This is a genomic window from Streptomyces sp. NPDC042336 (assembly GCF_055581985.1).
Map to the genome: position 1 here is coordinate 65,082 of NZ_JBVJEA010000009.1, position 57,671 is coordinate 122,752.

General features: G+C 72.2%; 45 protein-coding genes and 2 tRNA genes (1 of these 47 only partly in view). 29 read left to right on the plus strand and 18 right to left on the minus strand.

Translation table 11 applies throughout. The features are described 5' to 3' along the window. The coding region (locus tag ACZ6IM_RS20530; protein ID WP_469558010.1) for a DEAD/DEAH box helicase at positions 1–2,157 on the minus strand (2,157 nt) is incomplete at its 3' end. Positions 2,158–2,648: 491 nt separating this feature from the next. On the opposite strand from ACZ6IM_RS20530, the gene ACZ6IM_RS20535 reads away from it, so the two are divergent. Further along, a complete protein-coding gene (locus tag ACZ6IM_RS20535) occupies positions 2,649–3,422 on the plus strand; it encodes a ferritin-like domain-containing protein (protein ID WP_052840820.1) in 774 nt (257 codons plus the stop codon). 30 nt (positions 3,423–3,452) lie between these two features. Here the strand turns inward: ACZ6IM_RS20535 and ACZ6IM_RS20540 are convergent, their stop codons facing one another. The 4 genes from ACZ6IM_RS20540 to ACZ6IM_RS20555 form a co-directional block, all read right to left on the minus strand. After that, positions 3,453–3,722: a hypothetical protein gene (locus ACZ6IM_RS20540; RefSeq protein ID WP_469558013.1), complete on the minus strand. Its 270-nt coding sequence runs from the start codon at positions 3,720–3,722 to the stop codon at positions 3,453–3,455. Between the two features lie 241 nt (positions 3,723–3,963). Beyond that, on the minus strand, positions 3,964–4,191 hold the full coding sequence (locus tag ACZ6IM_RS20545) for a DUF3107 domain-containing protein (protein ID WP_007444428.1): 228 nt from the start codon (positions 4,189–4,191) through the stop codon (positions 3,964–3,966). Positions 4,192–4,333: 142 nt separating this feature from the next. After that, positions 4,334–4,975, minus strand: a complete 642-nt coding sequence (locus ACZ6IM_RS20550; protein ID WP_030400709.1) for a TetR/AcrR family transcriptional regulator — start codon at positions 4,973–4,975, stop codon at positions 4,334–4,336. A gap of 218 nt (positions 4,976–5,193) precedes the next feature. Continuing rightward, positions 5,194–5,421, minus strand: coding sequence for a hypothetical protein (locus ACZ6IM_RS20555; protein ID WP_052840818.1), 228 nt, complete (start codon positions 5,419–5,421; stop codon positions 5,194–5,196). Positions 5,422–5,697: 276 nt separating this feature from the next. Here ACZ6IM_RS20555 and ACZ6IM_RS20560 point away from each other — a divergent pair, with 276 nt between their 5' ends. The 7 genes from ACZ6IM_RS20560 (at position 5,698) to moeZ (ending at position 14,951) form a co-directional block, all read left to right on the plus strand. After that, positions 5,698–6,756 (plus strand): alpha/beta fold hydrolase, encoded by a 1,059-nt coding sequence (locus ACZ6IM_RS20560; protein ID WP_052840817.1) that lies wholly within the window; start codon positions 5,698–5,700, stop codon positions 6,754–6,756. Between the two features lie 8 nt (positions 6,757–6,764). Then, entirely contained in the window at positions 6,765–8,465 is a 1,701-nt protein-coding gene (locus ACZ6IM_RS20565; protein ID WP_469558019.1) for a DUF3152 domain-containing protein, read from the plus strand. A 215-nt stretch (positions 8,466–8,680) separates the two neighbouring features. Next, a complete protein-coding gene (locus tag ACZ6IM_RS20570) occupies positions 8,681–10,432 on the plus strand; it encodes a DUF3492 domain-containing protein (RefSeq protein ID WP_052840815.1) in 1,752 nt (583 codons plus the stop codon). Then, positions 10,429–11,799, plus strand: coding sequence for a hypothetical protein (locus tag ACZ6IM_RS20575; RefSeq protein ID WP_469558021.1), 1,371 nt, complete (start codon positions 10,429–10,431; stop codon positions 11,797–11,799). Before ACZ6IM_RS20570 ends, ACZ6IM_RS20575 begins: the two co-directional genes overlap by 4 nt. A 114-nt stretch (positions 11,800–11,913) precedes the next feature. Next, positions 11,914–12,972 carry an NAD-dependent epimerase/dehydratase family protein gene (locus tag ACZ6IM_RS20580; RefSeq protein WP_052840814.1) on the plus strand — a complete coding sequence of 353 codons (1,059 nt, stop codon included), beginning with the start codon at positions 11,914–11,916 and terminating at the stop codon, positions 12,970–12,972. Continuing rightward, positions 12,960–13,709, plus strand: a complete 750-nt coding sequence (locus ACZ6IM_RS20585) for a spherulation-specific family 4 protein (protein WP_052840813.1) — start codon at positions 12,960–12,962, stop codon at positions 13,707–13,709. Before ACZ6IM_RS20580 ends, ACZ6IM_RS20585 begins: the two co-directional genes overlap by 13 nt. Before the next feature lie 63 nt (positions 13,710–13,772). Next, positions 13,773–14,951, plus strand: coding sequence for an adenylyltransferase/sulfurtransferase MoeZ (gene moeZ, locus ACZ6IM_RS20590; protein ID WP_052840812.1), 1,179 nt, complete (start codon positions 13,773–13,775; stop codon positions 14,949–14,951). Between the two features lie 71 nt (positions 14,952–15,022). Here moeZ and ACZ6IM_RS20595 read toward each other — a convergent pair whose 3' ends face one another. The 3 genes from ACZ6IM_RS20595 to ACZ6IM_RS20605 form a co-directional block, all read right to left on the minus strand. Then, the gene (locus tag ACZ6IM_RS20595) at positions 15,023–16,564 is read right to left on the minus strand and encodes an alpha/beta hydrolase (RefSeq protein ID WP_469558026.1); all 1,542 of its coding nucleotides are present in this window, start codon (positions 16,562–16,564) and stop codon (positions 15,023–15,025) included. Positions 16,565–16,705: 141 nt separating this feature from the next. Next, complete coding sequence (locus ACZ6IM_RS20600; protein WP_052840810.1) at positions 16,706–18,256, minus strand: alpha/beta fold hydrolase; 1,551 nt, start codon at positions 18,254–18,256, stop codon at positions 16,706–16,708. Between the two features lie 80 nt (positions 18,257–18,336). After that, complete coding sequence (locus ACZ6IM_RS20605) at positions 18,337–21,114, minus strand: lysylphosphatidylglycerol synthase domain-containing protein (RefSeq protein WP_052840809.1); 2,778 nt, start codon at positions 21,112–21,114, stop codon at positions 18,337–18,339. A gap of 185 nt (positions 21,115–21,299) precedes the next feature. Here ACZ6IM_RS20605 and ACZ6IM_RS20610 point away from each other — a divergent pair, with 185 nt between their 5' ends. From ACZ6IM_RS20610 to nudC, 5 genes are all read left to right on the plus strand, one after another. After that, on the plus strand, positions 21,300–21,707 hold the full coding sequence (locus tag ACZ6IM_RS20610) for an MGMT family protein (protein ID WP_052840808.1): 408 nt from the start codon (positions 21,300–21,302) through the stop codon (positions 21,705–21,707). A gap of 266 nt (positions 21,708–21,973) precedes the next feature. Further along, on the plus strand, positions 21,974–25,486 hold the full coding sequence (locus tag ACZ6IM_RS20615) for an ATP-dependent helicase (RefSeq protein ID WP_469558031.1): 3,513 nt from the start codon (positions 21,974–21,976) through the stop codon (positions 25,484–25,486). A gap of 158 nt (positions 25,487–25,644) precedes the next feature. Further along, positions 25,645–29,148: a UvrD-helicase domain-containing protein gene (locus tag ACZ6IM_RS20620; RefSeq protein ID WP_469558034.1), complete on the plus strand. Its 3,504-nt coding sequence runs from the start codon at positions 25,645–25,647 to the stop codon at positions 29,146–29,148. 10 nt (positions 29,149–29,158) lie between these two features. After that, the gene (locus ACZ6IM_RS20625) at positions 29,159–30,571 is read left to right on the plus strand and encodes a dipeptidase (protein ID WP_469558036.1); all 1,413 of its coding nucleotides are present in this window, start codon (positions 29,159–29,161) and stop codon (positions 30,569–30,571) included. A gap of 161 nt (positions 30,572–30,732) precedes the next feature. Beyond that, the gene (gene nudC / locus ACZ6IM_RS20630) at positions 30,733–31,677 is read left to right on the plus strand and encodes an NAD(+) diphosphatase (RefSeq protein WP_052840804.1); all 945 of its coding nucleotides are present in this window, start codon (positions 30,733–30,735) and stop codon (positions 31,675–31,677) included. Positions 31,678–31,769: 92 nt separating this feature from the next. On the opposite strand, the gene ACZ6IM_RS20635 is transcribed toward nudC, so the two are convergent. Next, positions 31,770–32,012: a mycoredoxin gene (locus tag ACZ6IM_RS20635; protein ID WP_030400692.1), complete on the minus strand. Its 243-nt coding sequence runs from the start codon at positions 32,010–32,012 to the stop codon at positions 31,770–31,772. Between the two features lie 194 nt (positions 32,013–32,206). Between ACZ6IM_RS20635 and ACZ6IM_RS20640 the strand changes: the two genes are divergently transcribed. The 4 genes from ACZ6IM_RS20640 to ACZ6IM_RS20655 all read left to right on the plus strand — a co-directional run bounded on the left by ACZ6IM_RS20640 (position 32,207) and on the right by ACZ6IM_RS20655 (position 35,775). Next, complete coding sequence (locus tag ACZ6IM_RS20640; RefSeq protein WP_469558040.1) at positions 32,207–34,414, plus strand: ATP-dependent DNA helicase UvrD2; 2,208 nt, start codon at positions 32,207–32,209, stop codon at positions 34,412–34,414. 164 nt (positions 34,415–34,578) lie between these two features. After that, a complete protein-coding gene (locus tag ACZ6IM_RS20645; protein WP_052840802.1) occupies positions 34,579–34,911 on the plus strand; it encodes a hypothetical protein in 333 nt (110 codons plus the stop codon). Between the two features lie 175 nt (positions 34,912–35,086). Further along, positions 35,087–35,455: a WhiB family transcriptional regulator gene (locus tag ACZ6IM_RS20650; RefSeq protein ID WP_109033321.1), complete on the plus strand. Its 369-nt coding sequence runs from the start codon at positions 35,087–35,089 to the stop codon at positions 35,453–35,455. After that, complete coding sequence (locus tag ACZ6IM_RS20655; protein WP_052840800.1) at positions 35,452–35,775, plus strand: hypothetical protein; 324 nt, start codon at positions 35,452–35,454, stop codon at positions 35,773–35,775. Before ACZ6IM_RS20650 ends, ACZ6IM_RS20655 begins: the two co-directional genes overlap by 4 nt. A 106-nt stretch (positions 35,776–35,881) precedes the next feature. Here the strand turns inward: ACZ6IM_RS20655 and ACZ6IM_RS20660 are convergent, their stop codons facing one another. Together ACZ6IM_RS20660 and ACZ6IM_RS20665 are read right to left on the minus strand one after the other, a co-directional pair. Then, positions 35,882–37,294, minus strand: a complete 1,413-nt coding sequence (locus ACZ6IM_RS20660; RefSeq protein WP_052840799.1) for an ABC1 kinase family protein — start codon at positions 37,292–37,294, stop codon at positions 35,882–35,884. After that, a complete protein-coding gene (locus ACZ6IM_RS20665; RefSeq protein ID WP_469558047.1) occupies positions 37,287–38,501 on the minus strand; it encodes a TOMM precursor leader peptide-binding protein in 1,215 nt (404 codons plus the stop codon). Before ACZ6IM_RS20665 ends, ACZ6IM_RS20660 begins: the two co-directional genes overlap by 8 nt. Positions 38,502–38,770: 269 nt before the next feature. Here ACZ6IM_RS20665 and ACZ6IM_RS20670 point away from each other — a divergent pair, with 269 nt between their 5' ends. From ACZ6IM_RS20670 to ACZ6IM_RS20685, 4 genes are all read left to right on the plus strand, one after another. Further along, entirely contained in the window at positions 38,771–39,367 is a 597-nt protein-coding gene (locus ACZ6IM_RS20670; RefSeq protein ID WP_052840797.1) for a M48 metallopeptidase family protein, read from the plus strand. Between the two features lie 138 nt (positions 39,368–39,505). Continuing rightward, a complete protein-coding gene (locus ACZ6IM_RS20675; RefSeq protein ID WP_469558050.1) occupies positions 39,506–41,251 on the plus strand; it encodes a TerD family protein in 1,746 nt (581 codons plus the stop codon). A gap of 13 nt (positions 41,252–41,264) precedes the next feature. Further along, entirely contained in the window at positions 41,265–41,945 is a 681-nt protein-coding gene (locus tag ACZ6IM_RS20680) for an AIM24 family protein (protein WP_052840795.1), read from the plus strand. 17 nt (positions 41,946–41,962) lie between these two features. Next, positions 41,963–42,718 (plus strand): AIM24 family protein, encoded by a 756-nt coding sequence (locus tag ACZ6IM_RS20685; protein WP_052840794.1) that lies wholly within the window; start codon positions 41,963–41,965, stop codon positions 42,716–42,718. A 59-nt stretch (positions 42,719–42,777) separates the two neighbouring features. On the opposite strand, the gene ACZ6IM_RS20690 is transcribed toward ACZ6IM_RS20685, so the two are convergent. Both ACZ6IM_RS20690 and ACZ6IM_RS20695 read right to left on the minus strand, forming a co-directional pair. Beyond that, positions 42,778–43,293 carry an NUDIX hydrolase gene (locus ACZ6IM_RS20690; protein WP_052840793.1) on the minus strand — a complete coding sequence of 172 codons (516 nt, stop codon included), beginning with the start codon at positions 43,291–43,293 and terminating at the stop codon, positions 42,778–42,780. Further along, positions 43,290–44,744 carry a zinc-dependent metalloprotease gene (locus ACZ6IM_RS20695; RefSeq protein ID WP_052840792.1) on the minus strand — a complete coding sequence of 485 codons (1,455 nt, stop codon included), beginning with the start codon at positions 44,742–44,744 and terminating at the stop codon, positions 43,290–43,292. The genes ACZ6IM_RS20690 and ACZ6IM_RS20695 overlap by 4 nt, the downstream gene beginning before the upstream one ends. Before the next feature lie 192 nt (positions 44,745–44,936). On the opposite strand from ACZ6IM_RS20695, the gene ACZ6IM_RS20700 reads away from it, so the two are divergent. From ACZ6IM_RS20700 to ACZ6IM_RS20715, 4 genes are all read left to right on the plus strand, one after another. Continuing rightward, the gene (locus tag ACZ6IM_RS20700; RefSeq protein WP_469558056.1) at positions 44,937–46,055 is read left to right on the plus strand and encodes an SDR family oxidoreductase; all 1,119 of its coding nucleotides are present in this window, start codon (positions 44,937–44,939) and stop codon (positions 46,053–46,055) included. A 109-nt stretch (positions 46,056–46,164) separates the two neighbouring features. Further along, complete coding sequence (locus ACZ6IM_RS20705; protein ID WP_052840790.1) at positions 46,165–46,623, plus strand: molybdenum cofactor biosynthesis protein MoaE; 459 nt, start codon at positions 46,165–46,167, stop codon at positions 46,621–46,623. A 141-nt stretch (positions 46,624–46,764) separates the two neighbouring features. Then, positions 46,765–46,929 (plus strand): hypothetical protein, encoded by a 165-nt coding sequence (locus ACZ6IM_RS20710; protein ID WP_007444545.1) that lies wholly within the window; start codon positions 46,765–46,767, stop codon positions 46,927–46,929. Positions 46,930–46,993: 64 nt separating this feature from the next. Beyond that, entirely contained in the window at positions 46,994–48,088 is a 1,095-nt protein-coding gene (locus ACZ6IM_RS20715) for a YlbL family protein (protein WP_469558059.1), read from the plus strand. 41 nt (positions 48,089–48,129) lie between these two features. Here the strand turns inward: ACZ6IM_RS20715 and ACZ6IM_RS20720 are convergent, their stop codons facing one another. Then, positions 48,130–48,672 (minus strand): PPA1309 family protein, encoded by a 543-nt coding sequence (locus ACZ6IM_RS20720; RefSeq protein ID WP_052840788.1) that lies wholly within the window; start codon positions 48,670–48,672, stop codon positions 48,130–48,132. A 164-nt stretch (positions 48,673–48,836) separates the two neighbouring features. Here ACZ6IM_RS20720 and ACZ6IM_RS20725 point away from each other — a divergent pair, with 164 nt between their 5' ends. From ACZ6IM_RS20725 to ACZ6IM_RS20735, 3 genes are all read left to right on the plus strand, one after another. Continuing rightward, positions 48,837–51,836 (plus strand): UPF0182 family protein, encoded by a 3,000-nt coding sequence (locus tag ACZ6IM_RS20725; RefSeq protein ID WP_052840787.1) that lies wholly within the window; start codon positions 48,837–48,839, stop codon positions 51,834–51,836. Positions 51,837–51,923: 87 nt separating this feature from the next. Beyond that, positions 51,924–51,997, plus strand: a tRNA-Met gene (locus ACZ6IM_RS20730). Between the two features lie 239 nt (positions 51,998–52,236). Next, complete coding sequence (locus ACZ6IM_RS20735; RefSeq protein WP_052840786.1) at positions 52,237–54,048, plus strand: tetratricopeptide repeat protein; 1,812 nt, start codon at positions 52,237–52,239, stop codon at positions 54,046–54,048. Between the two features lie 148 nt (positions 54,049–54,196). Here ACZ6IM_RS20735 and ACZ6IM_RS20740 read toward each other — a convergent pair. Both ACZ6IM_RS20740 and ACZ6IM_RS20745 read right to left on the minus strand, forming a co-directional pair. Then, positions 54,197–54,270: transfer RNA gene (locus tag ACZ6IM_RS20740), tRNA-Met, on the minus strand. Positions 54,271–54,319: 49 nt separating this feature from the next. Further along, complete coding sequence (locus tag ACZ6IM_RS20745; protein WP_052840785.1) at positions 54,320–54,736, minus strand: Fur family transcriptional regulator; 417 nt, start codon at positions 54,734–54,736, stop codon at positions 54,320–54,322. Between the two features lie 135 nt (positions 54,737–54,871). Here ACZ6IM_RS20745 and ACZ6IM_RS20750 point away from each other — a divergent pair, with 135 nt between their 5' ends. Next, positions 54,872–56,323, plus strand: coding sequence for a catalase (locus ACZ6IM_RS20750; RefSeq protein ID WP_469558064.1), 1,452 nt, complete (start codon positions 54,872–54,874; stop codon positions 56,321–56,323). A gap of 117 nt (positions 56,324–56,440) precedes the next feature. Here the strand turns inward: ACZ6IM_RS20750 and ACZ6IM_RS20755 are convergent, their stop codons facing one another. Both ACZ6IM_RS20755 and hisN read right to left on the minus strand, forming a co-directional pair. After that, complete coding sequence (locus ACZ6IM_RS20755; protein ID WP_469558067.1) at positions 56,441–56,848, minus strand: CBS domain-containing protein; 408 nt, start codon at positions 56,846–56,848, stop codon at positions 56,441–56,443. A 131-nt stretch (positions 56,849–56,979) separates the two neighbouring features. After that, positions 56,980–57,671 carry the 3' portion of a histidinol-phosphatase gene (hisN, locus tag ACZ6IM_RS20760; RefSeq protein ID WP_059300671.1) on the minus strand. 109 nt of this gene lie beyond the right edge of the window, so the window shows 692 of its 801 coding nt (coding positions 110–801); its start codon lies off the right edge, out of view — the gene reads right to left on this strand; the stop codon is at positions 56,980–56,982.

The window sequence follows — 57,671 nt, forward strand, 5'->3', positions numbered from 1 at the left end:
GTCGGCGGCGGCCTCTGCCTTGGCGGCGGCCGTCTTCCGGGTGCGCCTGGGCTTGGTCTCGGCCTCGGCTGCTGCCTCCTCCGGAGCCTGCGCGGCCGGTTCGGCGGCCTTGCGGGTGCGGCGGGTCTTCGGCTTGGCCTCCGTGGCCTCGGCGGTGTCGGCGGCGGCCTCTGCCTTGGCGGCGGCCGTCTTCCGGGTGCGCCTGGGCTTGGTCTCGGCCTCGGCTGCTGCCTCCTCCGGAGCCTGCGCGGTCTCGGTGTCGGCGACGGCCGCCTTGCGCGTACGGCGGCGCAGCTTGGTCTCGGCCGGCTCGGACGCGGGCTCGGTGGCTCCCTCGGCCGTGTCGAGCGTGGCCTCGGCGGCCGTGGCCTTGCGGGTGCGGCGGCGCGGCTTCTCGGCGGGCGCCTCGGCGGCGGGGGCCTCAACGGCCGCCACGGCCTCCACGGCCGCCGGGGTCTCCACGACCGTCGCCTCGGTGGCCGCCGGAGCGGTCTCCAGCGGGACGGCCGGGGCCTCCGCGGACTTGCGGGTGCGGCGGCGGCGCGGCTTCGCCGGGGCCTCCACGGCCTCCGCGACCTCCGCCGGTTCGACGACCGCGGCCTCGGACGGCGCGAGCGCGGTGGCCTCGGCGGCCTGCGCCACCGGGGCGTCGAGCGTCGCGGCCGTCTCCGGGCGGCGCGAGGGCTCACCATTGCGCGTACGGCGCCTGCGGCGCAGCGTGCGGGGACCCTGGGCGGCATCGGTGCCCGTGTCGGCGGCGCTGTCGGCAGCGCCGGTCACGGCCTCGACCGCGGGTGCTGCGGAGGTCTCCGCGTCCACCGGCGCACCGCCGCGCATCCGACGGCGGCGGCGCGGCGTCGTACGGGACGAACGGTCGCGCTCGCGGTCGGCGGAACGGGCGTCGTCGCGGCCACCGCGGCCACCCCGGTCGCCCCGGTCGCCACGCCCGCGGCCACCGCGGCCGCCCGTCTCGCCCAGGTCTTCGACCTCCTCCGCGTCGAGCCCGGCGCGAGTGCGCTCCGAGCGCGGCAGGACGCCCTTGGTGCCCTCGGGGATACCGAGGTCGGTGTACAGGTGCGGGGAGGTGGAGTAGGTCTCCGCCGGGTCGCTGAAGCCCAGGTCCAGCGCCTTGTTGATCAGCTGCCAGCGCGGGATGTCGTCCCAGTCGACCAGCGTGATCGCCGTACCCTTGGCGCCCGCGCGGCCGGTGCGGCCGATGCGGTGCAGGTACGTCTTCTCCTCTTCCGGCGACTGGTAGTTGATGACGTGCGTGACGCCCTCGACGTCGATGCCGCGGGCGGCGACGTCGGTGCAGACGAGGACGTCCACCTTGCCGTTGCGGAAGGCGCGCAGGGCCTGCTCGCGGGCGCCCTGACCGAGGTCGCCGTGGACCGCGCCGGAGGCGAAACCGCGCTGCTTGAGCTGGTCGGCCAGGTCGGCGGCGGTGCGCTTGGTACGGCAGAAGACCATGGCGAGACCGCGGCCGTCGGCCTGCAGTATGCGGGCGACCATCTCGGGCTTGTCCATGTTGTGCGCGCGGTAGACGAACTGCTTGGTGTTCGCGACCGTCGCACCCGCGTCGTCCGGCGAGGTGGCGGAGATGTGCGTCGGCTGCGACATGTAACGGCGGGCCAGTCCGATGACCGCGCCCGGCATCGTCGCCGAGAACAGCATGGTCTGGCGCCTGGCCGGCAGCATATTGATGATCTTCTCGACGTCGGGCAGGAAGCCCAGGTCGAGCATCTCGTCGGCCTCGTCCAGGACCAGACCCTTGATGTGCTTGAGGCTCAGCTTCTTCTGGCCCGCCAGGTCCAGCAGGCGGCCCGGGGTGCCGACGATCACGTCGACGCCCTTCTTCAGGGCCTCGACCTGGGGCTCGTAGGCACGGCCGCCGTAGATCGCGAGGACGCGCACGTTGCGGACCTTGCCGGCGGTCAGGAGGTCGTTGGTGACCTGCTGGCACAGCTCGCGCGTCGGGACGACGACGAGGGCCTGCGGGGCGTCGGTCAGGGCCTCGGGCGCGGCGCGGCCCGCCTCGACGTCGGCGGGGACGGTGACGCGCTCGAGGAGCGGGAGGCCGAAGCCCAGCGTCTTGCCGGTGCCGGTCTTGGCCTGGCCGATGACGTCCTTGCCCGACAGGGCTACGGGGAGCGTCATCTCCTGGATGGGGAAGGGAGTGGTGATGCCGACGGCTTCGAGGGCTTCGGCGGTCTCGGGGAGGATCCCGAGGGATCGGAACGTCGTAGTCAGGGTGCTGCCTCTTCTGTGTACGTGGTGCGAGGCGAGCGCGCGGGTCGTGCCGGACCGTGTCGGGGACGTCGGCTGCCTTACGGGTAGCCGTAGGACACGGGACCTCTGTCGACGCTCCAGCGCTCGTACCACTGAGGGTCCCCCTCCGGATTCCGTACGCAGCGTGGCGTACGGCAGGGAGGGCTGTCGGGTCGGAGCCGATCGGGCCACCGACCGGGCATCCTCATGCGTGCGGCCCGACGACGATGTCACGTACCCGTACGTCACATACTCGGCAGGCGCATTACCACCATACCCCGGATTCGCGCACACGCGATGGCCGATTTGCTCACGTAGTCGTCGTCACACTGACTGACCAGGGACTTACCACCGCCGAAGAGCGGGCTATTGTGCGCTGCATGACGAGCTCTGACAAGCCTGGCACCGCCGCAGACGCCCCCGCCGAGACCGCCGCAACCGCCGGTACCGCCGGAGCCGTGCCGGTCGCCGCCCGCGACTGGGCGACGGCCGCGTCCGACCCGCAGTACCGCGCCGCGGTCGTGGACCTGCTCGGCGCGCTCGCGTACGGCGAGCTGGCGGCGTTCGAGCGGCTCGCGGAGGACGCCAAGCTGGCGCCCACGCTGGCGGACAAGGCGGAGCTGGCGAAGATGGCGTCGGCGGAGTTCCACCACTTCGAGCGACTGCGGGACCGGCTGGCCGAGATCGGCGAGGAGCCGACGGGCGCCATGGAGCCGTTCGTGGCCGCCTACGACGGCTTCCACAAGCAGACGGACCCCTCGGACTGGCTGGAGGGCCTCGTCAAGGCCTACGTCGGCGACTCCATCGCCAGCGACTTCTACCGCGAGGTCGCCGCCCGCCTCGACACGGACACCCGCGAGCTGGTCCTCGCCGTGCTGGACGACACCGGGCACGCCGGCTTCGCCGTGGAGAAGGTGCGCGCGGCGATCGACGCCGACCCGCGCGTGGGCGGGCGGCTCGCGCTGTGGGCGCGGCGGCTGATGGGAGAGGCGCTCTCGCAGTCCCAGCGGGTGGTGGCCGACCGGGACGCCCTGTCGACGATGCTCGTGGGCGGGGTCGCGGACGGCTTCGACCTGGCCGAGGTAGGCAAGATGTTCTCCCGGATCACCGAGGCGCACACCAAGCGGATGGCCGCACTGGGACTGGCCGCCTGACCCCTGCGGGCACGGTACGGCGGTTGCCTGTCAGGCGGCCGCCGAGCTGCGCCGGAGCCGTCCCGCGGGGCGCAGCAGCAGCGACAGCGAGGCCGCGGAGAGCGTCGCCGAGCCCAGCAGCACCAGCAGGAACCCTCCGGCGCCCAGCGCGGTGTGCGTGACGAACGCCCCGAAGAGGGCCCCGGCGACACCGGTCGGCAGGACCAGGAGCGGGGCGGGCAGGCGGTGGGGCAGACGGCGTGCGGCGGCCCAAGCCAGGGCGAGGCCGAGAAGTGCGGCGCTGAGCGCTTCCAAGATCATGTCGGGGTCCCTCCCACATGGCCGGCCTGCCCCAAACGGTCACAGCCGACTTACCCCTGACCTGCGGAATGCAATCCTCCCCCTGTGGGTGAACTGTGCTCCGCCCGTGGAGGAGGCGGGAGCGGTCAGGAGGGCGGGAGCGGAAGCAGCCGGGGGAGCGCGAACGGGAAGAGGGGTGGGGCCCGGCGGTGACACACCGCCGGGCCCCACCCCTCTTCGTCCGTCGTCCCGCGTCCGGCGGCTACAGCGCGCCGAAGCCCACCTTGCGCGGGGCCGGCTCACCGATCTCGACGTAGGCGAGCCGGTCGGCCGGCACCAGGACCTTGCGGCCGTGTTCGTCCACGAGGCTCAGCAGCTGCGACTTGCCGGCCAGTGCCTCGCCCACCACGCGCTCGACTTCCTCGGCGCTCTGACCGCTCTCCAGAACGATCTCGCGGGGCGCGTGCTGCACGCCGATCTTGACCTCCACGGCTATGTCCCTCCGACGGTCAGTAAGTGCGCGATCTTCCGCGCCGTACCAGCACACATTAGCCCGGTGAGGGGACGTACACGCTGCGTCGGAGAACGCCAGGAGCGAACAGCCGACGGGAACAGAACCCGCACCCTGGTGGTCAGTGCTGCTCCGTGCCGTGCAGCGGGAAGCCGGCGATGCCCCGCCATGCCAGCGAGGTCAGCAGCTGGACCGCCTGGTCGCGGGGCACGCTGCGGTCGCTGTGCAGCCAGGAGCGCGCCACCACCTGGGCGAGACCGCCCAGGCCGGAGGCCAGCAGCATCGACTCCGCGCGCGAGAGGCCGGTGTCCTCGGCGATGACGTCGCAGATCGCCTCGGCGCACTCGTTCGTCACCTTGTCCACGCGCTCGCGTACGGCGGGCTCGTTGGTCAGGTCCGACTCGAAGACCAGGCGGAAGGCGCCGCCGTCGTCCTCGACGTAGGCGAAGTACGCGTCCATCGTCGCCCGGACGCGCTGCTTGTTGTCGGAGGTCGACGCGAGCGCGCTGCGCACGGACTGGATCAGCGCCTCGCAGTGCTGGTCCAGCAGGGCGAGGTAGAGGTCGAGCTTGCCGGGGAAGTGCTGGTAGAGCACCGGCTTGCTGACGCCGGCGCGCTCGGCGATGTCGTCCATGGCGGCCGCGTGGTAGCCCTGGGCCACGAACACTTCCTGTGCGGCGCCCAGCAGCTGGTTGCGTCGGGCTCGGCGGGGAAGGCGTGTGCCCCGCGGGCGTACCGCCTCTGTCTGCTCGATGGCTGTCACGCCGCCTCCCATAGTCGTCCTCGTGCGGTGTGCGCCGCGTCGACATCGTACTTTTCGGTAACCGTGGTGTGGGTGCTGCGGGCGCAGAATTTCACGGACCGGACGGTGGCGATAGCCGCACAACAGGTTTCAAAAGGGTCCAGGCCGGGCAAAGATCCGCCTCCCTTCCGGGCGGTGGAGCCGCTCCGCCGCCTCGCGGCGTGTCGCGTCCCCGCCGTTCAGCGGTAGTCGTCCTCGTCGTGCGAGACGACCCGGGCCTGCTCGGCCAGGTCGGCCTCGTTGGCGCGGTCCGGCTCGACGCCGGTCAGCGGTTCGTCGCGCTCCTGCCCGATGTCCGCCCGCTGCTCGGCGGCGTCGGCGTCGGGCGCCTCCACGTCGCGGTCCTCCGGATCCGGTGCCTGTGCCTCGTCGTCGAAGGTCTCGGGGTCGGTCGGGTCGACGGTCATGCTGGGCTCCCTTCCTACGGACGTCCCCGGGGTGCAGGGGTCACACGGCGGGTGCCCACTTCACGAGCCTAGGAGACACCCGATCCGGACGCCATGTGTCGCCGGCCCGGACCATGCGTCGCCGGTCCCGGTCCCGGGTGCTCGGTGCCGCCGGGTCCGGCCCCGGCCCAGGCGGCAGGCGTCGACGGCATCCGTACCCCGCCGCCGTGTCGGCGCAGCACCGCTTGTGACGGCGAACACATGAGCCAGTGCGTGATCGTCTCGTAACATTGCCGCATGCCTTCGACCGAGCCGCCGTCCGTGCCGCCCGCCAACGTGCTGCCGAAGGTCGCGGCCGTCAAGGTCGCGGACGGGGAGCGGCTCGGGTCGGTCCACCTCCCCGGCGTCACCCTGACGGTGCGGTCGAGACGGCCCGCCCGCGAGGGACTGCCGCCCGCCCTCTACGTCCACGGCCTCGGCGGCTCCTCGCAGAACTGGTCGGCGCTCATGCCGCTGCTGGACGGCGTCGTCGACAGCGAGGCCGTCGACCTGCCCGGCTTCGGGGACTCCCCGCCGCCGGACGACGGCGACTACTCGATCACCGGCCACGCGCGCGCGGTCGTCCGCTACCTCGACGCGTCCGGGCGCGGCCCGGTGCACCTGTTCGGCAACTCGCTCGGCGGCGCCGTCGTCACCCGCGTCGCCGCGGCACGGCCCGACCTGGTGCGGACACTGACCCTCGTGTCGCCCGCGCTGCCGGAGATCCGCGTGCAGCGCACCGCCGTCCCGACCGGGCTGCTGGCGCTGCCGGGGGTGGTGTCGCTGTTCAACCGGCTCACCCGGGACTGGACGGCCGAGCAGCGGGTCCGCGGCGTGACGGCGCTCTGCTACGGCGATCCCGGGCGAGTGAGCGAGGAGGGCTTCCGCAATGCCGTCGAGGAGATGGAGCGGCGACTGCAACTGCCGTACTTCTGGGACGCGATGGCGCGCTCGACGCGGGGAATCGTCAACGCGTACACGCTCGGCGGCCAGCACGCGCTGTGGCGACAGGCCGAGCGGGTTCTCGCACCCACGCTCCTGGTCTACGGTGGACGGGACCAACTCGTCGGCTACCGCATGGCCCAGCGGGCCGCCCGTGCCTTCCGTGACTCCCGGCTGCTGACCCTGCCGGACGCGGGACACGTGGCGATGATGGAGTATCCGGAGACCGTTGCCACGGCCTTCCGGGAACTCCTGGCGGACACGGTGGGCGCGGTGGCCGCCGCGGACACGGTGGGCACCGGGAAGCCGGCGGGTGGCGCGAGGACCGACGAGGCCGCGGACAGCGAGCCCGCCAACCAGACCACAGGAGGCTGAGGCGCGACGTGGGACGCCACAGCCGCCGCGGACCCGCCCCCAAGGCAGAGGCCGCGGACACCGCCGCAACACGCGAGAACCGGTCCGGGCCGCCCGACCCGCGCCGCACGAACGGACTGTCGCAGGAGCCGCAGGCGTCGTACCGGCCGCAGGTGGGCGACGGGACGCCCCGTGGGGCGGTGCGGGGCGAGGTTCCGGGCGCCCGCCAGGGGCACGAGGGCCTCGGCCCGGGGCGAGGCCCTGGCGCTCGCTTCCCGGACGGGACACCGGCCCACGGCTCCCCCCGGATGACGGACGGGACGCCCGCGCGGGGCGTGCCGAGGCTCCCCGACGGCACCCCGGCGCACGGTGTCCCCAGGTATCCCGACGGCACCCCGGCGCACGGCGTCCCCAGGTATCCCGACGGCACCCCGGCGCACGGTGTGCCGCGGGTCCGGGGCGGCCATCCCGAGCAGCGGGAAGCCGGCGGAGGCTGGGGCGAATTGGGCGGGCGGCCCGGCGCCGGGCCCGGTTCCGGTCAAGGCCGGGCCGGGAGCGGGACCGAGTACGGATCGGCGACGGGACCGCGCACCGGGGCCCCCGAGTCTCCCGCGTCCTTCGCACCGTCGTCGCCGTCCGGGCGGCCGCCCGCTCCCTTCCCGAGGCAGCGGCAGGCGCCCGCGGACGGGCCGCGGCAGGATTATCTGGACGCCTTCGGGGAGGACGAGGACGTCTTCGCGGTCCGCCCCCAGCGACGTGCTCCCGGCTCACCGCCGCCCGTCGGCCCGTACGCCTCCGTCACCGACTGGAGCGCCGTCGGCGGAGGTGGCGCCGGGGACGGCCCCGGGGACGGTGGCCTTCCTGCCGACGCGGGCGCGGACGCCGACGATCAGCCGCCCACGGGCGAACCCGCACCGGCCAAGGGCGCCAAGGGCCGGACCTTCACCGGTATCGCGGCGGCCGCCGTCACCACCGTGCTGGCCGTCGTCGTGGCCGGTCAGGTCGCCGACGGGGCGGACGGGGGCGGCGTGCGCGCACAGTCCGCCACCGACCAGGCCCGGGGCGCCCACGACCCGGCGTCCCGGAACGACCAACGCCCGACGCCCTCCGCGTCCGGGGCCGCGAAGCCGCTGACGTACGAGCAGAAGATGGGCAGGACCTATCCGCTCGGCGCCACCCTCAAGGCCTCGGGGAAGTTCGACGCGGTCCCGGGTATCGCCAAGGGGCCCGGGCGGGGACAGAAGTACACCTACCGCGTGGACGTCGAGCAGGGGCTCGGCCTCGACGGCGCACTCTTCGCCGAGGCGGTGCAGAAGACGCTCAACGACGACCGGAGCTGGGCCCACAACGGCGCCCGCAGTTTCGAGCGGATCGAGTCGGGACAGCCCGACTTCGTCATCACGCTGGCCAGCCCCGGCACCACCGCCGAGTGGTGCGCCAAGTCCGGCCTGGACACCACCGAGGACAACGTCTCCTGCGACTCGGCCGCCACCCAGCGCGTGATGATCAACGCCTACCGCTGGGCCCAGGGAGCCGCGCCGTACGGCAAGGCGATCCACGCGTACCGGCAGATGCTGATCAACCACGAGGTCGGTCACCGCATCGGCTACAACCACGTCTCCTGCGACAAGGACGGCGAACTCGCCCCGGTCATGCAGCAGCAGACGAAGTTCGTCGACCACGACGGAATCGACTGCCGCCCCAACCCCTGGGCGTACCCGAACAGCTGACCGCGCCGTGTGGACCGACGTGTCACATGTGGTGACCGCTTGATCTCTTAGCGCGACCGAACGCGTCTCGCACAGGAAAGTTACGACCGTTCACCCCTTTTGGTGGCGCGATGGACAACCGTCCATCGCGCCACCTCCTTGTCCGCATACGTTCGTCCCGCTGCGAGCCGCCGGGCCAACGGCGGCTCCCCAAACGGGAGATCGGGGGTGCGCGCGTGCGCATCGGACTGCTTACGGAGGGTGGCTATCCGTATGTGAGCGGTGAGGCCGGACTCTGGTGCGACCGGCTCGTGCGCGGCCTGGAGGAGCACGAGTTCGACGTCTACGCGCTCAGCCGGAGCGAGCGCGAGGAGGTCGCCGGCTGGGTCCCGCTGCCACCGCAGGTCGGCCGGGTGCGCACCGCCCCACTGTGGGAAACCGTGGACGACGGAATCGTCCACGGACGGCGCGCGCGCCGACGCTTCGCCGAGTGCTACGGCGAATTGGCCACGGCCCTGTGCACCGCGGAGCCCGGAAACCCTTCCGGGGTGCCGGAGGGGGAGCCGGGAGGGCAGTCGGCCCTTGAGGCGGACCGTTTCGCCAGTGCGCTGTACGGCCTCGCCGAGCTGGCCCGAGACGAAGGCGGACTGTGCGCCGCACTCCGCTCGGAGACCGCCGTACGCGCCCTGGAACGCGCCTGTCGCGCGCCCGGCGCCCACCGCTCCGCGCGTGAGGCACGCGTTCCCGATCTGCTGACCGTCGCCGCTCGCCTCGAACACGCCCTGCGCCCCCTGGCCCTCGACTGGTACGAGGACGACGACCTCGGCTCGGTGGACCTGTGCCACGCGACCTCCGGCGGTACGGCGGCCCTGCCCGGCCTGCTCGCCCGGCACTTCTGCGACGTGCCCCTGCTGGTGACCGAGTACGGCGTGCGGCTGCGGACGCACTACCTGACGGAACCCGATTCCTCACCCGCGATACGGTCGCTGCTCGCCGCCTTCCACGGTCGGCTGGCCGCCGAGACCTACCGGCGCGCGGCCGTGATCACCCCCGGCAACACGCACGCCCGCCGCTGGCAGGAGCGCTGTGGCGCCGACCGCGCCAAGCTGCGCACGGTCCACCCGGGCATGGACGCGGCCCCGTTCACGGAGGTGGCGGAGTCCCCGGAGTGCGCCGACCCGCAGACCCTCGTCTGGGTGGGCCGCGTCGAGCCGGCCAAGGACCTGGTCTCACTGCTGCACGCCTTCGCGGAGATCCGCAGGGCGGAGCCCGGCTCGCGGCTCAGGATCGTCGGCGCCCCCTCGGGCCCCGAGGGCGCCGCGTACCTGGCCCACTGCAAGGCGCTGGCCGCGCAGCTGTTCCCCGACGAGGCCGACGGTCCGCACGCCGTCGGTCGCAACCCGGTCTCCTTCGAGGAGACCGGCGGGCCCGGACTTCCCTCCCGCGCCGACGCGTACGCCTCGGGCGCCCTGGTGGTGCTCTCCAGCGTCGTCGAGGGCTTCCCGGCCGGGCTCGTCGAGGCGATGTTCTGCGGTCGCGCGACGGTGTCCACGGACGTCGGCGCGGTGGTGGAGGCCATCGGCGGCACGGGACTCGTCGTGCCCCCGCGCAATCCGCGGGCGCTCGCCGAGGCGTGCGTCGCGCTGTTGCGCGACCCGGAGCGCCGGGACCGGCTGGGTGCCGCGGCGCGCGCCCGCGCACTGGAGCTGTTCACCGTCGAGCAGAACATCGCGGCATTTCACGGCATTTACCTGGAGATCCTCTCGCGTACCCCGGCCCGCCGCGTCCTTCTCGACGATGCCGGTGAACCCCTGCCCTTCGGCGTCCCCGCCGAGGCCCACCTCCCCGGTCGCTGGAGCGACCCCACGGCCCGTGTCGTGGCCAGGGGCGGTCCCGGCACGGCCCGGAGCGGTCCCGGCTGGGCGACTGAGGGCGCCCCGGTCCGGGCGACCACGTCGGTTCCGGCGAGCGAGGGAGCGGCACGATGAGCGGCCTCGGCGAACTGGACCGGCCCGAGACTCCGCGCAGCCCGGGCGCCTGGGACGAACGCTCACGGGCGTCCCTGGACCACGGGGCCGACGGGGTCGACGGGGTCGACGGGGCGCAGGATGTGCGGCCGCGTGACGGCGCCGGTCGCGATGGCGCTGGTTGCGAAGGTGCCGGTCACGATGGCGTCGGTCGCGAAGGTGCCGGTCGGGCCGTCGGTGTCGCCGTCGGGGAGGCCCGCGACGGCAGGCGGTCGCCGTCCGCGTCCGCCGTACGCCGTTCCGCCGCGGACCCCGTGAAGGGGCTGCTGCACCGGCACCGCGAACTGTGCGAACGCGCCGTGGACCCACTGGAGATCGCGGCGGGCCTGGAAGCGCACGGTGTCACGGACCGGACCGCCGCACGCTTCCGTCACCGGGACGTGTTCTCCCTCGCGGAAGAGATGTACGCCCGTGTCCCGCGCGACCGCGACACCCATGCGTGTCCCGAGGAGGCACCGGCACCCCGGCCGCACGGTCCACGCCGTCCGCGCACCGCCGGAATCGTGCTCGCCCTGCTGCCCGGTGTGCTGTGCGCCGCCGCCGCGGCCGGACTGCGCCTGACCGAGGGCAGGCCGCGCCTGATCGTGGCCGTCGTCGGCATCCTCGCGGTGTCCCTGGCCCTGGGTGCGGCGCTGCGCCGCGGGCCGCTGAGCGCCGCCACCCGCACCACCAGCACCTGGACCTGCTGGCTCGTCGGCTACGCCCTCCTCGGCGACGGACTCCTGCAAACCGCTGTCAGCGGCGGCCCCGACGGTCTTCCCGACGGCACCGCCGACGGCCCGTGGCCCGTCACCGTCGCCCCCGTCCTGGCGCTCGCGCTGTCCTGCGCGCCAGCGGCCGGATGCGCCCACCTCTTCGCCGCGGGCGCCCGCGGCAAACTGACGTCCAGCCGGGGCCTGGCCGACTTCTCCGCCTCCGTACGCCCCCTGCTGCTCGGCGCGTTCACCTTGTACATGGGCACCCTCGCGGGTCTGCTCGCGCTGACCGGCGCCGTGCTCGGCGAGCCCGCCGGCCTTCCCCAGGGCCTCAGCCTGGGCGCCCTGCTGCTGCTCGCCCGGCTGCTCACCGTGCACGGCCACACCCACGCCCCCACCCTCGTCCTCACCGCCGCGGCCGCCGCGGAGGCAGCCGCCCTGGCCACGCTCTTCGCGGGCCGTCTCCCCGGCTTCGGTTTCCTGAGCGCCCCCGCGGAGACCCTGGTCGCCGCCTGCGGCCCGGCCGGTGTCCCGACGGCCGTCTGCGGCGTCGCCGCCCTGACCCTCCTGGTGCATGCCTGCCGCCGCCTGACCAGGGCATCGGCCCACGCTGCCACGGAGCGAACGCGGTGAGCGCGCGCACGAACAGCCCCTCATGCGCCCCCCACCACCACCCTCGCATCACCCTTGAAGGAGCCCCCAGATGACCACCTCCCGACCCGACGCCTCGGCACCGGGAGCCGCCCGATGAGAGTCCTGCTGATCGGAGCCAACGGCTACATCGGCCGCTTCGTCGCCGACCGCCTGCTCGCCGACCCGGCCGTCCAGCTCACCGCCCTCGGCCGTGGCGACGACGCCGACGTCCGCTTCGACCTCGCCACCGGAAGCCCCGGCGCCCTCACCCGCTTCCTCGACGCGGTCCATCCCGGAGTGGTCGTCAACTGCGCGGGGGCCACCCGGGGCGGCGCCCGCGAACTCACCCGTCACAACACCGTCGCCGTCGCCACCGTCTGCGAGGCCCTGCGCCGCAGCGGCTGCGGCGCCCGCCTGGTGCAGGTCGGCTGCAGCGCCGAGTACGGTCCCAGCCAGCCCGGCTCCTCGACCGCGGAGGACGCCGTGCCCCGCCCCGGCGGGCCCTACGGCGTCAGCAAGCTCGCCGCGACCGAACTCGTCCTCGGCTCCGGCCTGGACGCCGTGGTCCTGCGGGTCTTCTCGCCCGCGGGGCCCGGCACGCCCGCCGGGTCCCCGCTGGGCCGGCTCGCCGAGGCGATGCGCCGCGCGATGCAGTCCGGCGACGGCGAGCTGCGGCTCGGTGGCCTCGGGGCGCAGCGGGACTTCATCGACGTCCGCGACGTCGCCCGCGCGGTGCATGCCGCCTCGCTCTCCGCCGCCCAGGGCGTCATCAACATCGGCTCCGGCCGCGCCGTCCGCCTGCGCGACGCCGCCGCCACCCTCGCCCGGGTCGCCGGTTACGGCGGCGCCCTGCACGAACTCGACGGCCCCCCGGGCGCGCTGCGGCCCACCATCGGTCACCCCCGTACGGAGTCGGTCGGACACCGCGTCGACGCCCTCGGTCACCACCGGACCGACGCACTCGGCCATCACCGCCCGGACCCTCTCGGAAACCGCGGGGAGCGCGCCGACTCCGAGCACGCGGCGCCGGCCCCCCACCCGTACCCCGACGGCTGCGGCAGCTGGCAGCAGGCCGATGTGCGCACCGCACGCGACCGGCTCGGCTGGCGGCCCCGGATCGCCCTCGAAGAGTCCCTCGCCGACATCTGGATGGAGGCGGCATGCCGTATCTGACCAGTACCAAGGCGGGCACCGCGAGCACCGGTGTCCGCACCGGCCTCGGCGTCCCGGGGCTGGCCCACCCCCTCGTCGCCCCCGACGAGTGGGCCGGCCTCACCTGCCCCGGCACCCCGCTCCACTGGGTCGTCCTCAACATCGCCAACGGTCCCGGGGCGCAGCCCGACCCCCGGTGCCTGGAGGCCGCCGGCCGCCTGCGCAACGCGGGCGTCCGCGTCCTCGGCCATCTCGACGCCGCGTACGGAGCCCGCAGCCTCGGCGAGCAGATCTCCGACGCCCACCGGTACCTCGACTGGTACCAGGTCGACGGATTCCTCCTCGCCCACTGCCCGTCCGACCGGACCGCCCTCCCCGAGGTCCGCCGTACGGTCACCACACTGCGGACGATCCGTGACGATGCCCACATCGTCCTCGGCCACGGCACCCACCCCTGTCCCGGCTACGCCGAGAACGCCGACCAGCTCGTCACCTTCTCGGGCACCTGGGCCGACTACCGCTGGTCCCAGGCGGCCGAGTGGAGCGCCGACTATCCGCCCGAGCGCTTCTGCCACTTCGTGCACGGCCTGCCGCGCGGACACCTGGAGGAAGCGCTGCGCATCGCCCGGTGGCAGGGTGCCGCGACGATCTACTTCACCGACCGCACGGACCGCGACGGCCGGGCCGACCCCTGGGAGACGATGCCCGGCTACTGGGACGAAATCGTCTCGCGAGTCGGGACGGGTGTCTCGGAATGAAAAAGGCCGTGGCAGTGTTACCGGGAGAACAACCGTAATTACTGACCGACCAACGGAGTCCCCGTGTCGCTGCCACCCCTGGTCGAGCCGGCCGCCGAGCTCACCGTAGACGAGGTCCGCAGGTACTCCCGCCACCTGATCATCCCCGACGTGGGGATGGACGGGCAGAAGCGGCTGAAGAACGCCAAGGTGCTCGCCGTGGGCGCGGGCGGCCTCGGTTCGCCGACCCTGATGTACCTGGCGGCAGCCGGTGTCGGCACGCTCGGCATCGTGGAGTTCGACGAGGTCGACGAGTCGAACCTGCAGCGTCAGGTCATCCACAGCCAGGCCGACATCGGCCGTTCCAAGGCCGAGTCCGCCCGCGACACCATCAAGGGCATCAACCCGTACGTGGACGTGGTCCTTCACCAGGAGCGGCTCGAGGCCGACAACGTGATGGACATCTTCAGCCAGTACGACCTGATCGTCGACGGCACGGACAACTTCGCGACCCGCTACCTGGTCAACGACGCCTGCGTGCTGCTGAACAAGCCCTACGTCTGGGGCTCGATCTACCGCTTCGACGGCCAGGCCTCCGTCTTCTGGTCCGAGCACGGTCCCTGCTACCGCTGCCTCTACCCGGAGCCCCCGCCCCCCGGCATGGTCCCCTCCTGCGCCGAGGGCGGCGTGCTGGGCGTGCTGTGCGCGTCCATCGGCTCCATCCAGACCAACGAGGCCATCAAGCTCCTCGCGGGCATCGGCGAGCCGCTGGTCGGCCGCCTGATGATCTACGACGCCCTGGAGATGACCTACCGCCAGGTGAAGGTCCGCAAGGACCCGAACTGCGCGGTCTGCGGCGAGAACCCGACCGTCACCGAGCTCATCGACTACGAGGCCTTCTGCGGCGTCGTGTCCGAGGAGGCCCAGGCGGCCGCCGCCGACTCCACGATCACTCCCAAGCAGCTCAAGGAGTGGATCGACGACGGCGAGAACCTCGAGCTCATCGACGTCCGCGAGCCGAACGAGTTCGAGATCGTCTCCATCCCGGGCGCCCGGCTGATCCCGAAGAACGAGTTCCTCATGGGCTCGGCACTGGAGAGCCTGCCGCAGGACAAGAAGATCGTCTTGAACTGCAAGACGGGTGTCCGCAGTGCGGAAGTCCTCGCGGTCCTCAAGTCCGCCGGCTTCTCGGACGCCGTCCACGTCGGCGGCGGCGTGATCGGCTGGGTCAACCAGATCGAACCGGAGAAGCCCGTCTACTGACCGGCTCCCGGAACCGCTTCCCGGACGGCGGGGGTTTCGCGCACCGCAGGTGCCCGAAGCCCCCGCCGTCGTCATGAGCAGACCTTGCCGTCCTTCGGCACCGTCCCCTTCAACAGGTACGCGTCCACCGCGGAGTCGACGCAGTCGCTCCCGCTCCCGTACGCGCCGTGTCCCTCGCCCTTCCAGGTCAGCACCACGCCGACGTCCTTGCCCAGCTCGTCCGCCATCCTGCGGGCGCCCTCGTAGGGCGTGGCCGGGTCGCCCGTGTTGCCGACCACCAGGATCGGGGCCGCGCCGGGTGCGCTCACCTCCGGCGTCTCGTGCTGGCCGGCCGCCGGCCAGTCGTGGCACCATCCGGCGGTGTCCCAGCCGAGGAAGGCGCCGAAGACGGGCGAGACCCTCTCGAACCTCGGCAGCAGCTTCTTGGTCTCCTCCACGGTCGGCCGCTGCTTGTCGTCCAGGCACGATATGACCCTCTGCGAGTGGGTCGTCGTGCCGTAGCGCCCCGAGGGGTCACGCTCGTTGTAGCCGTCGGCGAGCGCCAGCAACTCCGATCCGTCTCCCTCCTCGGCGGCTTTCAGCGCACTGGTCAGGGCCGGCCAGCCGCTCTCGCTGTACAGCGGCAGCACGATCCCGGTGAGCGCGAGCGTCTGCGTGAGCTTCCGCCCCGGCGAAGAGGTCGGCAGCGGTTCCGCGTCCAGGCGCTCCAGCAGGTCGGCGATCTTCCGGGCCCCCTGAACGGGCTCCTGCCCGGTCGACTCCAGGTAGTCGTCCAGTGCCCGCTGGAAGCCCCTGGCCTGGTTCTCGGCGTGGCCCATCGTGTCGGCGCCCGGGTCCACCACGGCGTCGAGGATCACGCGCCCGACGTGCTCGGGGAAGAGGTGGGCGTAGACGCCACCGAGTTCGGTGCCGTAGGAGATGCCGAAGTAGTGCATCTTCTCGTCGCCCAGCACATGCCGCATCAGGTCCATGTCGCGGGCGGTGTCCGTGGTCGAGACGTGCTCCATGAGCTTGCCGGCGGCCTGCTCGCAGCCCTTGCCGAAGTCCGCGGCGTCCTTCAGGTAGGCCTGCTCCTCGGCCGGGGTGTCCGGCGTGGAGTCCACCGACTCGGCGGCCTCGATCGCCTCGTCGGTGCGGCAGCGGACGCCCTCGCTGGCGGCCACCCCGCGCGGGTCCCAGCTCACCAGGTCGTACCGCTCGTGCAGGGAGGAGACGGTGTCGGCGTAGGACGGCATCATGGAGACGCCGGAACCACCGGGGCCGCCGAAGTTGAACAACAGGGAGCCGATGCGGTCGTCCCCGCTCGCCCTGGACCGGATCAGCGCGAGATCGATCGTCTCGCCGTCCGGGTCGGACCAGTCCAGCGGTGCCTTGAGCGTGGCGCACCGCCAGTCTCCGTCCGGAGCCGGGGCGTCGTCGGTGCCCTTGCACCGGGCCCAGTCCAGCGTCTGGGACGCCAGCGCTTCCGGCACTCCGGACGGGGCCGCCGCCGAAGGTGCCGCGCTGCTCCTGCCCCCGTCGTCCTTGTCCTCGTCGGACGAGCCGCCGCTGCAGCCCGCCGTCAGCAGCGCGGCGGCGGCCGTCAGAGCCGTCCACCGGACGAGACGCGCCATGTCCTCTCCCCCCTGGCAAGCCGTCCGCGCCGTGCGGCGGATGGCGTTCCTGCCATGGTAGGTGGATCAGGCAGCACCCGCCGACGCCTGTGGATAACGCTCTGACCTGCCCCTTCGCCCGACCTGTGGAGCCGGCCGCGGTCAGGAGCACACCGTTTTGGCCGCCGGTGGCCTGCCGTCGAGCAGATAGCCGTGCACCGCGTCCTGCACGCACCGGTTCTTGCTGTCGTAGGCGCCGTGTCCCTGGCCCTTGTAGGTCAGTTCCACTCCGACGCCCTTGCCGAGGGCGTCCACCATCCTCCCGGCGCCCTCGTACGGCGTCGCGGGATCGCCGGTGTTGCCGATCACCAGGATCGGCGCCGCGCCCGGGGCGCTGACGTCCGGATGGGCGGCGGCTCCGGCGACCGGCCAGTCGGTGCAGCTGAGCATGGACCAGCCGAGGTAGTCGCCGAACACCGGGGAGGCGTCCCGGAACTCGGGCAGCTTGCCCTGCACGTACGCGGAGTCGTACCGGGGTTTGTCGTCGGCGCAGTTGATGGCGACGTTCGCCGCGGTGATGTTGCTGTACTCGCCGTCCTCGTTGCGGCCGTTCAAGGAGTCCGACAGCACCATGAGGAGCCGCCCGTCCCCGTTGTACGCCTGCTCCAGGCCCTCGGTGAGGTACTCCCAGAAGTCCTTCGAGTACAGCGCCTGGGCGATGCCGCCGGTCGCGGCGGTCTCGGTGAGTTCGCGGGGGAAGACCCCGGGGATCGGTTTGCGGTCGAGGTCCTTCAGCAGCCGGGCGATGCGCGCCTTGACGTCCTCGGCCGTGTCCCCGATGGGACAGTCCTCGGCCTTCGACACACAGTCCTCGGCGAAGTTGTCGAGTGCCAGCTGGAACCCCTCGGCCTGACCGAGCGAGCTCTGTTCCGCGTTCTGCGTCGGGTCGACGACGGCGTCGAACACGGCCCGGCCCACGTGCTCGGGGAAGAGGTGGGCGTAGACGCCGCCGAGTTCGGTGCCGTAGGAGATGCCGAAGTAGTACAGCTTCGCGTCGCCGAGGACCTGGCGCATCAGGTCCATGTCGCGGGCGGCGTCGGTCGTGCGCACATGCGGAAGGATCTTCTTCGAGTGCTTCTCGCAGGCCCCGTTGAACTTCTCCGTGTTGTCCACCAGCGCGGTGCGCTCGGCCTGGTCGTCGGGGGTGGCGTCCTGCTGGAAATAGGTGTCCAGCTGCTTGTCGTCCAGGCACTGGACGGGGTCGCTGCGGCCGACGCCGCGCGGATCGAAGCTGACCAGGTCGTAGCGGGTGCGCAGCTTCGCGTAGTCCTGGCCGAACGCGGGCAGGGTGGTGACACCGGACCCGCCGGGCCCGCCGAAGTTGAAGACGAGCGAGCCGATCCGCCGGTCCGCCGCGCCGTCGGCCTCGGCGCGGATCAGCGCGAGGCCGATCGTGTCGCCCTCGGGGTCGTCCCAGTCGAGTGGGGCCTTCATGGTGGCGCACTGCCACTCGTCGCCGCCCGGCAGCGGCGAGGGGGCCGCGCCGCCGCCCTCGGCCTCGGACGGTGCCGGGCAGTCCTTCCAGTCCAGATGCTGGCCCGTCAGGTCCTCGTCGTCCTCCTGCGACCCGCCGCCGCAGCCCGCCAGCAGAACGGACAGCACGAGTGCGGTGGCGGTCAGGGTGGCGGCGCGCAGCCGGGAGGCATTCGGCATGCGTCCATCGTGCGGTCGCGCGGGAGCACATGCTCGGGGCCAGGGCCGTACGGGGTACGGAGCACCCTTCCCGTGTCCGGTTACAGGGCCTCTTTGCGCGTGAGGTGGTTGAAGACCAGCCAGCCCGGCAGCACCGGCAACCACAGGGTGAGCAGCCGGTAGAGCAGCACCGCGGGCGCGGCCACCTCCTTGGGGAGGCCGACGGCGATCAGACCGACCGTCAGCGTCGCCTCCACCGCGCCCACACCGCCCGGCGTCGGCGCGGCGGACCCCAGGGCGTTGCCCGCGAGGAAGACGACCGCGACGCTCGCCAGACTGATCGACGAGGAGTCGTCGCCGAAGGCGCGGATCGAGGCGTCCAGGCACATCACGAAACAGGCCGTGAGCAGCAGCATGCCGCCGATGCCGGTGATCAGCTTCTGCGGCCGCTGCAGCACGTCCAGCATGCGCGGCACGACCCCGGCGAAGAGCGACCGCACGCGCGTGACGACGAATTTGCGCAGGAACGGCACCGACGTCACCACGAGCACCAGGACCGCCACGGTCAGCAGACCGGCGATGACCGTCCTGGACGGCGACAGCGACGGCGTCTTCTCGGTCCCGGTCAGATAGCCGAAGGAGAGCAGCATCAGGATGTGGCAGCCGAGCCCGAACAGCTGGGACGCGCCGACACTCGCCACCGCGAGCCCGGGGCGCACGCCCGCGCGTTGCAGGAAGCGGGTGTTCAGGGCGACGCCGCCGACCGCGGCGGGCGCGACGATCTTCACGAACGACCCGGCGACCTGCGCGGCCACGGTCCGCAGGAACGGCACTCTCTCGGGCACGAACCCCAGCAGCGACATCGCCGCCGCGACGTAGCTCGCCGCCGAGAACAGCACGGCCGCCGCCACCCAGCCCCACTGGGCGTTCGAGATCAGGGGGCCGAACTCGATGTGGGTGAGCTGCGTCAGCAGGAAGTAGGCGCCGATCGCACCGGCGATGAAGCTGATCAGCGTGCGCGGCCGCACCCGCTCCAGCCGGGCCGGCTCGACGGGGGCCTGCGGCCTGATGCGCAGCACCGCGTGGCGGATCTGGGTGAGCAGGTCCTCCTCGCGCGCCTCCTCGATGGCCTCGTCCACGGCCCGCTTCTCGGCCCGCTGCTCGGCACGTACGGCCTTCTTGTCCGGTTTGTCGGTCTGGGTGGCCTTGTCGGTCTGCTGCGACGTGTGACTCGTGGCGTCGTGTCCGGCCGCCTCCGCGCGGGCCAGCTTGGCCTGCCGGGACGACTCCAGCACCGCCTCGCGCTCGCGCTGGGCCCGTTCCCGCGCCAGTCTGCGCAGGGTCGCGCGCGTGGAGCGGCTGAGCGCGATGGGCTGAAGCATGGGCAGGCAGTCCGCCACCGTGTCGGGGCCGAGGACACCCACCGCCGACGCGACCGCGCGTTCGGCGCCGACCCGCAGGCCGAGCGTCACCAGGAGCTGGGAGATGTCCATGCGCAGCAGCAGGTCGCCGGCGGCGATCTCGCCGATGCGCAGGTCGGTGATGATCACCGTGCCGGAACGATCCACCAGGATCGCGTCGCCCACCAGCCTGCGGTGCGCGATGCGCCGGGACTGCAGCGCCCGCACCTGCTCCCAGGTCTCGCGCAGCAGGTCGTCGGTGATCTCCTCGTCCGCCAGTGAGTCCAGGGAGCGCCCGCCGGTGTGCTCGTAGACGAGCATCACGGCGTCGGGACCCAGCTCGGACGTCGCGATCAGCTTGGGGGCGTTGGCACCGGCCGCGATGGCCGCGTAGGCGAGCAGAGCCTCCTGCTCCAGTGCCTGGCGCAGGGAGGGAAGGCTGCTGCGGGTGGCGAAGCCGCGCAGCGTCAGGTTGCGCCACGCGCGGTAGAAGAAGCCCTGCGCCTGCTGCTCGCGGTCCACCACCGTCACGTCGAGCGGCCGGCCGTCCTCCAGGGTGACGAAGTAGCGGCGGCCGCGGTCGCCGGTCTCGACGCTGTCGGACGGAGCTTCCTGCCGGGCGGCGGTCACCGGCCGGAAGCCGACGTGCCGCAGGCCCGCCATCAGAGTCCGGCCGGTGGGGCGCACGTTGGGGGAGCCGACGGCGTACAGGGTGCCGTAGGCGACGGTCCAGCCGATGAGGACGGTCAGGATGATCGAGAACGGCGTCGTGTAACCGGTGACGAGCATCGAGAAGGCGTCGAGGAGCAGCACGATCCACAGCACCGCGCGCCAGCGGGGTCTGCGGGACATGCCGACGGCCGTCATGTACGCGATGACCGGGGCGAGGTAGCCGTGCACGGGGTCGGTCAGCGCGTGGATGTCACCTGGAGACGGCTGGGTGAGGGCCTCCTGGATGGAGCCGGGGGCGGCCTTGGCGACCCACAGGTCGGTGGCGAGGGTCACTCCGTGCGCCAGGACGGCCGCCAGTACGCCGTCGGCGATCCGCAGCCCGTCCCGTTTGATTAGCCTCTCGATCGCGAACGCGACGGGCACCAGGAGGATCGCGATGCTGGAGGCCAGTCCCGCGATCTTGATGAGCAGGTCGGGAGCCTGACCGGTGCCCTTGTTGATGTCCTGTTCGAGGCCCGACGTGGTGCCGTGCGCGAAGGCGGCGATGGCCAGCAGTACGGCGACGGCGAGTACGCCCACCAGGAGGCGCACCAGGTCGGAGGGGCGGTGCACGCGCGCGGGGAGCAGCGGTTCGTCGCCCTCGACCTCGTCGATGTGCGCCACGTCGTCGGGGTCGGCGGCCGTCGCCGACGGGCCCTCGGCCGCCCGCTCGCCGGTCTCCTGGTCGTCCGCGTCCGCGGTGTCCGCGCGCGAGGAAGCGTCAGAGGTGCCCTCGGCGTCCTCGGGGTGCACACCCTGCTGCTTCATCGCCTCTTCTTGCTCTCGTATCACTGGTCACCGCCCGCACGATGGTGGCATGCCGCGTCGGACTCGGCAGGCATCAGGGTGCCCGTGCGGGCCGCACAGTCTGCCCGAAGCGCCGCTCGTGGGCGAGGGACGCGGGCCTTCGGGAGGGCGTCGCGTTGTCGGCGGGGTGCGGCAGGATGGGGCGGATGAGCGAGCAGAGCCTTCCGGACGGCGACCGTCCGGAGAACGCGGACGCGCTGCCCGAGTACGCCGAGCGGGTCCTCGACGTGACCGAAGTGATCCCGCCGGGCCGCGTCATGACGTACGGGGACGTGGCCGAGTACCTGGAGGAGGGGGGTCCCCGCCAGGTCGGCCGGGTGATGTCCCTCTACGGGGGAGGCGTCCCCTGGTGGCGTGTCGTCCGCGCGGACGGGGTCCTGCTCGCGGGGCACGAGCTGGAGGCGCTCGACCGCTACCGGGAGGAGGGCACTCCTCTGAAGGAGGCGAGCAGAGCCGCAGAGGGCCACCTGCCGCGCCTCGACCTGAAGCGGGCGCGGTGGGACGGCGGTGGACGCTCGCAGGAGCACGGCGGACGCGCACAGGGTCACACCTGACAGCTTCCGCCATCCGACCGGCCGATGTGTGACCTGTGATCCGTACGAGGTAAACCGGGCGCTTCGGGCATGTCCGTGGCATGACGTACGTTCGTGGGGCAGGGGGCGTACGCGCCAGGAGTGACCCGGGGGAAGAAGGGGAAGCACTGCTTCCGCCTCTTCCGTCGGCGTAGCGTCGGCCGCACGCGTCCCCCTCATCCCGCGGTCACCGCCCCACCCTCGGCGCGGACGGCCCACCAGCACACCCACCAGGACCGGCGAACCACGTGAGCTCCTCTTCCTCCACCGGACACCCGTCGCACCCCCAGGTGCGACGGGGGAGCCGTGGCGCTTACCGACTGGTGCGTACCCCGCCGGCACGCGTGGACCCCCCTCGTCTGGACGCCGCACAGCGCGCCGTGGTTGACCACCGGACCGGACCGCTGCTCGTGCTGGCGGGGCCGGGCACCGGCAAGACCACCACCCTGGTCGAGTCGGTGGCGGACCGGATCGCCAGGGGCGGCGACCCCGAGCGCATCCTGGTGCTGACCTTCAGCCGCAAGGCTGCCGTCGAACTGCGCGACCGGATGGCGCTGCGCATGGGCGCCGCACGGGCCCCCAGGGCGACGACCTTTCACTCCTTCGGTTACGCCCTGGTCCGTGCCCACCAGGACAGCGACCTGTTCGTGGAGCCCCTGCGGCTGCTGTCCGGCCCGGAGCAGGACGTGACGGTGCGCGAACTGCTCGCGGGCCAGGTGGACCTGGAGCGGCTCGGGCTGGCCCATGTGCGCTGGCCCGACGAACTGCGGGCCTGCCTGACCACACGCGGCTTCGCCGACGAGGTCCGCGCGGTGCTCGCCCGCAGTCGCGAACTGGGACTCGGCCCGGACGCGCTCGGCGCCTTCGCCCGGCGCATCGGCCGCCCCGACTGGCGCGCCGCCGCCCTCTTCCTCGCCGAGTACCTCGACGTGCTCGACCTCCAGGGCGTGCTCGACTACGCGGAACTGGTCCACCGCGCGGTGCTCCTCGCCCGCCGCCCCGAGGTCGCCGCGCGCCTGACCGCCCAGTACGACGCGGTGTACGTCGACGAGTATCAGGACACCGACCCGGCCCAGGTACGGCTGCTGCACGCCCTGGCGGACGGCGGGCGCACCCTCGTAGCCTTCGGCGACCCCGACCAGTCGATCTACGCCTTCCGGGGCGCGGACGTGAACGGCATCCTGGACTTCCCGACCGCCTTCCCGCGCGCGGACGGCCGTCCGGCGCCGGTCGAGGTGCTGCGTACCTCGCGCCGGTCCGGCGCCGACCTGCTGGCCGCCACCCGGCTGCTGACCCGACGCATGCCGCTGACCCGCCTCCCCGCCGACAAGGTCCGCGCCCACCGCGAGCTGACCCCGGCGCGGGACGGCGGGCGGGTCGAGGTGTACACGTACCCGACCTCCGGCACCGAACTGGACAACATCGCCGACATCCTGCGCCGGGCGCACCTGGAGGAGGGTGTCCCGTGGAGCGACATGGCCGTCCTGGTGCGCGCCGGTTCGCGCGCCATCCCCACGCTCCGCCGTGTCCTCACCGCGTCCGGCGTCCCCCTGGACATCGACGGCGACGACCTCCCCCTGCGCCACGAGCCCGCGGTGGCGCCGCTGCTGACGGCGCTGCGAGCCGTGGCGGAGGCGGAGACGCGGGCAGGGGAGCGGCCCGGGACCGACGCGGCCGAGCGGGCCGTACCCGAGGCGGCGTCCGCGGACGTATCCGACCTGGACCCCGAGCCTGTGGCCGACGCCGACGCCGACGCCGACGCCGACGCCGACGCCGACGCCGACGCCGACGCCGACGCCGACGCCGACGCCGACGCCGACGCCGACCCCGACGCGGAGCCGGCGCGCGGTGAAGGCGCGCACGGCGCGGACGATCCGTGCTGGCTGCCCACCGAGACCGCCCTCGCCCTGCTCACCTCCCCCCTCGCCGGGATGGACGCCGCGGACCTGCGCCGCCTCGGCCGTGCCCTGCGCGACGAGCAGCGCGCCGCCGGCAACCCGCTGCCGCCGCCCTCGGACGAACTGCTCGCGCGGGCGCTGGCCGAGCCCGAGCGGCTCGCCGTGCACGACCCCGCGTACGCGCGCGGCGCCCAGCGGCTCGGCGCGCTGCTGCGCACGGCACGTGAGCGCCTGGCGGGAGGCGGCAGCGCCGAGGAGGCGCTGTGGGACCTGTGGGACGGCACCCCGTGGCCCACCCGCCTGGAACGCTCCGCCCGGCGCGGCGGTGCGGCCGGGCGCAACGCCGACCGCGACCTGGACGCCGTGTGCGCGCTGTTCGCGACGGCCGCCCGCGCGGAGGAGCGCACCGGTGGCCGGGGCGCCCTGAACTTCCTCGAGGAGATCGACGCCGAGGACATCGCGGCCGACACCCTCGCGCGGCGTGCCGTACGCCCCGACGCCGTTCGCCTGATGACCGCCCACCGCTCCAAGGGGCTGGAGTGGCGGCTGGTCGTCGTCGCCGGTGTCCAGGAGGGCCTGTGGCCGGACCTGCGCCGTCGCGGCTCCCTCCTGGAGGCCGACCGGATCGGCCGCGACGGACTCGCCGAACCCCTCACCCCCGGGGCGCTGCTCGCCGAGGAGCGCCGCCTGTTCTACGTGGCCGCTACGCGCGCGCGTGAGCGACTCGTCGTGACCGCGGTGAAGGCACCGGCCGACGACGGGGACCAGCCCTCCCGGTTCCTGACCGAACTCGGCGTCGAACCCGCCGACGTCACCGGCCGTCCGCGCCGCCCGCTGGCCGTCGCGGCGCTCGTCGCGGAACTGCGGGCCACCACCGTCGACCCCCGCGTCTCCGCGCCCCTGAGGGAGGCCGCCGCACGCCGTCTGTCCCGCCTCGCCGCGCTCACCGACGAGGACGGCCGCCCCCTGGTGCCGTCAGCCCATCCCTACCGCTGGTGGGGCATGTGGGACCCGACCGAGAGCAAGGTGCCCCTGCGCGACCGCGACCAGCCCGTCACCCTCTCCGGAAGCGCCCTGGACCAGTTGGCCAACACCTGCGCCCTGCAGTGGTTCCTCGGCCGCGAGGTGAAGGCCGACGCGCCCGCGACCACCGCCCAGGGCTTCGGCAACGTGGTGCACGTACTCGCCGACGAGGTGGCCTCCGGACACACCCCGGCCGACCTCGCCGTCCTCATGGAGCGCCTGGACTCCGTCTGGAACGCGCTCGCCTTCGACGCGCCGTGGAAGTCGGCCCAGGAGAAGGCCAACGCGCGCGTGGCGCTCGAACGCTTCCTGAAATGGCACGTCATGGACCGTGCCGGGCGCACCCCGGTGGCGAGCGAGCACGACTTCGACGTGACCCTGGAGGCGGGCGACTACGAGGTGCGCATCAAGGGCCAGATGGACCGCGTGGAGGCCGATGGCGACGGTCGCGCCTACGTCGTCGACTTCAAGACCGGCAAACAGGCGCCCACGTCCTCGGAGGTGGCCCGCCACCCCCAGCTCGCCGTGTACCAGCTCGCCGTCCGCGAGGGCGCTGTCGACGAGGCCTTCGACGGCGTACGCCCCGAACCGGGCGGCGCCGAACTCGTCCACCTGCGCCAGGGCGCGCCCCAGCGGGACGGCGGCGAGACCCTGCCCAAGGTGCAGACACAGGAGTCCCAGCAGGGGCCGGAGGGCGAGTGGGTCGGCGACCTGCTGGCCACGGCCGCGGGCAAGGTCCTCGACGAACGGTTCACCCCCACCACGGGCCAGCACTGCACCCACTGCGCCTTCCGCGCGTCGTGCAGCGCGCGGCCCGAGGGGCGACAAGTCGTGGAGTGAGCGACGGGAGCCGGGGACCGGAGCATGGGACCGGCCCGGGGCCGCCGCAGCCGAGCGGCCGGTGTGACACGTCGCACCACACGGGCTGACCTGCGCTTCCTTCGACCCGGGAGGACATCCGGCACCCGCTGTCAGTGCGCGCCGCTAGCCTCTGAGACGTGCCCGCCCACATCACCGATCCCGAGCAGCTCAAGGAGCTCCTCGGCATCCCCTTCACCCCGGAGCAGACGGCCTGTATCGTCGCGCCGCCCGCACCGCAGGTGATCGTGGCCGGAGCCGGGTCGGGCAAGACCACGGTGATGGCGGCCCGCGTGGTGTGGCTGGTGGGCACCGGCCAGGTCGCCCCGGAACAGGTCCTGGGCCTCACCTTCACCAACAAGGCGGCCGGCGAACTCGCCGAACGCGTCCGCAAGGCCCTGATCAGAGCGGGCGTGACCGACCCCGACGTGATCGACCCGGACCACCCGCCGGGCGAGCCGGCGATCTCGACGTACCACGCCTTCGCCGGCCGCCTCCTGACCGACCACGGCCTGCGCCTCGGGCTGGAACCGACGTCCCGTCTGCTCGCCGACGCCACCCGCTACCAGCTCGCCGCGCGGGTCCTGCGCGAGGCCCCCGGGCCCTATCCGGCGCTCACCCGGTCCTTCGCCGACCTGGTCAGCGACCTCCTCGCGCTCGACGCCGAACTCGCCGAGCACCTCGTACGCCCCGAAGAGCTGCGCACCTGGGACGCCGGCCTCCTGGACACCCTGGAGGGCGTCCGGCTCAGCAACGCCGAGCTGCGCAAGGTCCCCGAGGCCGCCGCCGCCCGCCGTGAACTGGCCGACCTGGTCATCCGCTACCGGGCCGCCAAACGCGAGCGGGACCTGCTCGACTTCGGCGACCAGATCGCCCTGTCCGCCCAGCTCGCCGGAGTCCCCGAGGTGGGCCGCGTGCTGCGCGACGAGTACCGGGTCGTACTGCTCGACGAGTACCAGGACACCTCCGTGGCCCAGCGCATCCTCCTGGCGGGCCTGTTCGGCGGCGGCACCGGCCATCCCGTGACCGCCGTGGGCGATCCCTGTCAGGCGATCTACGGCTGGCGCGGCGCCTCCGTCGCCAACCTCGACGACTTCCCCGAGCACTTCGCCCACGCGGACGGACGGCCCGCGGCCCGTCAGGCGCTCAGCGAGAACCGCCGCAGCGGCGGCCGGCTCCTCGACCTCGCCAACGGCCTCGCCGAGCCGCTGCGCGCCATGCACGCGGGCGTGGAGGCCCTGCGGCCCGCACCGGGCGCCGAGCGCGACGGCATGGTCCGCTGCGCCCTGCTGCGCACCCACGCCGAGGAGATCGACTGGATCGCCGACTCCGTCGCCCACCTCGTGCGCACCGGCACGGCACCCGCTGAGATCGCCGTCCTGTGCCGCACGGCGAGCGACTTCGCCGAGATCCAGAGCGCGCTGGTGGCCCGCGACGTCCCCGTCGAGGTCGTCGGCCTCTCGGGGCTGCTGCACCTTCCCGAGGTCGCCGACCTGGTCGCCGTCTGCGAGGTCCTCCAGGACCCGGGCGCCAACGCCTCCCTGGTCCGGCTGCTCTCCGGACCGCGCTGGCGCATCGGCCCGCGCGACCTGGCCCTCCTGGGCCGCCGCGCCCGGCTGCTGGTGAGCCACGCGCGCGTGGAGGGCGACGACGATCCCGACCGGAGGCTCGCCGAGGCCGTCGAGGGAGTCGACCCGTCCGAGGTGATATCGCTGGCGGACGCCCTGGACACCTTCCTGGAGACGCCGCTGGACGGCACCGGGGACGACGACGGGCTGCCCTTCTCGCCGGACGCGCGCGTCCGCTTCGCCCGGCTGGCCACCGAACTGCGCGAACTGCGCCGGGCCCTGTCCGACCCGCTCATGGACGTCCTGTACCGCGTCCTCGCCGTCACCGGCCTGGAGGTCGAGCTGTCGGCGTCCCCGCACGCCCTGGCGGCGCGCCGTCGCGAGACCCTGTCCAACTTCCTCGACGTCGCCGCGTCCTTCGCGGCGAGCGACGGCGAGGCCACCCTGCTCGCCTTCCTCGGTTTCCTGCGCACCGCCGCGCAGTACGAGAAGGGCCTGGACAACGCGCTGCCCGGCGGCGAGAACACCGTCAAGGTGCTCACCGCGCACAAGTCCAAGGGCCTCGAGTGGGACGTCGTCGCCGTGCCCGGCCTCGTCACCGGCACCTTCCCCAGTGGCCAGGGCCGCGAGAAGTGGACCGCCCAGGGCAAGGTGCTGCCGCACGGCCTGCGCGGCGACGCCGAGACCCTGCCCGACGTCGCCTCCTGGGACTCCCGCGGTCTGAAGGCCTTCCACGAGGCCATGAAGGACCACCAGCACACCGAGGAGCTCCGCCTCGGCTACGTCACCTTCACCCGCCCCCGCTCCCTGCTCCTCGGCTCCGGCCACTGGTGGGGGCCCAGCCAGAAGAAGCGCCGCGGCCCCTCGGACTTCCTCACCGCCCTGTACGAGCACTGCGCCGCCGGACACGGCGAGATCGAGGCCTGGGCGGACGAACCCGCCGAGGACGAGGAGAACCCGGCCCTGCACCGGGCGACCGTCGACGAGGTCTGGCCCCTGCCCCTGGACGACGAGGCACTCGCCCGGCGCCGGGCCGCAGCCGAGACGGTCCTCGCCCACCTGGACGCCCTCGCCTCCGGGGAAGGCGGCCTCCCCTCCGACCCCGACCCCGACCCCGACACCTACGCCGACCCGGACTGGCCACCGCCCCCGGAGGACGACGGGGCACTCGCGGAGGAAGCGGACCCCGACCGGGCGGGGGACCCCGCCGACTGGGACACCTGGACCACGGACCGCCCCGTCACCCCGCAGCTGAGCCCCACGGTCCCGCACCAGGCGGCGCCCCCCGAACAGCCGCCGGGCGCCGCACCCGCACCCGCCTTCCCCGCACACGTCCCCGCTCGCCTCACGCCGGAGGAGGCCCGCACCGTCGCCTCCTGGGACCGCGACCTCGACGCGCTCACCGGCGAGCTCCTGCGCGCCCGCGAGAGCGTCACCGAAGTGCACCTTCCGGCGTCGCTGACCGCCTCCCAGCTGCTGAGCCTGGCCGCCGACCCGGACGGCTTCGCCCAGGAGCTGGCCCGCCCCATGCCCCGCCCCCCGCAGCCCGCCGCCCGTCGCGGCACCCGCTTCCACGCCTGGGTCGAGGCCCGGTTCGAACCTCTGACGCTCCCCCTGCTGGAACCGGAGGAGCTGCCCGGCGGCGACGCCGAGATCGCCGACGAACAGGACCTGGAGTTCCTCAAGGACGCCTTCGAGCGCACCGAGTACGCCCGCCGCACGCCCTTCCGCGTCGAGGCGCCCTTCCAGCTCTCGCTCGCCGGCCGGGTCGTCCGCGGCCGCATCGACGCCGTCTACAAGCAGGGCGACGGGGACACCGCGACGTACGAGATCGTCGACTGGAAGACGAACCGCGCCGCCACCGCCGACCCGCTCCAGCTCGCGCTCTACCGCATCGCCTGGGCCGAGCAGCAGCACGTGCCGCCCGCCTCGGTGACGGCGGCCTTCCTGTACGTGCGCACCGGCGAGGTCGTACGGCCAAAGGGGCTGCCGGACCGGGCGGCGCTGGAGAAGCTCCTGCTGGCCGAGCCGGTCGGTGACGAACCGCACGATCGGGGTGTCCGCGCGGGCCGATAGGCTCGTAAGCATGAGCCACCCCGTTGACAATGCTGTCAGCGCTGTCCGCACGTACATCGAACAGCACCGCGCCGCCTTCCTCGACGACCTCGTCGACTGGCTGCGCATCCCGTCCGTGTCGGCCCAGCCCGATCACGCGTCCGATGTGCGCCGCAGCGCCGACTGGCTCGCCGCCAAACTGAAGGAGACCGGCTTCCCGACCGCCGAGGTCTGGCCCACCCCCGGCGCCCCCGCGGTCTTCGCCGAGTGGCCCTCCGGGGACCCGCAGGCGCCGACGGTCCTCGTCTACGGCCACCACGACGTACAGCCCGCCGCCCGCGAGGACGGCTGGCACAGCGACCCCTTCGACCCCGTCGTCCGCGAGAACCGTCTCTACGCGCGCGGGGCGGCCGACGACAAGGGGCAGGTGTTCTTCCACACACTCGGTGTCCGCGCCCATCTCGCCGCCACCGGCCGCACCGCCCCCGCGGTCAACCTCAAGCTGCTGATCGAGGGCGAGGAGGAGTCCGGCTCCCCGCACTTCCGGGCCCTCGTCGAGGAGCGCGCCGAGCGGCTCACCGCCGACGCGGTGGTCGTCTCCGACACCGGCATGTGGTCCGAGGACACCCCCACCGTCTGCACCGGCATGCGGGGCCTCGCCGAGTGCGAGATCCACCTGTACGGGCCGGATCAGGACATCCACTCGGGCTCCTTCGGCGGCGCGGTCCCCAATCCGGCCACCGCCGTCGCCCGCCTCGTGGCCGCCCTGCACGACGAGCACGCGCGCGTGGCGATCCCCGGCTTCTACGACGGGGTGGCCGACCTCACCGACCGCGAACGCGAGCTCTTCGCCGAGCTGCCCTTCGACGAGCGGCAGTGGCTGCGCACGGCCAAGTCGTACGCCGCCCACGGCGAAGCCGGACACACCACCCTGGAGCGCGTCTGGGCCCGCCCCACCGCCGAGGTCAACGGCATCGGCGGCGGCTACCAGGGCCCCGGCAGCAAGACCGTCATCCCGTCGTCCGCCATGGTGAAGCTCTCCTTCCGCCTCGTCGCGGGCCAGGACCCGGACCACGTCGAGAAGGCAGTCCGCGCCTGGGCCGCCGACCGGGTCCCGCCGGGCATCCGCTGCGAGATCACCTTCGGCTCCGCCACCCGCCCGTGCCTGACGCCGCTGGACCACCCCGCCCTGCGGTCCGTGGTCCGCGCCATGGGCCGGGCCTTCGGCGAACCGGTCCGCTTCACCCGCGAGGGCGGCTCAGGACCGGCCGCCGACCTCCAGGAGGTCCTCGGAGTGCCGGTGCTCTTCCTCGGCATCTCCGTCCCGTCCGACGGCTGGCACGCCCCCGACGAGAAGGTGGAACTGGATCTGCTCCTCAAGGGCGTCGAGACCTCCGCCCACCTGTGGGGCGATCTGGCGGAGCACTGGCGTCACGCACCCTGAGCACCGCGCACGGTCCGGGACCCGACCGGCGTCGCGCGCGGCACACTGGAAAGGCCGCCCCGCACCGCCGAGCCCTCCCGGACCCGGTCACCGCCCGCCGTACGAACCGCTGAACCCGCCTGCCGAACCTGAACCGCTCACCGGGGGAGTTGGAAGCACCCGTGACCACCTGGACCGACCACACCGCCGACCGTCCCATCTCGCTCACCGCTCCCAGCGGCATCGACCGCGCCGCCCACCACCGCCTCGACGAGGCCTGGCTCGCGGCGGCGTGGAGCCACCCCTCGACGCGCTGCTTCGTGGTCTCCGGCGGCCAGGTCCTGATCGACGAGACCCCCGACGGGGCCACCGAACTCGTCATGACCCCCTCCTTCGAGGCCCCGCTCACCGAGGCGCACCGCTACTTCCTCGGCACCGACGAGGACGGGACCAGCTACTTCGCCCTCCAGAAGGACTCCCTGCCCGGCCGCATGGACCAGTCCGCCCGCCCCGCGGGCCTGCGCGAGGCGGGCCTGCTCCTGTCGCCCCGGGACGCGGGACTGATGGCCCACGCGGTCGCCCTGGAGAACTGGCAGCGCCTGCACCGGTTCTGCTCCCGCTGCGGCGAGCGCACCGTCATCGCCGCGGCCGGACACATCCGCCGGTGCCCCGCCTGCGGTGCCGAGCACTACCCGCGCACCGACCCGGCCGTGATCATGGCGGTCACGGACGAGGAGGACCGGATCCTGCTCGGCCGGCAGGTGCACTGGCCCGAGGGCCGCTTCTCGACCCTGGCCGGTTTCGTGGAGCCCGGGGAGTCCATCGAGCAGTCGGTGCGCCGCGAGGTCCAGGAGGAGGTCGGCGTCACCGTCGGTCCGGTCGAGTACGTCGCGAGCCAGCCGTGGCCCTTCCCGTCCAGCCTGATGCTCGGGTTCATGGCCCATGCCACGTCGACCGAGATCAACGTCGACGGGGACGAGATCCACGAGGCCCGCTGGTTCTCCCGCGAGGAACTGGGCGCCGCCTTCGACTCCGGAGAGGTGCTGCCGCCCTACGGCATCTCGATCGCGGCCCGCCTCATCGAGCTCTGGTACGGCAGGCCCCTGCCGACGCGCAGCGCCTTCTGAGCCCGACGTCACAAAGGGGGCGGCCCCCTCCCGTTTCGGGAAAGGACCGCCCCTCTACGACTTCTGCGGCCGGCTGTGTCCCGGCCTGCCGGCTACGCGCCGATCTTCTGCTTCACCTGCGCCAGCGACGGGTTCGTCAGCGTCGAGCCGTCGGGGAAGAGCACGGTCGGCACCGTCTGGTTTCCGCCATTCGCCTTCTCCACGAACGCGGCGGACTCCGGGTCCTGCTCGATGTTGACCTCGGTGTACGCGATGCCCTCGCGGTCCATCTGGCTCTTCAGCCGACGGCAGTAGCCGCACCACGTGGTGCTGTACATCGTCACAGTGCCCGGCATGTCTCTCGTGCTCCTTCGGCGACTCGGGGAAGCGGCGGCTCGTGGATGAGGTCGCAGGAGGTGAACGTCCGTGGCGGCGCGACCATTCCCGCCACCCTTGCCGTCGCGTGATACCCGTCGCACCGGTACGACTATCGGTGCGTGCCTGTGGACAACCGACTCACCCGTCTCGCGAGACCTGGCAGCATGGCGGTGTGACAGCAGCAACGCACTCCACCCTCTTCCCGCAGGTACCGGACTCGGCCGACGCGGTGCTCGAAGGGCTCGACCCCGAGCAGCGCGAGGTGGCGACCGCCCTGCGCGGCCCGGTGTGTGTGCTGGCGGGAGCCGGTACGGGCAAGACCCGGGCGATCACCCATCGCATCGCCTACGGGGTGCGGGCCGGGATCCTCCAGCCCTCCAGCGTGCTCGCCGTCACCTTCACCAACCGGGCGGCCGGTGAGATGCGCGGCCGGCTGCGCCAGCTCGGCGCCGGCGGTGTACAGGCCCGCACCTTCCACTCGGCGGCGCTGCGGCAGCTTCAGTACTTCTGGCCGAAAGCGATCGGCGGCTCCCTGCCCAGGCTCGTCGACCGCAAGATCCAGCTCGTCGCCGACGCGGCCGCCGCCTGCCGCATCCGCCTCGACCGGGGCGAGCTGCGCGATGCCACCGCGGAGATCGAGTGGTCCAAGGTGACCCAGACCGTCCCCGCCGACTACGCCCTGGCGGCGGCCAAGGCCGGCCGTCAGGCGCCCCGCGACCCGGCGGAGATCGCGCAGCTGTACGCCGCCTACGAGGACCTCAAGCGCGCACGCTCGGTCATCGACTTCGAGGACGTCCTGCTGCTGACGGTGGCCGTCCTCCAGGACCGGCACGACGTCGCCGAGCAGGTCCGCGCCCAGTACCAGCACTTCGTGGTCGACGAGTACCAGGACGTCAGCCCCCTGCAGCAGCGTCTGCTGGAGCTGTGGCTCGGGGACCGCGACGACCTGTGCGTGGTCGGCGACGCCAGCCAGACGATCTATTCGTTCACGGGAGCAACCCCCGATCATCTGCTCGACTTCCGCGGCCGCCACCCCGGCGCCACCGTCGTCAAGCTGGTCCGCGACTACCGGTCCACCCCTCAGGTCGTCCACCTGGCCAACGGTCTGCTGGCCCAGGCCCGGGGGCGGGCCGCCGACCACCGACTGGAGCTGGTCTCCCAGCGCCCCGCGGGCCCCGAGCCCGTCTACACCGAGTACGCCGACGAGCCGGCCGAGGCCGAGGGCGCGGCCCGCCGTATCCGCGAGCTCATCGACTCGGGTGTCCCGGCCGCCGAGATCGCCGTCCTGTTCCGCACCAACTCCCAGTCCGAGACCTATGAGCAGGCGCTCGCCGATGCCGGGGTGCCGTACCAGCTGCGGGGCGCGGAGCGCTTCTTCGACCGGCCCGAGGTGCGCAAGGCCGGCAGCGCCCTGCGGGCCGCGGCGCGCTTCGGCGGCAACGACTCCCTCCTCGACGACGTCGTCGACCTGCCCTCGCAGGTGCGCGCGGTGCTGTCCGGGGAGGGCTGGACGACCCAGCCCCCGGCCGGGTCGGGTGCCGTGCGGGAGCGCTGGGAGTCGCTGGCCGCCCTGGTCGGTCTGGCCCAGGACTTCGCCGCCGCCAGAGCGGGAGCCACCCTGAGCGATCTGGTCGTGGAACTCGACGAGCGGGCGGGCGCCCAGCACGCCCCGACGGTGCAGGGCGTCACCCTCGCCTCCCTGCACTCGGCCAAGGGGCTGGAATGGGACGTCGTGTTCCTGGTCGGCGTCGCCGAGGGCGTGATGCCGATCACCTACGCAAAGACCGACGAGCAGATCGAGGAGGAGCGCCGCCTCCTCTATGTCGGTGTCACCCGCGCGCGTGAACGCCTGCACCTGTCCTGGGCGCTGGCCAGGTCGCCCGGCGGGCGGCCCAGCCGCAGACCCAGCCGCTTCCTCAAGGGGCTGCGACCCGGTTCGGGCACGGCGGGCGGGCGAGCGGCCGCCGGGGGCGCCGGAGGCGTGGAGCGCGGGGTCCGCGGCGGCCGTGGCGGTGCCGAGGCCGCCGCGCCGAGACGGACCCAACGGACGCCGGCCCGCTGCCGGGTCTGCGGACGCACACTCACCGACGCCGGTGAGATGAAGCTGATGCGCTGCGAGGGCTGCCCGTCCGACATGGACGAGGGCGTCTACGAGCGGCTGCGCGAGTGGCGGGCGGTGCAGGCGGGACGCAGCGGACAGCCCGCGTTCTGCGTCTTCACCGACAAGACGCTGATGGCGATCGCCGAGTCCGTCCCGGAGGACGAGCGGGAGCTGGCCCGGATCCCAGGAGTCGGGGCCCGCAAGCTCAACCGCTACGGGGCCGATGTCCTGGCCATCTGCGCAGGCCAGGAAGGTGTGGGGCTTGACGAGGGCGACTGATACAAACTCGTCGAAAAAATAGTTTGCGCATGCCCCGGGAATCCCCATAGGTTCTTGGTCACGGGAACAGCGGCCTTCCCGGAGGCCCTGAATCCGTGTTGTACTTGCATATCCGCGGACTGGTTCGTCCCAGTCCCCCGAGACGCCGAGAGGAGGCGAGTCCAGTGATCAGCATCAACAGCAGCTTCGTCGTCAGCTCCACCGCCAAAATGACCGATCGCTCGGCCGTCTCCCTGTGCATGCTCGGCGCTTCTCACTCGGGCACCGGTCTGTCCGGCATTCGTGCCGCGCGTCCGGCCGCTGCCGCCGCTGCCCCCGCGGGCCTTCCCGTCCGTGAGCGCAATGAGCGACCGACCAAGGCACTGGAAGCAGCAGTAGAGGCACAGGCGCAGGCCTATGCCTTTACGGCGACCGGTGCCGGATTCCGGAAGCAGACGACGCAGCACCACCTGATGTGGGCCTTCCGTGGGCCAGAACCCTGGAGTGATCCAGCCTGATCGTCGATCAGGCCGGCGCCTTCAGGGCCGCGGAACCCCACCCGGGATCCGCGGCCCTTCTGTTTGTTCCCGAACGGGGGCGACAGCACGAAGGAGCCTCGGGACAAGAAAAGAACCCGGTACCAAGCCGCCACCCGGTCAACCGGCCGGAACGAACAGACGAGGAAGACCACCCGTGCAACTCGAAGCGCACGCCCCGTCCGTACCGCCTTCCGACACGATCCCCAAGCCCTGTTCCACGGAGGACTCCACCTTGACCCCGCTCACCGCGCTCACCGCGCTCGACGACGCCATCGAGAACCTCGGCGTGCCCGTCCCCTGCCGCTCCTACGACCCGGAGGTCTTCTTCGCCGAGTCGCCGGCGGACGTGGAGTACGCCAAGTCCCTCTGCCGCACCTGCCCGCTGATGGAGGCCTGCCTCGCCGGGGCCAAGGAGCGGCGTGAGCCCTGGGGCGTCTGGGGTGGAGAGCTGTTCGTCCAGGGTGTCGTCGTCGCCCGGAAGCGGCCCCGTGGCCGCCCGCGCAAGAACCCGGTTTCGGCATGAACACCACAGGAACGATCGACCGCCCCCTCACGTACGACCCCCAGAAGCAGGCCCCGATGAAGCCGTCCACCCACGACATCGCAGGCACCGTGCCTGAAGACTTCACCACCAGCGGCGCGAAGGACTCGCGTCAGAACAGGACCCGCGAGATGCAACTCATCCCAGAAGCCCTGGCACGTGCGCATATGCACGACCGCCTGCACGAGGCCGAGCAGGAACGCCGGGCACTGCGCCTGGCGACCGCTCGCCGGATGCAGCGCCGGGCGGAGCGCGCCTCGCTGCGCGCCCGGCGTGCGCTGGCCATGGCGGTCATGCAGTAACCGACACACCTGAAGCGGTGGTCTCCCGGCGGGAGACGAAGCTCCGCACACGGGGGCCGGTCCGTCCGAACGGGCCGGCCCCCACGGCGTGTTCGGCCCCGCTGGATCAGGCCTCCGCGGCCGTCTCCTCCGCCTCGTACACGTCCTCGCCGTCGGCGGCGTCCTCGTCCGTTTCCTCGCCCTCGTCCTCGGCGAGGAACCCGACCAGCCACTCCTCCAGCTCGTCGCGCAGCCGCACGGTGGCCCCCAGTTGGCACAGCACACCGATGGTGCTCAGGGTCACGCGATGGATCAGGAGGTACGCCGGCGGCAGGTTGAGCTGCTTGGCCAGCTGGTACGCGGGGGAGCGCGGGTCACCGATGCGGGCGGCCTGGCTCCGCATCCAGCCGCGGGTGAAGGTGAACGCGTCGGCCCTGGCCGGCTCGATGATCGGCAGGAGGTAGTCGAGAACGGCGTCGGGGTCCAGCTCTATCGACTCCTTGACGAAGCCCTCCTCGCAGAGCATCTCGTAGACGGCCTCCGCCTCGCCGTCCAGCGTCATGCGCAGGGCCTCGCCGATGGGCTCGGGCAGGCCGTCCGGGAGGCGGTCGACCGTGCCGAAGTCCAGGACGCCAAGGCGCCAGTCGTCCTCGCCCTGTGGTCCGCCGGGCAGCAGACGGAAGTTGCCCGGATGCGGGTCGGCGTGCAGGAGCCCGGTGCGCGCGGGACCGGAGAACAGGAAGTGGGCCAGCAGCTGGCCGGCCCGGTCGCGCTGCTCCTGCGTACCGTTCGAGATGATCTCCGACATCGGGATGCCGTCGATCCACTCGGTGATCAGCACCTGCTCGCACTGGTGGACGACGTCCGGCACCACGATGTCCGGGTCGTCGTCGAAGACCTCGGCATGTGTCCGCTGGGCCTGTGCCTCCAGGTCGTAGTCCAGCTCCTCCGAGACCCGGTCCTTCAGCTCTGTGATCAGCGGCTTGATGTCCATGCCGGGGACCAGCGGGCCGAGCAGACGGGCGAAGCGGCTGAGCTGGTTCAAATCGGACAGCAGGGCCTCGCCGGCGCCCGGGTACTGCACTTTGACCGCCACCTCACGGCCGTCGTGCCACACCCCACGGTGCACCTGGCCGATCGAGGCGGCCGCGGCGGGCTTGTCCTCGAACTCCACGAACAGGTCCTGCCAGTCCTCGCCGAGCCGCTCCGCGAGCACGGAGTGCACGGTGCGCGTCGGCATCGGCGGTGCCGCCTCCTGCAGCTTGGTCAGCGCGGCCCGGTAGGGGCCTGCGACCTCCTCGGGCAGCGCAGACTCGAACACGGACAGGGCCTGCCCGAACTTCATCGCCCCGCCCTTGAGCTCGCCCAGCACCTTGAACAGCTGGTCCGCGGTGCGCTGCTGCAGTTGCTGGCCGACGATCTCCGCGGACTCGCCCACGATTCGCTTGCCCAGCCCCCAGGTGGCCCGCCCGGCGAAACCGAGCGGAAGCGCGGCGAGCTTGGCGGTCCGGGTGACCGCCTTGCGCGGAAGATCAGACATGCGCCCTCCAAGTCCCAGCCGGCCGTGTCGGTTCCGCCTCGTGGCGCACTTCCGTCGACGGCCCTTGCCCAGCCATTGTCGCGCGCCGCTCCCCGTACTCGGTGATGTGTTCCTGCTTACCTTTCCCGGCCGCTCCGCAGGGGCACCCGGGGTGCGGCCGGATCGGCCGCACATGCCATCGCAGACCGGGCAGCGTGACCTCCCAGCGTGCGCCGGTGCTCGACGGCGTCCGGCCGTCCAGGAAGGCGAGCGCGTGAGCCGCCGCGAAGGCGGCGACGGTCGTGGCGAGGGTGAGGTCACAGGGCGGAACCCGGCGCTGCCGGCCGGAGCGCCACTGCGCCACGAGTCGCGGCCAGGCCGGGTCCCGGTCGGTGCGATCGGCGTGCAGACATCCGGCGCACCCCGTCTCACCGGGCAGGACGAGGGGGCCGACGACGCCGGTTCCCTCCACCACACCGGCGTACAGGTGGGGCGTGCCGGAGGCCATCAGGGACTCCGCGGCGGCGGGGTCGGGTGTGTGCACCGCGACATCGTCGCGCGGGGCGACGACCATCAGGGAGAGGCCCGGGGCGTCCTCCTCGGCTGGTGTCGTCGGGCCCCGACGTGGTGGGCGGTCGGGGGCGGCCCGGCGGACGACCCGGCGGGCCGTCTCGTCCCGGCGGTCGCCGACGGACTCGGCGGGCAGGCCGCCCGGAGCGACGTCCCACGGCTCGACGCGTCCACCGTCGCGGACGTCGATCTCTCCGACGCCCGCGCCCGACAACAGTCCCGCCAGCACCGCGCCCACCCGTCCCGCACCCCTCACGCCCACCCGCAGGGCGCGTCGGGCGGCCAGGTGTCTGATCGCGTCGCCCGGTTCCGAGGTGGTCAGGGACAGTGAGGCCAGGTCGGGACGGAGCCTGTCGAGGACCTCCTTCTTCTCCCGCAGGGCGTCGGCGGCCGGCCCGCCGCCCCGGGCGTCGTCGAGGAGACCGGCCCGCGCCAGTCGCTCCACGACCCGGTCGACATGCCCGTCCGGCAGGTCCATACGGTGCGCCGCCTCCCGCAGGAGCGCCGGGCCACGGGTGCCGTTGAGCAGTTCGAGGAAACTGCCCGTCGCCGTGTCCACCGGTGCCAACGTCAGCGCGTGCGCCGGTGTCATCCCGAACTGGACGGTGTTGAGATCGCGCCAGCCGCGCCTGAGCGCGGGTTTCACCATCGGATGCATGCCAGGTCCCCCGTTGATCCTGCGGCGTCTTGCCGTGTTCTGCCGTGTCTTCCCGCGTGTTCCTGCGTGTTCCTGCGCTTCGGTATCCGGTCGCGAATCCGTCCGCGAGTGCCAGCATGCCCGGATGCGCTCAGGGGCGTCGAAAGTTGTCCACAGGCAGTGGGTATTCGTCGTACGAATCAACCGCGCAGCTCCCAGGACGAGTGGTGGATCGGCACCGATGCGTCCGGAGCCGGGACTTCCCCGTGTGCAGCGGGTAACGTCGTGGCGTGTCCGCCGACCCACTGCACCGCGCCGGGGTGCCCCCGCGCACACCGACGAATCCGCCGCCGAGCGGCTCGGGGACGAGCGCGATCGAGGTGCGCAGGAGCACCCGGCGACGCCGGACGGTATCCGCGTACCGCGAGGGCGATCGCACCGTCGTGCTGATCCCCGCCCGGATGTCCGAGGCCGAGGAGCAACGCTGGGTGAGCGTCATGCTGGACAAGCTGGCCGCCCAGGAGAGCAAGCGCCTCCTCGGCGACGCCGAGCTGGCCGAGCGCGCGGAGCGCCTGTCGGGGCAGTACTTCGAGGGCCGGGCCCGGCCCGCCTCGGTCCGCTGGGTCACCAACCAGAACACCCGCTGGGGCTCGTGTACCCCGTCCGAGGGAAGCATCCGGCTGTCGCACCGCCTCCAGGGCATGCCCGAGTACGTCGTCGACTACGTCCTCCTGCACGAACTGGCGCATCTGCTGGTCCCCGGGCACGGCCCCCGGTTCTGGCGGCTCCTGGAGGCCTATCCGCGGACCGAACGCGCCAGGGGCTACCTGGAGGGTGTGGTCGCCGCGGAACGGCTGCCGCACGTACCCGGCGCCCGCAGCGAGTAGCGGGCGCTGCCCGGGCGGGCGTCCGCCACGGCCCCGCACGGGTTTCGTACCGGGTCTGTACCGGCTTCCTCCGGTGTCCGTGTTTGCCGTTAGCCTGTCGCGACGCACTCACATTCGGATGGGGGACGGTCGTAACGCATGGCCAGGGAATTTCAACGCGGCCACAAGGCCAGGATCAGTGACCTCACCGCGGGCACGGATCTGTACGTAGGCGTGCAGATCTCCGGCCCCGGGCTGAGCTTCGACATCAGCTGCTTCGGTCTCGACGCCGACGAGCGGTTGTCGGACGACCGGTACTTCGTCTTCTTCAACCAACCGAAGACCCCGGAGGAGTCCATCCAGCTCCTGGGTGCGCAGGCGGGTGACACGGAGTCCTTCCGGGTCACCCTGGACCGGATCCCGCAGCAGATCCAGAAGCTGTCCTTCACCGCGACGATCGACGGCGCGGGACAGATGTCGCAGGTGGGTCCCGGGTACATCCGGATCGTCGCGGGCGGCGAGGAGGTGGCCCGGTACCCGTTCAGCGGCTCCGAGTTCTCCACCGAGCGCGCCGTGATGCTGGGCGACTTCTACCTCAAGGACGTGTGGCGGTTCGCCGCCGTGGGACAGGGCTTCGACGGCGGTCTCGACGCGCTGCTGAGGAACTTCGGCGGTGAGGTGGCCGAGGACGAGGCGCCCGCCCCGCAGCAGGCCCAGCAGCCGCAGTCCGGCGCCGCCCCGGGCTTCGCCCCGCCCGCCCAGGCCTCGGCGCCGCCCGCCTTCGGCGCGCCCGCCGCGTCCGCGCCGGCCCCGGCTCCCGTGCCGCAGCCCACCCCGCAGGGCTTCGCTCCGCCGCCCGCCGCCACGCCGCCACCGGCCCCCGCACCGGCGCCCGGCCCGGACGTGCATGCCGCGCAGACCATCGTCGCGCCCATGAACACGCCGCCCGGCGGTGCCCCGGTGCCGCCCCCCGCCCCGGCGCCCGCGCCGTACGGCCAGCCAGGTCAGCAGCCGCCGTACGGCCAGGTCCCCGGCCAGACCGCGCCGCCGCCCCCCGGCTACGGCCAGCCCCAGGCCCCCCAGGCTCCGGCCCCGCCGCCTGGATACGGGCAGCCGACCGCGCCTCCCGGCTACGGCCAGCCGGCCCCGCCCCCGGGCTACGGACAGCCGACGCCCCCGCCGGGCTACGGCCAGCAGCCGCCCCAGGGCGCACCGCAGGGCATGCCCCAGGGAGCGCCGCAGGGCGCCGGTGTGACCGCGGCGCTCCAGCAGTTCCGGGAGACCGCGCCCGGGCAGCGCTGGACGCAGCAGAACAAGAAGCTGGTCCGCGTCGACCTCGGGGCGGAGGGCCAGCCCGTGCTCGCCCGGCAGGGCAGCATGGTGCTCTACCAGGGCAAGGTCGACTTCAGCTACAAGGGCGCCGGATTCGCCGGCCGGGTCGTGGGCAACGCGACCGGTCAGGAGATGCAGCTGATGCGCTGCACCGGCAAGGGACAGGTCTTCCTCGCGGACAACTCCGCGATGCTGCACCCCATCGAGCTCCAGGGCGACGCCGTGTGCGTCTCCGCGGAGAACGTCCTGGCCTTCGACGAGAGCCTCCAGTACGAGGTCCGCCGCATCGAGGGGCACGGCATTCCGGGCGGCGCGCTGTTCACCATGCAGTTCCAGGGCACCGGCACGATCGTCGTGAAGACACGCGGTGTGCCCGTGGTGCTGCCGGTCACGCCCACGACCTTCGCCGACTGCAACGCCGTCGTCGCCTGGTCCGCCGCCGCCCAGGTGGTCGTCTCCAGCCAGGTGCGGATGCGCCGCAACGCCTATGCGGGCGACACCGGCGAGAGCGTCAACCTGCAGTTCCGGGCGGCGCCCGGCAGCTTCGTCGTCGTCCAGCCGTACGAGATCTGAGGGAGAGCCCGACATGAACCAGCCGCTCGCGGGCTACGCTCCCGCACCCGTCGGCGCCCGCATGGAGAACCACGGCAACCACATGCTGAAGGTCGCCATGCAGACCGGAAACGACCTCCTCGCGCGCGTGGGCTCGATGGTCGCCTACGAGGGCTTCGTCCAGTACGAGCCGAACCCGCCGGCCGTCCGGCAGATCGCCAAGGACTGGATGACCGGCGAGGGCGCGCCCCTGATGAAGTGCTCCGGCGACGGACTGCTCTACCTCGCCGACTACGGAGCCAACGTCGTCGTCATCAACCTCAACGGCGACGGGATCTCCGTCAACGCCACCAACCTCCTCGCCTTCGACGCCCACCTCACCTGGGGCGTGGAGCGGGTCAAGGGCCTGGCGAAGTTCGCCGGGCAGGGCCTGTGGAACACCAAGATCTCCGGACAGGGCTGGGTCGCGCTCACCTCCCGGGGCAAGCCGATCGTGGTCGACTGCGGCGGCGGCGAGGACGAGACCTACGTCGACCCCGACGCGCTCGTCGCCTGGTCCCCGAACCTCAAGGTGAAGGGCAAGCGCAGCTTCAAGGCGCAGTCCCTGATCGGCCGCGGCAGCGGCGAGGCCTTCCAGATGGCCTTCTCCGGTCAGGGCATCGTCGTCGTCCAGCCCAGCGAGGACAGCACCGACCGCCTCCGGGTCCGGGGCTGAGGGGGAGCCAGAACATCATGCAGAGCCCGATTTTCGCCTACAACGACCAGCAGACCCAGGAAGCCTGGAGCCTGCAGAACAAGCACATGCTCCGGGTCGCCCTGACGGGTCACGACGACGTGCTCGCCCGCAAGGGCACGATGGTCGCCTACCAGGGGCTCGTCGAGTTCGACGCCGAGTACCAGAGCAACAGCCAGTCGCGCTCGCGTGCGCACACCGGCGAGGGCCTGGACCTGATGCGCTGCCACGGGCAGGGCACGGTCTACTTCGGCAACCTCGCCCAGTGCGTCCACGTGGTGGACGTCGACCAGGACGGACTCACCGTCGACAGCAGCTATGTGCTCGCGATGGACTCGTCCCTGCACCACGAGGTCATCGCGGTGGACAGCCTGTACGGCATCTCCGGCTCGGGCAAGTACCAGCTCAACATCACCGGGCGGGGGAAGGTCGCCCTGATCACGTCGGGTTCCCCGCTGTTCTTGCAGGTGACGCCCGACAAGTACGTCAACTGCGACGCCGACGCGATCGTCGCCTGGTCCACCGGCCTGCGTGTGCAGATGCAGGCCCAGACGCACTCCTCCGGGGTGTGGCGGCGCCGCGGCAACACCGGCGAGGGCTGGGAGCTGAGCTTCATGGGCAGCGGCTTCGCGCTCGTCCAGCCCAGCGAGCTGCTGCCGCCGCAGAACGCCCAGGTCGGGCAGGGGGTCGCCGCGCAGTACGGCATGGGGCAGCACGGGGCCCGCGGTCAGAACCAGGGCAACGTCTGGAGCTGAGCGCCCGCACGGCCGCAGTTCGGTAAGGGGTGATCGCCAGGGCGGTCACCCCTTACCGGTCACAGGCGCGCGCGGGTCGCCTCCAGCAGGCGCACGACCGACTCGTCGGCCACGTCCGCGACCTCGGTGTACGGGAACCAACGCAGGTCGAGGGACTCGTCGCTGATTGCTTCCACGGCCCCCTCGGGAGCCACGGCCGCGTACTGGACGTCCAGGTGCCAGGCACAGGGTGTGTGGTGGCGGTCCAGCCGCACGGGGCCGCCGGACAGCAGGGTCAGTCCGGCGATGCCCGACTCCTCCGTGCCCTCGCGCAGGGCCGCCCGGGCCAGCGTCTCGTCGGCCGGTTCGCAGTGACCGCCCATCTGCAGCCACATGCGCAGCTTCTTGTGCAGGGTCAGCAGAACCCGCTCGCGCGAGGGGTCGATCACCATGGCGCTCGCCGTGACGTGCCCGTCGGCGCAGGCCTTCCACATCCCGTCGGGATGTGTCGCGAGATGGTCCAGGTAGACCTGACGCAGCTCGTCCTGGCCCTCGTACGCCTTCAGGACCAGGACCGCGTCGTCGTGGAGGCTCACTCGCCGTCGTCGCCCTTGGTCTCGTCCCGGCCGTCGTCCCGGCTCTCGCCCTGGTCCTTCTTCTTCAGGTCCGGCTTGCCCGCCGCCTCGCCGAGCATCTTGTCCAGCTCGGAGAAGTCCAGCTGCTCGCGGTGCACGAAGCCGTCCGGGTCGTCCAGGTCGGTAGCGGTCGGCAGCATGTCCGGGTGGGCCCACAGGCCGTCCCGGCCGTCGACACCGCGCGCGTCCGTCAGGGACGCCCACAGCCGGGAGGCGTCGCGCAGCCGGCGCGGACGCAGCTCCAGGCCGATCAGCGTCGCGAACGTCTGCTCCGCGGGACCGCCCGAGGCGCGACGGCGGCGCAGCGTCTCGCGCAGCGCGTCGGCGGAGGACAGGCGCGGCTTGGCGGCGGTGTGCACCACCGCGTCCACCCAGCCCTCGACGAGCGCCAGGGCCGTCTCCAGACGGGCCAGGGCCGCCTTCTGCTCCGGGGTGTCCTCCGGCTGGAACATGCCCTGCTGGAGAGCCTCCTGCAACTGCTCGGGGTTCTGCGGGTCGAACTGGCCGACCACGTCCTCCAGCTTGGCGGTGTCGACCTTGATGCCACGGGCGTAGCCCTCGACGGCGCCGAACAGGTGCGAGCGCAGCCAGGGCACGTGCGCGAAGAGGCGCTGGTGGGCGGCCTCGCGCAGGGCCAGGTACAGCCGCACCTCCTCCTGCGGCACGCCGAGGTCCTTGCCGAACGACTCGATGTTGCCGGGGAGCAGCGCGGCCTTGCCGGCCGGGCCGAGCGGCAGGCCCACGTCGGTCGAGCCGACGACCTCGCCGGCGAGCACGCCGACGGCCTGCCCGATCTGCGTGCCGAACATCGCGCCGCCCATGGACCGCATCATGCCGATCAGCGGGCCGGCCATGGCCTGCATCTCCTCCGGCAGGACGTCGCCCATGGCGTTGCCGACGCGCTCGGCGACCGGGTCGACCAGCTCGCGCCAGGCGGGCAGGGTCGCCTCGACCCACTCCGCGCGGCTCCAGGCCACGGCGGTGCCCGCGCCCGACGGCAGGGCCGTCGCGTCGTCCAGCCACAGGTCGGCCAGGCGCACGGCCTCCTGCACGGCATTGCGCTCGGCGGGACCGACGCTGGCGTCCTTGCGGCCGTCAGGGGTGCCCTGGGAGACCGTCTGGCGGGCGATCTGCTTGGCCATGTCCCAGTTCACCGGGCCGCCCTCGTAGGAGAGCATCTGGCCCAGCTGCTGGAACGCGGCGCCCAGGTCGTTGGGGTTCATGGAACCGAACATGGCAGCGAACGGGTTGTCCGCGCCGGGGCCGCCCAGGCCTCCGGCTCCGGACATCCCGAAACCGAACGGGTTGGCCGGTCCCTGCCCCCCGCCGCTCTGCTGGTCCTTCTTCTTGCCTTCGTCGCCGTCGTCCGGCTCCTCCGGCGGAAGGCCGAATCCGAATGGGGTGTCACTCACGGGGTTCCTCGGCTGGTAAGGCCGCCGGTTCTTTCCGGCGGCACGGCTGCCCGACTTCACCACCCAGCGTAGACACCCGAAGCCGTTCGGGCCTCGGTGCTTCGCCGACTGACGGCCTGCGGCAGGATGGATGCCACCTGGTACGCACGCGTCGCTAGCGCTCGTACTGAAGACAACCTCTGGAGACGCCCGGTGAGTTCCCCAGATCCGCAGGTTCGCGCAGCGCGAAACCAGTCAACCAGTTCCGCCCGCCCCGCGCGCGGACCCGTCGTCGCGGTCACCGGTGCCGCGTCCGGGGTCGGGGCCCTGCTCACCGCGCGGCTCGCCGCGTCCGACGAGGTCAGACAGGTCGTGGCCATCGACGAACGGCGCGGGGGGTGCGAGGCGGCGCAGTGGCAGATCCTGGACGTACGGGACCCGGCCATCGCCGAGAAACTGCGTGGTGCGGACGTCGTGGTGCACCTGGCGCTCGACCTCGACCTGGAGACCGACGCGGCCGCGCGTACGGCTTACAACGTCCGGGGGACGCAGACCGTGCTGACCGCCGCGGCGGCGGCCGGCGTGCACCGGGTGGTGCTGTGCACCTCCGCGATGGTCTACGGCGCCCTCCCGGACAATGAGCTGCCGCTGTCCGAGGACGCCGAGCTGCGCGCCACGGCCGAGGCCACGGGCGTCGGGGACCTGCTGGAGATCGAGCGGCTCGCCCGGCGCGCCCCCCGGGCGCATCCCGGCCTGAACGTGACCGTGGTGCGGCCCGCCGTGCTGGTCGGAGGCATGGACACCGCGCTGACCAGGTACTTCGAGTCGCCCCGGCTGCTGGTCGTGGCAGGCTCGCGGCCCGCCTGGCAGTTCTGCCACGTCGACGACCTGTGCAGCGCCCTGGAGTACGCCGTCCTGGAGAAGGCCGACGGTGAGCTCGCCGTCGGGTGCGACGGCTGGCTGGAGCAGGAGGAGGTCGAGGAGCTCAGCGGCATCCGGCGCATGGAGCTGCCCTCCGCGGTCGCGCTCGGCGCGGCGGCCCGGCTGCACCGGATCGGACTGACGCCCTCCCCCGCGGGGGACCTGGCGTACACGATGTACCCCTGGGTCGTGAGCGGCAGCCGTCTGCACGATGCCGGATGGCGTCCCAAGCACACGAACGAGGAAGTCCTGGCGGAGCTGCTGGAGGAGGTCTCGGGGCGGCACACGGTCGCCGGCCGGCGCCTGGGGCGCAAGGACGCGACGGCGGCGGGGGCCGCGGGCGCGACGGTGGCGCTGCTGGGCGCGGCCGCGGTGGTGCGTCGCGCGCGCAAGGCCCGGCGCCGCATCTGAGGGGCACCGGTAGGCCGGCGGTCTCCGTAGGAGACTCCAACGCCCCACGCGCGCGTGCCGGGCGATCACGCTATTCCGCGCTGTCCGTGCCGTGGGGCACGATGGGCGTATGGCAACCACGAACGACCACCCCGGTGAGCTGGCCGCAGCGGACCCCGTCAAGCTGATCGGCATCCGCGAGACGCCCCTGTCCGTGGACGAGGTCTTCCGCGCGGTCGGGGACGACGCGTCGGGCGGTACCGCGCTGTTCGTGGGGACCGTGCGCAACCACGACGGGGGCACCGACGTCGACCGGCTCGGGTACTCGTGCCACCCGAGCGCCGAGGCCGAGATGCGGCGGATCGCCGAGAAGGTCGTCGCGGAGTACCCCGTACGGGCGCTCGCGGCGCTGCACCGTGTGGGGGACCTGGAGGTCGGGGACCTCGCGGTGGTCGTCGCCGTGTCCTGCCCGCACCGGGGCGAGGCCTTCGACGCCTGCCGGAAGCTGATCGACGACCTGAAGCACGAGGTGCCCATCTGGAAGCACCAGACGTTCTCCGACGGCACCGAGGAATGGGTGGGCGCCTAACGCCTTCGCCCTGGTGGCGGACGCGGCGTCGCGCCCGTGGCTCCGGTTGCGTAACCCGCCCCCCGGCGTGAGCGTTGTCACTGCGAATGGTTAATCTGCTGATCAGTCAGTCGCGGACGCTCATGGGGTTGGGAGGTCGGCATGGCAGCGCTTGCCTGGTTGCTCATTCCGCTGGTGGCCGCTGTCGGTGCGGGCCTGTGGGGCAGTTGGGCCAACCGGACCCGCAAGGCACGGAGCGACGGTCCCGAACTGGACGGGTACGCCCGGTTCCGTGAGGCCATGGAGAAGCCCCGCACGGGTGCCTGAACGGACGCCTGAAGGGCCCCCGCCCTGACGGTGTTCCGACAGCCGCGTCCCGTACTGTCGTGCCATGCCACGCCGCACCGCGACGATGCTCGCCTCCACCCTGATGCTGATCGCGCTCCTGTGCGCGGGTGTGTTCATCCCCGTGCCGTACTCGGAGATGTCACCCGGGCCGACGGTGAACACCCTGGGGGACCACGACGGTGAGCCGGTGCTCCAGATCTCCGGTCACAAGACCTACGAGGCGAGCGGGCATCTGAACATGACCACCGTCCGGGTCACCAGCGCCGAGTACAAGATGAACCTCGTGGAGGCCGTCTACGGCTGGCTGGCGCACGACAACAGCGTGGTGCCGCACGACACGCTCTACCCGGACGGCAAGACCGAGGAAGAGGCCACCCAGGAGAACGCGGAGGAGTTCAGCCAGTCCCAGGAGACCGCGAAGGTGGCCGCCCTGAAGGCGCTCGACATCCCGGTGAAGTCCTGGGTGGTCGTCTCCACGGTCGTCAAGGACTCCCCGTCCGAGGGCAGGCTGCACGCCGGTGACGTGATCAAGGCCGTGGACGGCACGACCGTCAAGAAGCCCACGGACGTCGCCGAGCTGGTGACCAAGCACGAGCCGGGCGAGGACGCCGTCTTCACGATCGTGCCCGCCAAGGAGCAGGCCGCCGCGGAGAAGGAGCGCCGGACGGCGACGAAGACGCGGAAGGTCACGATCACCACCGAGACCTCCGACGACGCCGGCGAGAAGCGTGCCGTCGTCGGGATCTCCGCCGGAACCGACCACACGTTCCCGTTCGACATCGACATCAAGCTGGCCGACGTCGGCGGCCCGAGCGCCGGTCTGATGTTCGCCCTCGGCATCTACGACAAGCTGACCCCCGGCGACCTCACCGGCGGCAAGTTCGTCGCCGGCACCGGGACGATCGACGACAACGGCAAGGTCGGCCCGATCGGCGGCATCGGCATGAAGACGATCGGCGCGCACGACAAGGGCGCCCAGTACTTCCTGACGCCCGCGGACAACTGCGCGGCGGCCGCCGCGGACACCCCCGACGGGCTCACCCTGGTGAAGGTCGACACCATCGACGACGCCCTCGGCGCGCTGAAGGACATCCGTTCCGGAAAGACCGCCGACCTGCCGAAGTGCACGCAGGGCTGACCCACCCGCGCAGCCGCGCCGGCGGCCGGCGTCCGGTGGGGCTACTCCTCGAAGGTCGCCGTCAGCGCCTCGGCCAGACCCGGCACCAGGTCGGAGCCCGTGAGGACCTCCGTGGCCGTGTCCTTCTCCCGCAGCCGCAGGGCCGAGTCGCGGGCGCCGTCGCGCAGGACGCCGACCGTCATGCGGACCTCCTGCCGGTCCGGGTGCTCCGCCACCCACTGCGCGAGCTTCGCCTCGTTGAGACCCGAGGGCACCTGTGCCTCGGCCGAGGGCGGCAGCATCAGGCGCTCCACGACGAGTGCGCAGCCGGCCACGGCGTCGGGCCAGGCGATGGTGCCCAGGAACTCGTCGAGCGCCTGGTCCGTTGGAATCTCGTCCTGCTCGATCGGGGTCAGGCCGGAGGTCTCCGGCTCGTCCTGCAGACCGAGCCGGTCCGCGAGGGAGGGCTGGTCGGCCTTCAGCCGTGCGGTGTCGACAAGTGCGAAGAGGCGTGCGGGCTGGTCCCAGCCGAGGCCGGAGACGTACTCGTCGATCTCGAGTACGGCCCGGGTGAGGGGGCTCGCTGCCATGGGGGTGTTGGACATGGTCACAATCCTGCCTCGTTCATGGCCCGAATCGGGAACCGAGTAAACGATGAGTAAGTTGCATAAGTGTGTGCCCGCGATCACGGGGGCGCACGGGGGGCCCGCGAACCCGAGGGCCTGACGGATCAACAGCGAACTTCGAGGTGCGCACCTTGGCTTTCCAGATGCCGGACCGCGGCGGAGGCCCCCCGACGGGGCCGCGGATCAGAGTGGGCCGCCCGTCCCGGCGTGTCCGAACCCTGCTGCTGACACTTGGTGTCCTGGCCGTGCTCGCCATGGCGTTCACCATGTTCGCGGGATTCTGGACGGACTGGCTCTGGTACCGGTCGGTCCACTACTCGTCGGTGTTCACGACGACCCTGTGGACCAAGATCGGGCTCTTCTTCGTCTTCGGCCTGCTGATGGCGCTCGCCGTCGGGTTCAACATCTGGTTGGCCCACCGCCTGCGCCCGCCGCTGAGCGCCATGTCGATGGAGCAGCAGAACCTCGACCGGTACCGGATGGGCATCGCCCCGTACAAGAAGTGGCTGCTGCTCGGCATCACCGCCCTGGTCGGCCTGATCGCCGGCGCCTCGGCGTCCGGCCAGTGGCGGACCTGGCTGATGTGGGTCAACGGCGTGCCCTTCGGGCAGAAGGACCCCCAGTTCAAGCTGGACGTCTCCTTCTACGCCTTCGACCTGCCCTGGTACCGGTTCCTGCTGGGCTTCGGCTTCGCAGCCGTGATCATCTCCGTGATCGCCGCCGCGCTCACCCACTACCTGTACGGCGGGCTCCGCGTCACCAGCCCCGGCGCGCGCGCCACGGCGGCGGCCACCGGGCACCTCTCGGTGCTCATCGGCGTCTTCGTCGCCCTCAAGGCGGTCGCCTACTGGCTCGACCGGTACGGCCTCGCGGTGAAGTCCAGCGACTTCAAGGCGACCGACAACTGGACGGGCCTCAGGTACGTCGACGCCAACGCCTACCTGCCGGCCAAGACGATCCTGTTCTGCATCGCGGTCATCTGCGCCCTGCTGTTCTTCGCCACCCTGTGGCGGCGCACCTGGCAGCTGCCCGTGATCGGCTTCGGCCTGATGGTGCTCTCCGCGATCCTCATCGGCGGCCTGTACCCGGCGCTGGTCCAGAAGTTCCAGGTCCAGCCCAACGAGCAGGCCAAGGAGGCGCCGTACGTCGAGAAGAACCTCGCGGCCACGCGCGACGCCTACGGCATCGAGGGCACCCAGGTCACCGAGTACCCGGGCAAGAGCGAGACCAAGGACAAGACCAAGCTCCGTGACGACGCGGACGCCGCCGCGTCCGTCCGGATCATGGACCCCAACATCATCTCACCGACGTTCCAGCAGCTCCAGCAGATGCGTAACTACTACGCGTTCCCGACCAACCTGGACGTCGACCGCTACGCCAAGGACGGCAAGGACCAGGACACGGTCATCGGTCTGCGCGAGCTGAACCTGGCGGGCATCCCGAAGAAGAACTGGATCAACAACCACTTCCGCTACACCCACGGCTACGGCGTGGTCGCGGCGAAGGGCACCCAGGTCGACTCCGAGGGGCGCCCGGTCTTCACCGAGTCCAACCTGCCGTCCGAGGGCGACCTTGGCACGTACGAGCAGCGCGTCTACTACGGCGAGAAGACCACCACCTACTCGATCGTCGGCGGTCCCCAGAAGGAGATCGACTACTCCGACGACACTGGGGAGAAGACGTTCAGCTACAAGGGCGACGGCGGGGTCGACCTGTCCAGCCCGATCAACCGGGCGGCGTACGCGGCCGCGTTCAGCGAGCCGCAGATCCTCTACTCCGGTGCCATCGGCGACGGCTCGCGGATCCTGTACAACCGAACGCCCAAGGAGCGCGTCGAGGCGGTCGCGCCCTGGCTGACCATCGACGGCGACGCCTATCCGGCGGTGGTGGACGGCCGTATCCAGTGGATCGTCGACGCCTACACGACGACCAACGGCTATCCGTACGCCTCCCGTACGACGCTCGGCGACACCACCGCGGACTCGCTGACCGCCAACAACAACTCGCGGGCGGTGGTGGCCCAGCAGAACCAGGTCAACTACATCCGCAATTCCGTGAAGGCGACCGTCGACGCGTACAGCGGTGACGTGAAGCTCTACCAGTGGGACACCCAGGATCCGATCCTGAAGACCTGGATGAAGGCGTTCCCGGACACGGTGCAGGACAAGAGCGAGATCTCCAAGGAGCTAATGGCGCACCTGCGCTATCCGCAGGACCTGTTCAAGGTCCAGCGCGAGCTGCTCACGCGCTACCACGTGAAGGACGCCAACACCTTCCTCAGCGGCAGCGAGGTGTGGCAGGTGCCGGACGACCCGACCAACAAGTCGGGCGACGCGGTGCCGCCGTACTACCTGAGCATGAAGATGCCGGACCAGAAGGCCCAGGCGTTCTCGCTGACGACGACGTTCACACCCAACGGACGCGACAACCTCAGCGCGTTCATGGCGGTCGACGCCGAGGCGGGCACCAGTGACTACGGCAAGATCAGAATCCTGAAGCTGCCGACGAGCACGACCGTCGACGGACCCAAACAGGTGCAGAGCCAGTTCAACTCCGAACAGGACATCGCCGAGTCCATCAGGCTGCTGAGAGGCGGCGACTCGGAGGTGGAGTACGGCAACCTGCTGACGGTGCCGCTCGACGGCGGGCTGTTGTACGTCGAACCCGTCTACGTACGCGGCGGCGACCTCAAGTACCCCTTGTTGCGCAAGGTCCTGGTGAGTTACGGGGGCAACACCGCCTTCGAGAACACGCTCGACGCGGCGCTGAACAAGGTCTTCGGAGCCCAGGCCGCCGAGAACGAGCAGCCACCGGACGAGGGGGACGACACGACGGAACCGCCGACGTCCACCAACCCCACGGTCCGGGAAGCGCTGAGCGACGCGCAGAAGGCCTTCGACGCCGGGCAGAAGGCCCTGGAGAAGAAGGACCTTGCCGCGTACGCCGAGGCGCAGAAGGACCTTGAGGAAGCGCTCCAGCGGGCCGAGGACGCACAGGCCAAGGCCGATCAGAGCGCCGGCGGCAAGAACGGCGACGACGAGAACACCGGTGACAAGAACAGCGGTGACAAGGCCACGGACGACAAGGCCAGTCCGGACGCGAAACCGACCGGTGATGCCGGGGGAGGATCGGACACCGGCTGACCACAGGCCTCGCGCCGGGCGTTCGCGCCGGGCGTTCAGGCTGGTCAAAGCCCATCCCGCGCCGTGCTAGGGTTGTGAACACAACGGCGCGGGGTGGAGCAGCTCGGTAGCTCGCTGGGCTCATAACCCAGAGGTCGCAGGTTCAAATCCTGTCCCCGCTACTGAAGTCGTCAGCTACGTGCGAGCGACCACGAAGGCCCGGATTCCACAAGGAATCCGGGCCTTCGTGATGTGCGAACGCATGTACCGGCGGACTCGACGGCCGCGCCGCCAAGGGGAGTTGGGCAGATCTGTGTTTGACTTGTCTCCCTGTGGGCATGTCGACAAAACGCTGAAGTGACCTCACTGACTGCGGTATACCGGATGTACCGAGGTTGCGGGTGGTGCGACGATGAACGTTATGGGGGACATGGCAAATCTGTTCGGGACAGGGCGTTTTGCGCAGCCGTCCGGTCAGGAGGAGGCCACGGACGAGGCCCAGGAGGCCGCCGACGAGGCCGCCGAGGAAGTGCGTCTGCGGCTCGCCGTCGACGGTGGTGACGTCGAGGCGATGAGCGTGCTCGGCGCGATGCTGCTGCGCCGCGGCGACTTCGACGGAGCCGAGTCCCACCTGCGTGCCGCCACCGCGGCCGGCGACCGGGCCGCCGCCAACAACCTGGGCGTGCTGCTGCACCAGCGCGGATACGCCGACGAGGCCGCCGGATGGTGGCGCATCGCCGCCGTCGCCGGATCCGCCGCCGCCGCGCACGCGCTGGGCCGGCACTTCCGCGAGCGCGGGGACGAGCCCGCCGCCGAGTACTGGCTGTGCCAGTCCGCGGAACAGGGCCACGTACTGGGCGCCTACGCGCTCGCCGACCTGCTGGAACACCGCGGTGACGACACCGGGTCCGAGCGGTGGATGCGGGCCGCGGCCGAGCGCGGACACCGGGAAGCGGCGTACCGGCTGGCCCGGACGGTGGACCGGCGGGCCGGGCAGGCCGGCGACGACAAGGCCGCCGCACGCGCGGCCGACGAGGCCGAGCAGTGGTACCGGCAGGCCGCCGCGCGTGGGCACCGTCGGGGCGCGCTGCACCTCGGGACGATCCTGGAGAAGCGCGGCGAGCTCAAGGAGGCCGGCCGCTGGTACCTCACGTCCGCCAAGGACGGCGAGGCCCGCGCCGCCTGCGCGCTCGGCTTCCTGCTGCGGGACGCCGGGGACACCGAGAGCGCCGCCGTGTGGTGGCTGCGCGCCGCCCAGGACGGCGACGGCAACGCCGCCAACGCCCTGGGCGCACTGCACGCCGAGCGCGGCGAGACCCAGACCGCGGAACGCTGGTACCGGGCCGCGATGGACGCCGGTGACGACAACGGGGCGTACAACCTCGGGCTGCTCTGCGCCGAGCAGGGGCGCACCACGCAGGCCGAGCAGTGGTACCGGCGGGCGGCGTACGCCGGTCACCGGGAGGCCTCCAACGCGCTGGCCATCCTGCTGCTGCGCGCCGGGGACGAGAGCGGCGCCGAACCGTGGTTCTCCAAGGCCGCGGAGGCGGGCAGCGTCGACGCCGCCTTCAACCTCGGGATCCTGCACGCCGGACGGGGCGAGGAGCGGGCGGCGCTGCGCTGGTACGAGCGGGCCGCCGCGGCCGGGCACACCGAGGCGGCGCTCCAGGTCGGGATGGCCCGGCTGCGCGACGGGGACGAGCGCGAGGCGGAGCGCTTCCTGCGCTGTGCGGCGGGGGGCGGCAGCGCGGAGGCGGCGTACCGGCTGGCGACGGTGCTGGACGCGCGCCGGCCGCCCGCGCCCGCGCACGAACTGGGGGAGCCGGCGCACGAGAAGTCCGAGTGCGAGGAGTGGTACGAGCGGGCGGCCTCCCAGGGGCACCGGCGGGCCCAGGTGCGGGTCGGGATGCTCGCCGCGGCGCGGGGCGACGTGGTGGAGGCGGCGCGGTGGTACCGCGAGGCGGCCGAGGCCGGGTCGCGCAACGGCGCGTTCAACCTGGGGCTGCTGCTGGCCCGCGAGGGGAGCGAGCCCGAGGCCGTCGTGTGGTGGCGCCGGGCGGCCGACGCCGGGCACGGGCGGGCGGCGCTGAGGCTGGCGCTGGTGTTCGCGCGGCGGGGTGAGCTGGCGGAGGGGCAGCGGTGGGCGGACCTGGCGGTGTCGCTGGGGCCGGCTGAGGTGGGGGAGCGGGCGGCGCGGTTGCGGGACGCGTTGCGGCAGGAGCTGTCGGCGTGACGCGTGACGCTGCGCTTCGGTGCCGTTTGAAGGTGCCCGGGGGCCGGCTGGGCGGGTGGGACGCGGGCCGGCGCCTGCCGGATGCCCGCAGCTGGGGTGGACGCACTTGGGGCCGGAATCCGTTCGGATTCCGGCCCCAAGCCTTCAGTAGCGGGGACAGGATTTGAACCTGCGACCTCTGGGTTATGAGCCCAGCGAGCTACCGAGCTGCTCCACCCCGCGTCGATGAATGGAACAGTACGTCAACACGAAGACGAGAAGCAAATCCCGCTCACGCCGCCGCGCAGTTCGGGCAGGTGCCGCGGTACGTCACCTCGACGTCCGACACCGTGAAGCCGAAGCGCTCCGAGTCGGGGAGGTCGGCCAGCGGATTGCCGGTCGGGTGGACGTCGCGGATCGCCCCGCACTGGGCGCAGACCAGGTGGTGGTGCGGCCGGTGCGCGTTCGGGTCGTAGCGCTTGGCGCGCTTGTCCGTCGCGACCTCCAGCACCTCGCCGAGCGAGACCAGCTCGCCCAGGGTGTTGTAGACGGTCGCCCGGGAGATCTCGGGGAGCCTGTCCACGGCGCGGGAATGCACCTCGTCGGCCGTCAGGTGGACGTGTTCGCCGTCGAGGACCTCGGCCACCACGCGCCGCTGCGCGGTCATGCGCCAACCGCGCCCGCGCAGCCGTTCCAGAAGGTCACTCATACACATCAGCCTAACAGGCAGGGGGACCAGGTCCCGAACGGATGTGACTTTGGAATCTTGCTTGACTTAGACATTGTCTATTGTAGGATCGAGAACGGCATTAGCCAAGCGACAGGACCAGCACAGGAGGAGTCCGTGACTCAGGGACCGCTCACTACGGAGACAGGCGCCCCCGTAGCCGACAACCAGAACAGTGAGACGGCGGGCGTCGGCGGCCCCGTGCTCGTCCAGGACCAGCTCCTTCTGGAGAAGCTGGCCCACTTCAACCGTGAGCGCATCCCGGAGCGCGTCGTGCACGCCCGCGGCGCCGGCGCCTATGGCACCTTCACGGTCACCGCCGACGTCACCCGGTACACGCGCGCGGCCTTCCTCTCCGAGGTCGGCAAGGAGACGGAGACCTTCCTCCGCTTCTCCACCGTGGCCGGCAACCTGGGTGCGGCGGACGCCGTCCGCGACCCGCGCGGCTTCTCGCTGAAGTTCTACACCGAGGAGGGCAACTACGACCTCGTCGGCAACAACACCCCGGTGTTCTTCATCAAGGACGCCATCAAGTTCCCCGACTTCATCCACACCCAGAAGCGCGACCCCTACACGGGTTCGACCGAGATGGACAACGTCTGGGACTTCTGGAGCCTGTCGCCGGAGTCGACGCACCAGGTCACCTGGCTGTTCGGCGACCGCGGCATCCCGGCGTCGTACCGCCACATGGACGGCTTCGGCTCGCACACCTACCAGTGGAACAACGAGGCGGGCGAGGCCTTCTGGGTCAAGTACCACTTCAAGACCGACCAGGGCATCAAGAACCTCACCCAGGCCGAGGCCGACAAGCTCGCCGGTGAGGACCCCGACTCGCACCAGCGCGACCTGCGTGAGGCCATCGAGCGCGGCGACTTCCCGTCCTGGACCGTCGGCGTGCAGATCATGCCCGTGGCCGAGGCGGCGACGTACCGCTTCAACCCGTTCGACCTGACCAAGGTGTGGCCGCATGCGGACTACCCGATCGTCTGGTTCGGGAAGCTGGAGCTCAACCGCAACCCGGAGAACATCTTCGCCGAGGTCGAGCAGTCGGTCTTCTCCCCGGCGCACTTCGTGCCCGGCATCGGGCCGTCCCCGGACAAGATGCTCCAGGGCCGCCTCTTCGCCTACGGCGACGCGCACCGCTACCGCGTCGGCATCAATGCCGACCAACTGCCGGTGAACCGCCCGCACGCCACCGTGGCGCGCACCAACTCCCGTGACGGCCACCTGTACGACGGCCGCCACAAGGGCGCGAAGAACTACGAGCCGAACAGCTTCGCCGGCCCGTTCCAGACGGACCGTGCCCTGTGGCAGCCGGTCGCGGTCTCCGGCGTCACCGGCGAGACCGAGGCCCCGTCGCACGCCGAGGACAACGACTTCGTCCAGGCGGGCAACCTCTACCGGCTGATGACGGAAGCGGAGCGGGAGCGGCTGATCGGCAACCTGGCCGGCGCCCTGTCCGGCGTCTCGCGCGACGACATCGTCGAGCGCGCGGTCGACAACTTCCGTCAGGCCGACGGTGACTTCGGCAAGCGGCTGGAGGCCGCGGTCCAGGCCCTGCGCGGCTGACATCCAGCACCTACCGCTTGCCGTAGCGGCGGGCCGGACCCCCGGGGACGGGGGTCCGGCCCGTTCGTCATACCGGCCGCACTCGTCCCGGCCCCTGCCCCTGCCCCGCACGTTCCGTCAGGTGGTCACCACCGGCGCGTTGTGCGGGGCGCGCTCCGGCGCCCAGCGGCGGATGATGTCGCGCACCGAGACGATGCCGACGGGCTCGCCGCCGTCCAGGACGATGAGGTGGCGGAAGCCGCCGTGCGCCATCGCGCCCGCCGCCTCCTCCACGGTCCAGGTCGGGGCGGCGAAGACGACGTCGGTGGTGGTGTGGCCGTGCGCGCGCTCGGTGTCCGGGTCCTGGCCCCGGCCCACGGAGACGAGGACGTCGCGTTCGGTGAGGATCCCGATGCCGCCGGCGTCGGGGTCGTGCACCACGGCCGCGCCGACGCGCCGTGCGGACATCAGTGCGGCGGCCTGGCGGAGTGTGTGGGCGGGACCGATGGTGAGGACTACCGTGCTCATGACTTCGCGGACGAGCATGGGTGGAGCCACCTCCTGCCGGTGATCCATGAGTTGGTTCATGGATTCACAAGTTCACAAGTGGGGAACTCTCAGAGTGGCAGGTAAAGCACGGGTCAACAAGGGGGCGCGGGGGGCGAGTCGGCGGGCGCTCAGTAGCGCTGGTTGAGATACCCGAGCAGCTCGTCGTGGAGCCGGCCGTTCGACGCGGCCGCGTTCCCGCTGTGCGGGCCGGGCCGGCCGTCGAGGCCGGTGAAGGTGCCCCCGGCCTCCGTGACGATGATCGCGTTGGCGGCCATGTCCCAGAGGGAGAGCTCCGGTTCGGCGCAGATGTCCACCGAGCCCTCGGCGACCATCATGTACGGCCAGAAGTCGCCGTACGCGCGCGTGCGCCACACCTCGCGGGTCAGGTCCAGGAAGCCGTCGAGGCGGCCCTGCTCCTCCCAGCCGCTCAGCGAGGAGTACGCGAAGGACGCGTCGGAGAGCGTGGAGACCTGGGAGACGTGGAGCCGATGGGCGGAGGTCAGGCTGCGGCCGGTGAACGCGCCGTGGTCCTGCACCGCCCACCAGCGCCGGCCGAGGGCGGGCGCCGAGACGAGGCCGACGACCGGCTGGTAGCCGCCCTCCTTGGCCTCCATCAGGGCGATGAGGGTGGCCCACACGGGGACGCCGCGCACGTAGTTCTTGGTGCCGTCGATCGGGTCGATCACCCAGCGCCGGGGCCCGGTGCCTTCGACGCCGTACTCCTCGCCGAGGACGGCGTCGCGGGGGCGGGCGCGGGCGAGGTGGTTGCGGATGAGTTCCTCGGCGGCCTTGTCCGCCTCGCTCACCGGGGTCATGTCCG

Coding starts and splice junctions, on each gene's coding strand:
- ACZ6IM_RS20535 (WP_052840820.1), top strand. CDS start 2,649: ATGACGAGCTCTGACAAGCCTGGCACCGCCGCAGACGCCCCCGCCGAG.
- ACZ6IM_RS20540 (WP_469558013.1), bottom strand. CDS start 3,722: ATGATCTTGGAAGCGCTCAGCGCCGCACTTCTCGGCCTCGCCCTGGCT.
- ACZ6IM_RS20555 (WP_052840818.1), bottom strand. CDS start 5,421: ATGACCGTCGACCCGACCGACCCCGAGACCTTCGACGACGAGGCACAG.
- ACZ6IM_RS20560 (WP_052840817.1), top strand. CDS start 5,698: ATGCCTTCGACCGAGCCGCCGTCCGTGCCGCCCGCCAACGTGCTGCCG.
- ACZ6IM_RS20575 (WP_469558021.1), top strand. CDS start 10,429: ATGAGCGGCCTCGGCGAACTGGACCGGCCCGAGACTCCGCGCAGCCCG.
- ACZ6IM_RS20580 (WP_052840814.1), top strand. CDS start 11,914: ATGAGAGTCCTGCTGATCGGAGCCAACGGCTACATCGGCCGCTTCGTC.
- ACZ6IM_RS20585 (WP_052840813.1), top strand. CDS start 12,960: ATGCCGTATCTGACCAGTACCAAGGCGGGCACCGCGAGCACCGGTGTC.
- ACZ6IM_RS20595 (WP_469558026.1), bottom strand. CDS start 16,564: ATGGCGCGTCTCGTCCGGTGGACGGCTCTGACGGCCGCCGCCGCGCTG.
- ACZ6IM_RS20600 (WP_052840810.1), bottom strand. CDS start 18,256: ATGCCGAATGCCTCCCGGCTGCGCGCCGCCACCCTGACCGCCACCGCA.
- ACZ6IM_RS20605 (WP_052840809.1), bottom strand. CDS start 21,114: ATGAAGCAGCAGGGTGTGCACCCCGAGGACGCCGAGGGCACCTCTGAC.
- ACZ6IM_RS20610 (WP_052840808.1), top strand. CDS start 21,300: ATGAGCGAGCAGAGCCTTCCGGACGGCGACCGTCCGGAGAACGCGGAC.
- ACZ6IM_RS20625 (WP_469558036.1), top strand. CDS start 29,159: ATGAGCCACCCCGTTGACAATGCTGTCAGCGCTGTCCGCACGTACATC.
- ACZ6IM_RS20635 (WP_030400692.1), bottom strand. CDS start 32,012: ATGCCGGGCACTGTGACGATGTACAGCACCACGTGGTGCGGCTACTGC.
- ACZ6IM_RS20655 (WP_052840800.1), top strand. CDS start 35,452: ATGAACACCACAGGAACGATCGACCGCCCCCTCACGTACGACCCCCAG.
- ACZ6IM_RS20660 (WP_052840799.1), bottom strand. CDS start 37,294: ATGTCTGATCTTCCGCGCAAGGCGGTCACCCGGACCGCCAAGCTCGCC.
- ACZ6IM_RS20665 (WP_469558047.1), bottom strand. CDS start 38,501: ATGCATCCGATGGTGAAACCCGCGCTCAGGCGCGGCTGGCGCGATCTC.
- ACZ6IM_RS20675 (WP_469558050.1), top strand. CDS start 39,506: ATGGCCAGGGAATTTCAACGCGGCCACAAGGCCAGGATCAGTGACCTC.
- ACZ6IM_RS20680 (WP_052840795.1), top strand. CDS start 41,265: ATGAACCAGCCGCTCGCGGGCTACGCTCCCGCACCCGTCGGCGCCCGC.
- ACZ6IM_RS20685 (WP_052840794.1), top strand. CDS start 41,963: ATGCAGAGCCCGATTTTCGCCTACAACGACCAGCAGACCCAGGAAGCC.
- ACZ6IM_RS20705 (WP_052840790.1), top strand. CDS start 46,165: ATGGCAACCACGAACGACCACCCCGGTGAGCTGGCCGCAGCGGACCCC.
- ACZ6IM_RS20710 (WP_007444545.1), top strand. CDS start 46,765: ATGGCAGCGCTTGCCTGGTTGCTCATTCCGCTGGTGGCCGCTGTCGGT.
- ACZ6IM_RS20715 (WP_469558059.1), top strand. CDS start 46,994: ATGCCACGCCGCACCGCGACGATGCTCGCCTCCACCCTGATGCTGATC.
- ACZ6IM_RS20720 (WP_052840788.1), bottom strand. CDS start 48,672: ATGTCCAACACCCCCATGGCAGCGAGCCCCCTCACCCGGGCCGTACTC.
- ACZ6IM_RS20725 (WP_052840787.1), top strand. CDS start 48,837: ATGCCGGACCGCGGCGGAGGCCCCCCGACGGGGCCGCGGATCAGAGTG.
- ACZ6IM_RS20735 (WP_052840786.1), top strand. CDS start 52,237: ATGGGGGACATGGCAAATCTGTTCGGGACAGGGCGTTTTGCGCAGCCG.
- ACZ6IM_RS20745 (WP_052840785.1), bottom strand. CDS start 54,736: ATGAGTGACCTTCTGGAACGGCTGCGCGGGCGCGGTTGGCGCATGACC.
- ACZ6IM_RS20755 (WP_469558067.1), bottom strand. CDS start 56,848: ATGCTCGTCCGCGAAGTCATGAGCACGGTAGTCCTCACCATCGGTCCC.